Consider the following 57,671-nt stretch of genomic DNA (forward strand, 5'->3'; position numbering starts at 1 on the left):
CAAAATTGTCAGGAGTCTCCATAATAAAGTGTGTCTGAGTAAAAGTAAAAAAATAAACTTAAATTTAAACTGACACAGTTCGGTGAACAGACTCATTTACTGATGGCATGACTGCGAGTCATGCCATCAGTTGAACTACCAAAAAAATCGCTCCTCATTCCGCACTCAAAACTCATCACTCCTAAGCGATTCTTTCTAATTTAATCGGATATGTTTTTTTAGAACTCCACTGTGGAACGTAAATATTTTCGTCTGAATCTACCCAAAGGTCATGCGGGTGCATGAATACTTGGTTCGGGTCGTCTTTATGCTGGCGTTGTAATTTTCCGTCTTTATAAATCGGCTCAGAACCGCCCGGCGTTGATATTACTTTCATGTTTTTATCCATTACTTGAATATAGCCCGAATTATTCCATGATTGGTCTGAACTTCTATAAGCAGCTGCAAAAATATAATCGCCATGCAATACTGGGCGACAAACAAAAGTACCCGGCAAATGATAAACGGCTAAGAATTTACCGTCTAAAGTAAATCTTTTCATACAAGTATGAGAACGGTCGGTTATCAATAAAGTTGGATTCTTTTTATCACGAGTATCTACTAAAATACCATGACAAGTATCAAATTTTTCATCTGCATATTCTTTTGAGTATCCACCAAAATGACGAATGTATTTCCCTTTGCTGTCGTACTGCGTAATGTATTGTGAACCATATCCATCAGCCACATAAATATCTCCATTGGCTGGATTTACCGCTGTTTCAGTTGGAACAAAACGATTAGGAGATTCATAAACGCCTGTTTCTTTTGGGTACTCCAATTTCATTACTTCACGACCTTTCAAATCTGTTTTAATCACTTGATGACGAGCATTATCACAAATAAATAGAAATTGTTCTCCGCCTTCGTTTGAAATCGTCAAACCATGTGCACCGGGATAAGTAGTTCCCCAAGCTTCTAACAATTTCCCTGATTTATCATAAATCAAAATATTGTTTTTGGTTTCGTTGGTACACATAATCAAACGACCTTTGGCGTCTTCCACCATTTCGTGGCAATCGTTTACAGGGTTTTTATCAGCATCCAAAACGCCCCAACCTGCCACTACTTTGTACTTGTGTGAATTGTGTCCGATGATTACTTCGTCCATTTTCTTTGGAATTTTATTAGCTAATGGCGTATTAGCAATCAAACCTGTCCCCATCGCTAAAGTACTGGTTTTTAGAAAATTTCTTCTTGATTGATGCTCGTTCATTGATTATGATTTGTGATATTCGTTGAAAACTAATTTATTACCAAAAGGGTCTATTAAGTTGATAATTCGGGCATCCCAAAAAGCTTCTTCAATTGAAGGACGATAATACTTATATGGCTTCGCTTGTAATTCTTTAAAAAAACTTTCTATGTCGGTACAGTTGATGAATATTTTTGCTACAGGCGAACAATCGCCAACGTGTTCTGTTAAATGAAAAGTCAATTCCTGTCTCGAAATCTGAATGTAATAAGGCGTATTTTCTTCAAATTGATGAGTCCAATCTTCTTTGAAACCAAGCCAATCAATATAAAATTCTCTGGCTTTATCCACATCAAAGATTCTCAACAAAGGAATTGTCTTTTCTATTTTCATCTTATTTTTCTAATTCAATTACGTTGTCAATTTCGTTTTTATCCAAAGCGGCAATGTCAAAAACGAAGTAATTATTATCTAATTTCTGGAATTTAATCGGTGTTCCATTCTTAAATAATTTTGCTGTTTTAAAAGCTTGAGGAATTTTCAACATGAATTTTTCATCCTTGAATTTCAATAAATGAAGGTATGTTTTGTTCCCTTTTTCAGTGACTGCTCCCCATTCGTGCGGACGAATAAAACCACCTTTTGTTCCATAAATGGTTTCGCCATATACTTTTGTCCAATCACCTACTTTGGCTAAACGCTCTACAAATTCTGGTTGAATTTCACCATTTGGCATTGGACCAACGTTTAGTAAAAAGTTGGCACCATAACCCGAAGCACGTACTAAGTAATCAACCAATTGCTTTGGAGATTTATAATTATCGTCTTTTATATTATAACCCCAAGCTCCGTTGAGTGTCTCACAAGTTTCTAATGGTAAAGCTGAGATTTCTTGTCCACTTAAACCTCCTTTATTTTCGCCCGGCAAATCACGTTCAAACATTTGGAAATCTTCTCCTGGAATAGGACTTAAATGGTGATTATTTCCGATTAAACATTGTGGCTGTAGTTTGTGAATCAAACTATAAATTTCTTCATACTTCCAATCAATTTTAGATTGTAAAGTCTTGTCGTGGTCATTTTCCAATTGATCCCAATGTCCATCAAACCAAATGGCTGATACTTCACCGTATTTCGTCAAAAGCTCTGTCAATTGGTTTTTCATAAAAGCTAAATAACTGGCATAATCGCTCTTTTTAGTACGTCCAGTGCCTTTTCCAGTTTTACCAGTTTCATAAGGATAATCGTCACGATACCAATCCAACAAAGAGTAATAGAAACAGATTTTGATGCCTTGTTTGTGACATTCATCAGCTAATTCTTTCACAATGTCACGTTTGTAAGGCGTGTTCATAATACTCCAGCTCGATTGTTTTGTATCAAAATTGCTAAAGCCATCATGGTGACGAGTAATCAACGTAATGTATTTCATGCCAGCACCTTTGGCGATATCCACCCAAGTTTTAGCATTGAAATCAACAGGATTAAAAGCTCTTTGGAGTTTGGTATAATCTTTTACAGGAATATTTTTAATTTGCATGACCCATTCGCCATCGCCTAAAACACTTGATAAACCCCAGTGAATAAACATCCCAAAACGTGCTTTTTGAAATTCTTCACGAGCTTTAATGTTTTCTGGACTTGGCGTATAGCCAGTCTGAGCAATGGCTGACAAACTTGTCAATAAAACTAAAAATGCAATTTGTATCTTTCTCATGATATTATATAAGGTTTGTTTTACAGAGGTAAGATATATCTTGCTGATTATACTCTAATTGCTCTATCCTGCCCAATCAGGACAGCACCGATTGAATCACTTTTCCACCTGTATCAGTCAATCTAAAATTCCTTCCTTGGAATGGATAAGTAAATTCTTCATGATTAAAACCTAAGCAGTGCATGATGGTAGCTTGTAAATCAAAAACGGTTGTTCTGTCTTTAATGCCAACATAACCAACAGGGTCGGTTTCGCCATGCGAGTAACCGCCTTTGATTCCTCCGCCTGCCATCCAAACAGTAAAAGCTTCTGTATGATGATCTCTTCCTTTAAATGCTGCGGCTTTGCCTTCTCGGTTTTCTGCCATAGGCGTTCTACCAAATTCTGCTCCCCAAACGATGAGTGTTTCATCTAACAAACCACGCTGTTTTAAATCTTGAATTAAAGCCGTAACCGGTTTATCAACTGTAGCACATTTATTTTTCAAGCCATTACGAACATCTGTACTTTCGGAAGCACCACCGTGAGAATCCCAGCCCCAATCAAACAACTGCACAAAACGAACACCTTGTTCTACTAATTTTCTGGCTAATAAACAGTTATTGGCAAAGGATTCTTTTCCCAATTGTGTGCCGTACATTTCATGAATATAAACTGGTTCTTTAGTAATATCCATTACTTCAGGTACGGTAGTTTGCATTTTAAAAGCCATTTCATATTGGGAAATTCTGGCTAAAGTTTCTGGGTCATGGAATTCTTGATACGATTCTTTATTGATTTCGGTAATGGCATCAATCGTACTTTTTCGTACATCACGGTTTACGCCTGATGGGTCAGAAATATACAAAACGGGTTCGCCTTGGTTTCTACATTGTACTCCTTGATAAACCGAAGGCAAAAAACCACTTCCCCACAAGGCTTTTCCTCCATCAGGATTTTTTCCGCCAGAAGTAAGTACCATATAACCCGGCAAATTCTGGTTTTCTGAACCTAAACCATACGTTGCCCAAGTGCCAGTACTTGGTCGCCCCAAACGTGCCGAACCTGTATGAAGGAGGAGTTGTGCTGGAGCATGATTAAACTGGTCGGTGTACATTGATTTCAAAAATGAAATATCATCAGCAACCGTTTGTAAATGAGGAATATTATCCGACATCCACGCTCCGCTTTTGCCTACTTGTTGAAATTGTGCTTGTGGTCCCATCATTTGTGGCACTCCACGAATGAAAGCAAACTTTTTCCCTTCCAGAAATGATGGCGGACAACTTTGTCCGTCCAATTTCATGAGTTCAGGTTTATAATCAAATAATTCTAATTGCGAAGGAGCGCCCGCCATGTGCAAGTAAATAACCGATTTTGCTTTTCCTGCAAAATGGGGCATTTTGGGCGATAATGGATTGGCAATATTTGCCAAATTATTTTGCTGAGTACTTCCGCAACTTTGTAATAAAGAACCCATCGCCATCATACCCAAACCAGTAGTACACTGTTTTAGAAAATGCCGACGAGTTTCATGACGAAGCGTTTCAAAAAGAAGCTCTTGTTGTAAATTTTTCATAGTTTATTCAGTGAATAAAAGTTTTTAGGCTTCAAAAAAATAAATCCGACATCCGAAACCACAAAGCCCAAATCAAAATCATTCTTTCATTATAAATTCATCCAAATTCAATAAAGTACTTGCTACCAATGTTTTAGATGCTAAGTCTGGAATATTTTTGGGTTTTATATTATCGTCTGGACAAACATTGAGTAATTTTTCTGCCTCCACTTTATTCTTTTGGTAAGTTGAAAAAGTACTGACATATAGCTTTTTTAATAATGCTAATTTCTTTTCGCTAATCGTTTTACACATCGTTAATTGATAAGTAATGCGAATTTGTTCGTCAATCGTCCCTCCTGTTTTATCCATTTTCTTTGCCAGATTTTTGGCGCATTCCAAATACACAGGGTCATTCAAAGTAACGAGCGCCTGCAAAGGCGTATTCGTTCTGATTCTTCTTGCCAAACAAATATCACGATTCGCTCCATCGAAAGTAATCATCGAAGGATAAGGTGTTGAGCGTCGCCAATAAGTATATAACGCTCTTCGGTACTGGTCTTCTTTATCGCTCAGTTTCCAAGACATACTGCTATAAGGCGTATTCCAAATGCCTTCTGGCTGGTAAGGCATTACACTTTTTCCATACATTTTATCGCTCAATAAACCACTGACCAAAAGAGCTTGGTCACGGATTTGCTCGGCAGATAAACGTACTCTTGGTCCACGAGCCAACAAACGATTCATCGGGTCTTTTTCTAACAAATCTTGATTCGCTTTTGAATCTTGTTGATAAGTAGCCGACATCACCATTTCTTTCAACAGTTTCTTAGGTTTCCACTGATACTCATCCATGAATTTTACCGCCAAAAAATCTAACAAAGCCGAATTGGTTGGTGTAAAACCTTGCGTACCAAAATCTTCTAAAGTTTCGACCAACCCTGTTCCGAACAGTTGTTCCCAAAAACGATTGACGGCTACTCTGGCTGTCAATGGATTTTCTTTACTTCCCAACCACATTGCCAAACCCAAGCGATTTTTGGGTGCATTTTTAGGTAATTTTCCTAAAGAAGCAGGAATGTCTGGCTGAACCAACGTCGTTTTAGTTAACCAATTGCCTCGCTCCCAAACGTGTGTTTGACGAGCATACTCTTTGGGAGAGTCAAGCATCACAGGCGTATTTTCTGTATTTGCTCCGACCAATTCCAAAAATATCTTTCTCTTTTCGGCAAAATCAGCTCTTTCTCTTCCCGGAAATTCTGGCAATAAAGTAAAGCTTCCAATAATACAAGTACTTTGGTCGGGTTTTACTTTAGGATTTTTAAAAGTCAAATACCAATCTTGACGACCATCCATTTTTGGCAAATCATACAATTGATAATCCCAAGAATTTGTCCACCCTCTTTTTTCGGTTGTATCTAATTTTATCGTCGTTAATACTTTTCCCGTTAAAGAACCCAAACGAATTTCCATCAAAGTCGAACCTCCCGTTTTGTTTCCATAAGCTACCAAAAGCTGGCGTTTTCCAGACAAAGGCAAAGCTTTAAAACGCACAGAACCGCCATTTCTTACACCCAAGTATTTAGTATCTGCCAAAGCACCATTGATAAATTGATCACCAGCATGCGGATGAATTTTAGGTTCTAAAAAAGTTAAGTATTCGGTAATTTCTTTTTCTTGTTGAATACTGAAATTTGTCTTTAACCAATGCTGTAAATTCGCCAATTTAGCCTTGTCTTCTGGCTGATTGAATTGTCTTAAATAAGGAGAATCATCTGGTACATCTTCATCACGAGTATTATAAAAAAACGCCATTGATTTATAATAATCTTCATGCCGAATAGGGTCGTAAGGATGTGAATGACATTGCACACAAGCAAAAGTAGTCGATTGAAAAACCTCCCAAGTAGTGTTTACTCTGTCCACCATTGTGGCATTTCTAAATTCTTCATCTTCCGTTCCGCCTTCATCGTTATTGACCGTATTTCGATGAAAAGCCGTGGCGATGTATTGTTCAGTTGTTGGATTTTTCAATAAATCGCCTGCCAATTGTTCTTTTATAAATTGATTGTAAGGCAAATCTTTGTTAAAAGCCTTAATCACATAATCTCGATATTGCCAAATATTTCTGCCTTCGTCTTTTTCATAGCCTTTCGTATCAGAATATCTTGCCATATCTAACCACATTCCTGCCCAACGTTCGCCATATTGTGGAGAAGCCAACAAAGTATCAACTAATTTCTCATAAGCATTTTCTGAATCATCCTTCAAAAAAGCTTGCATTTGTTTTTCGGTTGGTGGCAAACCTGTTAAATCTAAACATACTCTTCTTAATAAAATCGCTTTATCAGCTTGTTTAGAAGGAGCTAAATCTTCTTCATCTAACTTATTTTTTACGAAATAGTCAATGTCATTTTTCTCCCATTTTTCAGAAAACAAGCTAAAAAATCCAGCGAAAAAACCTTTGTTAGGTACTGATGGCTTCTCTGGTTTTACAAAAGCCCAATGTTCACCCCAATTTGCCCCTTGATTCACCCATTTTGTCAAAATTTCTATTTCCTCTTTCTTCAAAGGCTCTTTTTTCAAAGGCATTCTTTCCTCTGGGTCTTTGTGCGTTAGGCGAATGATAAACTCAGAATGTTTGGCATCACCCGGAATGATGGCTGGTTTCCCAGATTCTGTTTTACCCAAAGCTTCCTCACGAAACAACAAACTAAATCCCCCTTGCTTTTTCACACCTCCGTGGCAAGCAATGCAATGTTTATTCAAAATCGGCTTTACTTCTGTGCTATAATCAACTTTATTTTTTTCACCTAAAAATGAATACACAGAATATCCTCCGATAATGATAATGCTACTAATGAAGAGTAATTTATTCGTATTCATAAGATTTTATTGAGTGATTTCTTAATCTATTGAGTGATTTACTGAATGAGTGATTTAGTGATTATAAGCAATGTCTCTAATCCGTAATTTGTTATATTTATAACCAAACAATCCATAGCGGCAACCCTTGCGGTTGCTAGTCCATTGTGTGAAGGCAACCGCAAGGGTTGCCGCTACAATGATAAAAAATAAAATATTCTTCAATCAGATTTTTAAAACTTGAGCCATTACTTCTAATACCTTAGCATTTAATACACTTCTAAATAGTAGATAAATCTTTAAAATGCTGTCTGTAAGTGTAATGAAAAAGCGATAGGCTATATGCTTTAGGCAAGGACATTTCTTTACTCAGCATTCTACACTCACAATTCTCAACTCTTGCCTAATGCCCCAAAAACACATCTTCTAATTCTTCTAAAGTCTTTCCTTTGGTTTCTTTTACTTTCAATTTAATAAACCAAAAACCCGCAAAACACACCACAGCGTACATCCAGAATGGACCGAAAGTACCCATTTTTTCAGCTAAAATTGGGAATGTAAATACCAGAACAAAATAAGCTGCCCACAAAGCTAAAATGGCAATTGAAGAAGCTTTACCTCTAATTTTATTCGGAAAAATTTCAGAAATCAACACCCAAGTAACGGGTGCTAAAGAACAAGCATAAGTACTAATAGCCATCAATACAAAAAGGGAAAGTACACGTGGGTCGGCTTGGTTTTTCAAGAGTAAAGCAATGATGATGTACAAAACAGAAAGTCCTAAAGAACCAATCAACATCAAAGGTTTTCGTCCTAATTTATCTACTTGATACATCGCTACAATCGTGAATATCAGATTGATAATTCCTATCGCAACAGTTTCAAAAAGTTGTCTGTCGAGATTTGCACCTACCGTTTCAAAAATGGTTGAAGTATAATTAAAAACCACATTGATACCACATAATTGTTGAAAAACAGCCAAACCGATTCCCACCAAAACAGCAGGGCGGTAATCAATTTTGAAGAGTAAGGCAAAAGATTCTTTTTGAACATTTAACAATGATTTTTCCACATCGATTAAAGTCTTCTGGGCAAAATCTTTTCCACCAATTTTAGTTAAAATAGCTTCTCCTAAAGTTACTTGCCCATTCTGAATTAACCAGCGTGGGCTTTCTGGCAACCAAAATACTCCAATAAAAAAAGCAAGCGAAGGAATTGCGCCTAAACCAAACATCCAACGCCAAGCATCTGGACCAATCGTTGAGAGTTTGTAGTTAACCAAATTGGTAATTAAAATTCCAATAACAATCGTTAATTGGTTGATTGACACATTTCTACCTCTAATTTCAGCAGGAGAAACCTCAGCAATGTACATCGGACTAAGCATTGAAGCCATTCCTACGCCAACGCCTGCAATAAACCTCATACTGATAAAGATGGATAAAGTACTGGAAAACGCCATTCCCAAAGATGATAAGGCAAAAACCAAAGCGGAAATCATCAGTGCGGGACGTCTGCCATATTTATCGGCAATTCTTCCAGCCAACATACAACCCAACATACAACCCAATGCTAATGAGCCAGTTAGGAAACCTTCCCACCAAGCATTAAGAGCAAATACTTCTCTTAAAAATGGTAATGTTCCAGAAATAACGGCAAAGTCGAAACCAAAAAGATAACCGCCAAGTGCTGAAATGAATGAAATGACAAATGTATATCGAGTATTGTTGTTTATATTTTCCATTAATATGTTTAAATATATTTATATTTAATTGCAAATTTATCAGTTTCAATACTACTTTTACATGTCTATTTTTACGAAATACATAGACAATATTATTAAACAATATTTTGATGATTGAAAAACAAGAAGGCTTTGTCGGGCAACGAACTTACATCATGCCCAATGAATTGCTGACCAGAATTGCCAAGCATCCATTGGTTGAAGCATTACATATTACTGATATTGGTTATTACCCAAAAGCAGGTTTTCACGCTCGTGAACGCAAGTATGGCTGTTTACAACACATTTTGATTTACTGTGTACATGGCGAAGGTTGGTTCGAGATTAACAACCAAAGATACCTTGTAAAACCTGACCACTTTTTTATCCTACCTGCCAATATTGCACACAGTTATGGTGCAAACCTAAGTAACCCTTGGTCTATTTATTGGGTGCATTTTACGGGTTCACGTTCCACTCATTATCTTGATTTTCTGATTGATGTTTCAGAAAATTATGCACCGATTATGATGCCTCCCAACAGCGAACGGATAGTAATGTTTGATGACATTATTTCACATATTGAGATGTCATTCAACGACGATAATATTGTCTATGCAAACACCAGTTTTGCCCATTTTCTTACTACTTTCAAAGCCTCAGTTTTTAACCCAAATCCTCAACAATCTTCTGATGCAGACCCCATCAGCAAAGTGATTTTTTATATGAAAGAACACCTTACTGAAACGCTTACTTTGGAACAATTAGCAGAAGTAGCGGGAATGTCAGCTTCGCACTTTTCAGCAGTATTTCGCCAAAAAGTACAAAGCTCACCTATCAACTTTTTCACTTTCCTCAAGATTCAACAAGCATGTCGTTTATTAGAATATAGCAAACTGAGAATCAAAGAGATTGCTTATCAAATTGGTTATAACGACCCTTATCATTTCAGCAGAGTATTCACAACCGTAATGGGCGTGTCGCCTCGTGATTTCAGAAAAATGGGGAAACATTAATTTTTTAGTGATTAGAAAATAGTGATTGGTGATTAGCATTACATCTAATTATCATCATTCCCACAAAAATTCTCAAAATGGTATTCATTAACTACACGACTATCTTTTCAAAAAGTCAATCATATTTTTATGTAAAATAGCTCCTTGGTGATTGATGTTCAAGCTCAGTATTTTATCAAAAAAAGATTGAGTCTCTTCATAAAAACCTAAACCTAAATGCCCCAAACCAATCAAATAAAAGCAATGAATTTGATTTCTTTCGTTTAAATCTGCATCAAAAACCAATAAATCGGGTAAAGACACAGCGAAGTAATCAATCTTTACTTCATCATTTTGATGAACTTCTCCAAAGCCAATCAGTCTATGAAAAAGTGCTTCTGCTTTTTCAAGATTTCCTAATTTTTTCCAAGCCAAACCTTGGTAGAAAATCTTATCGGGTTGTTGATCATTATAAAAAACCGCCTGAACGGGTTCATCTAAGCCTATTGTCGCTAACTGAAAATTTTCTTTCGCTTTTTCTGGCATGGCTAAACCTTCATAAGCCAATCCTTTTAAATAGAAAATATCATTTTCCTGCACTCCAAATAATTTGCCTTCACCTAAATTGATTGGATACTTTTCTGCAGCATTTAGCAAGCTTAAAGCTTCTTCAAAGTTTTGATTTACAATCGCTTTTTTAGCTAATTCAAGATGGCAAATTAAGTACTGTCCTACTACTTTTCCTTCGCCGCCTTCCCAAGGATGAAACTGTCGAGAAGCTAATAATTCAACTGCTTTTGCATAATTCCCTAACTGATTATGTAAAGTAATTCTCTCTAAAAATAAATCGTCTCGTTGGTTACTTACTTCAAGGTCTTTTTCTAATAAATTGAGCCTTTCTTGTGGATTATGATTCAGTTTTTTATACAATTGGTCAAGTTCCATCAATACTCTCGCATCTTTCTGATCTAAAGAAAAAGCCTTTTCCATCGCTTCAAGCGACTTTTTTGCATCATTGAGTTTATTAAAGTAAGCCAAAGATAAATTTCTAAAAACCGTCGGAAAAGTATCATTTAAATTCGCTGAACGTTCCCAACAAGCAATGGCTTCAGGATATTGACGATTAGCATACCAAAAATTTCCTAAGAAATAATAAGCATTGGCATCTAATGGATTTTGTTCCACTGCCCATGTCAAAACCACTACTTCATCTAAACGATTCGGGAAAACGTATTCGGGATTTGCCTGTTGAGCTTTCTCAAGAAAACGTGTTTTTTGTGCATTATCTCCAAGATTTTCGTAAGTAAAAGCCATAAAATAATACAACATCGGATAAGCTTCTTTACTTTCAGAAAGATGAACAGACAGCAAATCGGCAGCTTCCTGAAAAAGACCTGCTTCTAAATAATCGGTAGCATATTCCAGATAAGTATGCACATTTTGGCGTAAAAGTGTAGTAAACCTTGTGAAAGTTTCTTTTGCCAAGTTTTTATCAAAAGACTTTTCAATGAGATATTTTTCAAACAAACAGCCCACATTGAATTGGTCTATTTGTAAACTTTCTTCTATCAGCTTTAGCGCTTCTTCTTTTCTGTTCAAATGGCGAAGAATGGCTACTTTCAAATGGCGAGCCGTGTGTCCATGCCAATTTTTGAGCATCGAATTACTTACTTCTTCTAAAGCCTGAGCATATTTTCCTTTTCTGGTGGAAATTCTTGCTAAAGCCAAATAAGCATTATCTTGCCAAGCGGCATTCCAAGTAGCTTTAAAAAATACTTCGTAGGCTTTATCATAAAGTCCCAGTTTTGTCAAACAAAGTCCTAAATTGAAATACGCTTCGCCATTATAAGGATTTGGATTTCTTTGCGTTGACGTTTGAATTGCCTTTTCAAAATATGGTTTTGCTTTGGCGAATTGTCCACGTTTATAATACCACAAACCCATCGCATTGTTTGAACGAGTATCTTGTGGGTCACGGCGGATTACTTCTTCGTAATAATCAGTTGCCAAATAAGTAGCATGGCGATACTGTTCGATGTGCTGTCCTGTCAGAAACAATTGCTCATTACTTTCAATTTCAGCGGGAATTTTCGCCGCCATAGCAGGTTCTGGAATCTCTTTTTCAACTTTTACTTCGGGCTGATAAGCGACCAATTCTACGCCTTTAGCCGTTAATAAACGTAAATGTAGTTGCTCTAATTGAACCGCAGGAAAAGGCAAATAGTGATGAAACGTTTGCTCTGGCGAAATATCAATTGGTTCAGCAAAAATAACTTTATCGTTTAATTTCAATTCAATCTTGGCATTCGGATACGAAGCCGTGGCATAAGCTTTAATGTGAATAATTTTATTTTCGTATTCCAAATTAATCGCCGCTTCTTTAGTAGCATTTTTTACGATACCTATTTCGCTGTAAGGCATAAAGTACTGCACAAAACGACGCTCTTCATTGGGCATAATCCAAGAAAAATCAGGTTGATTATCAGTAAAAACTCCCGTCATCAACTCAATGTATGGACCGTCTTCATCCGTCAAATTTCTGTCCCAGGCATAGCCAAATTCTCCATTTCCCCAAGTCCATTGTTTTTTTCCGGGCGAAACATGATGATTGGCAACGTGTAATAATCCGCCTTTGCTATCATTTTCATAACCGCCCATAAAATCATACTTCGATTTTATCGCCATATAAGAAGTAGGCACAGGAATATTTTTGTACCAAGAAATATCCGTTCCGGGCGAATAATCTACTTTATAATAAGTGCCTTTGGCGATTGGAAACGAAGAAACATCCCGTTTTCCGTGGTCGAAAACCGCATACACATCTGGTGGAAAAACGGATTGATAATAATCATTTACTTTCACGGCAGGATTTGCCCACCAAAGAAAAGTCTGCGGAATACTCGTGCGATTATAGAGTACTCCTTGAATTTCTAAATAAGCTTTATCAGGATGTAAAGTAAAGCCCGCCATGCCTTTTGTTCGAAACATACGTTCAACTTCGCTAACCCAAACCGTTTTTGAGCCATCGGCATTTTCCTCAATCGAAAAATCAATGGCTTCAAAAGTACTCGGACGGTGATGTTGTGGCCAATTGAATTCAATTCCGCCCGAAATCCAAGGACCTGTTAAACCTACCAAAGCGGGTTTAATCACTTGGTTATAATAGATAAAATGGCGTTGTTTTACTTTATCATAAGCCATTTGGATTCTTCCTCCCAATTCTGGCAAAATCATAATTTTCAAATATTGATTTTCCAGATAAATGGCTTGATAACTTTTATCTTCTTTGGTATCTTCTATTTTTTCAATGACAGCATGCGGATACACAACACCGCTACTTCCTTGGTAAACTCTTTTTTCTAAAAACATCGGATTCTTTTCAGGCTTTCCAATGCCATAAGTAGGAATCACGACGGTTTCTTCCCAAACATTCACTAATTGATTATTCATAGTTTGTGTGTAATTTCTTGGTTAAGGTTTTACAAAACACAGTTAGGAGATGTAAAATAAAGACTACTTATTAGTTTCAAATAAACCTTGTAAAGCTGTTACTTCCATTTGTTGGGTCGGATTAAATGCTTTGCTATTTAGGTATTTTAATAAGCTATATTTTAGTTGACGAGTAGCAGGACGTTGGTCAATATTATTAGTTAAATCAATGCTACAAACCATCAGTTTTCCTTTGCCTACTTTTGCCTCAAAAGCCAAAGCAAGTCGGCGATTTTCAAACCAAGTATCAATCGGTTGAATACTTGCTTTTAAGGAAGTAGGGAATTCATCCAGAATTATCGCTTGTGAATGACTCATAATATCTTGCCATTGATAATTGCTAAAAGATTCAGTTGGGAACTCCTTAAAAATTGGACTTTTCGGATTACAAGTAATTCCCAAAGTGTGTGGACCTTGTCCGCTTGTCCAAGCCGTATTCCAGAAAATACTTGAAAACCCAACTTTTACTTCTGCTCCTTTTCCTTTTTTCACACGACTGTAAGGCAATAATAAAACCGTTTTCCCAGACTCTAATTGTTGTATAATTTCAGGATTTAGAGATTCAGCAATTACAACATTTCCTGTAGCTGATTCTACCGAAAGCTTAGCAGGATAAACCCAAAAATCCCAGCTATTTTTAATATCAGTGCCTTCAATACTTAACTTTAAGACTAATTTTTGAGCTTTAGCAAAGCCAGACAATGATTCTTTTAGTTGACCAACAGTTTGTACATTATCAATATCAACTTGTTCTTTGACAAAAAACCCTTTTCGTTGTACTTTGCCCGATTCATCTACAATCTGCCATAATATTTTAGCATTCTTTAAAGCTTTTGCTCCGAAATGCGCAATCTCTAAAGTAGCTTCCATATTTTCTTGATTGGTATAAATCAAAGATGGAAAACGAGCTAACAAAACGGTAGTATTACAAAAAGTACGGTATTCTTCGGGTGAAGTATAACCTTTTGATTCCCAAAACGCATCTAAAGCACCAACCAAAGCTGTACCTTGTCCGGGAAAATCATGCAAGCCCAATAACTGAAATCCACCAAAACCGGGAGTACGTAAAGCGGCTTCAATATCGGCTTTATAGCAAAGTGTTTGCAAACGACCAGAAGCATAAAGGAAATCTTCAGCTTGATTGCCCATGCCTTTGGCTTCTAAAGTTTCTTTGAAAATTTCAAAATTAGTTGCCTTCAAGACGCCCGTGTATTTCGATATTTCCTTTAAGTTGGGGTATGCACACCATTGCCCAATTTCATGACTGATATATGGCTGATTGGCTGTTTTTCCAGTTATCTTTCTCCAATCGTAGTTGGTGTTTGGTTTATCTTTGTTAATAATACTGTTCGTCTCTTCACCCCAACGTTGAATACGAGCATCTGGACTAATATTAAATTGATTTTCGGGCAAAATTGGCCAACCCGCACCGCTGGTATATAAACGACGAGTATCTTTTTGTTTGAAATGTTCAACCCATTTTCCAAGAAATTCATTTTGGTTGATACCCGCTGGTTCATTACCGTAAGACATCATGCAAAAAGAAGGATGATTACCATAATTTTTCAAAATGCGTTCTGATTCTTTGTAAATAAAATCATCCACCAAACCACCTGTTCCAACAGCACTTCCCTGATTTGCCCAAAGCGGACTTTCTACATATAAATAAACACCCAAGCTATCTGCCACTTGAAAAGCCACTTCTGGCGGACACCAAGAGTGAAAACGTAAATGATTGAGTCCGTAACTTTTGATAGTTGTAAAGATTTTATTCCAAAAAGTACGCTCCGTAGAAGGATAGCCCGTCAGCGGAAAACCTGCACAATCAACATCGCCACGCAAGAAAATCGGGCGACCATTGATGGCAATTCGAGAACCAATCGTTGACATTTCACGCATTCCGAAGGTCGATAGATTTTCAGAAATCAATATTCCTTTTTCATCCACTAATTGCGTTTTTAGTTGGTATAAATTAGGTGAAAATTCATCCCAAAGTTCAGGATTTGGAATGCGATAAGTAGAGTTAAGATTCGTCTTTTCAGAAGAAAAGTTAACCGCTTCTTCTTGCGCTGGCAAAAGCGTTTTATTTCCTTGCAGACTTTGTACTTGATAAATTACTTTTCCTTTAAAAGTCTGATTTCTTGTCTGCTTCAAACCTAAAGAAACTTGTACTGACGAAGTAGAAAGATGGGGAAAAATCTGAATATCTTCGATATTCGTTGAGGCTTTTGCTTCTAAAGAAATTTCCCCAACAATTCCATTCCAATTGGTTTGTGTGTGTTCGGTAATACTTGAAGAATTTGGTCCGATATAGATTTTAATTCTATTATCTACACGAATCACAATCTCATTATTTTTCTCTTTCAGAAGACCTGTAATATCATATTGATGTGCCGTAACCAAACTATTTTGAGTACCAGCAAACTTACCATTGATAAAAACACTGGTCTCCCAATGGCAACGCTCTAAATTCAAGATTACTTTTTTCTTAGCCCAATTTTCAGGGATATCAATTGTTTTTTTGTACCAAGCAGGTGCAGCAAAATACTTTGTTGGCTTCAACCAAAAAGGTATTTTTATATCATTCTGACGATATTTTGCATACTTTTCTGAAAAGTAGTAAGTACTATCTATTACATCGCCAGTCCACGGAGTTTGTAAAGTAATGTCGTCACCTTTTCCATTTTCAGTTAATGAACCGGGCAATTTCACTTTATCTTTATAAGGAACTGACCACCAATGTTCTTGAAGACCTTTATCTTGTGGGTCGAGTTTTAGTTCCCAAGTTCCAGCCAATGAAATTTTTTGTTGGGCGAAAATGCCTACGGAAAAATTCAATAAAATTCCTAAGAAAAATAAACCGATTAGTAATTGTCTTTTATACATTTTTCTAAAATCTGTCTTTTGATGGATTAAACATTTCTACAAAACAACTCATTTCAAGAGCCTAAAACCATAGAGTTTATCTTGAATTTGATGGATAATATTATGGTTTAAAAGTCTCTAAAAATTAAATCAATTATTATTTTGGAAGTCTTTTTTCAAAACTTAATACTTTTAAAGAAGAAGCATTTCGAGAAACAATCACCGACTTTTTAGTACTTGAATGGTGAATTGAAATGATATTTTTACAATCGCCATCAGCAAAAAAACCTGTTTTTTCTAAAGCCAGTACTTCAAAATTTCCTTTGCCATTTCCTTTCAAAACCGTTCCATAAGATGCATCGTATCGCCCAGCCACAGGTTCTACACCGTAATCATTTCCTACTAAAATCATATCTAAATTTCCGTCGGCATTCAAGTCTTCTATCAAAATATCTTGACAAACTGACCATTGAGCAGGTTTGAGCAAAGCCTTCAATTTAAAAGTTTGATTTCCCAAATTTTCAAGATAAATACTCTCTTGAAGAAACACTTTTGTTATCGTCGCCGCTTTGCGTTGTTCTTCAGAAAGTACATCGTTCATGGTAGCTTTGCCATACAATGCGTAAGTATTAAACTTCGCTTTGAAAGAAGGAATTTGCCGAACAAGCTCGTCTCTGGATGGAATTGGGTATTCAATTCCTTTCAAAAAGTAAGAAGGAATAGCATCCCAACGACCATTATTATCGTAATCCGCTCCGTAAATCGTCAGTGGTTCTTGCTTCGAAAATTGGTAACGATTGTTTGTTCCGAGATTTCCTATCACAAAGTCGATGTCGCCATCTTTGTCAAAATCAGCGGCTTTGATACAATTCCACAAACCATTTGATGCTGGAAAAGTATTGGTTTCTACCAATTTCCCTTGATTATTTTGAAATAAAGTAATGGGCATACATTCGCCTACTACGATTAAATCCTCCCAAGAATCATGGTCAACATCTGCCCAAACTGCCGAAGTAACCATCCCAATCGTTTTCAAATTTGGCGCAAAACTTTCGGTGACATTTCTAAAATATCCTCCTTCATTTCTCAACAAATAGCTTTCACCAGCTTTTGGATATTGCAAAGGCATTAGCCTTCCACCTCTGAACAAATCTAAATCTCCATCATGGTCAAAATCAGCCGCCACTAAGCAAGAACCACTATGGGTAATATTGGGTAAGTGATTGTTTGTCAAGGTGAATTTTCCTTTTCCATCATTAAAATACAGTCGGTCTTGATAGTATTTTGAACCATCAAAATACTCGTTTGAGCCGCTCACAATGTATAAATCCAAATCTTTATCGTTATCAGCATCGAATAATAATACGCCTATATCTTCTTCATTTTTTTCCAGTTTCTCTTTCGTCAGAGCGGTTTGCTGAAATTTTCCATTTGGTTTTTGAATGAAAAATTCCCCTTCGTGTAAATACGAACCTCCCACAAAAAAGTCGTCTAAACCATCGCCATTTACATCACCAGAAGCCATTTTTGGTCCTTGCTGAGAAAGTTTGTGCATCAATAAGGTCTCCTGATTGTAGTCCATGTAAGGTTCTTCTTGATGAACATAATCTTTCAACATATCTGATTCATCTGTAAAAATTCTTGAAGGCTTTTGCTGTACTGGAACGTTTACTTTGGCATTTTTATAATCTACAAGCAGAGTTTGATTACTCTTTACATTTTTGATGGTCTGCGATTTCCCATCCGACCAAAGTACTTGTAAAGAATCAATTTTAGGATTTTCACCTAAACCAAAATGAATCAAAAAATCACTAGAGGATTGAAAACCTTTAGTGACAGACTGATGAATTTTCTGCAATTTTCCTTGCTGAAAAAGCGTAACATCTGTTCCCAAACCAAAAGTATTTTGAGCTGTACCTTGTAGTTTTACTTTTAAAAATGCTTTTGAAGGCGTGTTGTTTTTTAATAAAAAAGCCTCTTGATTGATATTATTCACGACTAAATCTAAATCGCCATCATTGTCAAAATCTGCATAAGCCGCACCATTTGAAAGCGAAGGCAAATCGCCAAAAGCATTCTCGGAAATATCTTCAAAAGTCAAATCGCCTTTGTTACGAAACAAGTAATTCACTTTTTTAAGCGTATTCATCTTCAATGCTCCTTTTTTCATCAAGTCATCCATTTCTTTTTTGGAAGTACTTGCTTGCGCCATTTCTGTATTATAGCTTACAAAATCTAAATCGGTAATGTCTCGCAAATAACCATTGCTGATGAACAAATCTTTGTTGCCATCATTATCAAAATCAGCAAACAATGGCGACCAACTCCAATCGGTGCTGTGAACGCCAGCCAACTGACCTATTTCAGAAAAATGCACTTTACCATCAGGCGTTTTTCCGACGTTCAAATGCAACATATTTCGCATAAATTGCGGATGGTAGCCCAAAGCCAAACTTTGTTCGTACTGCACATAATTGGCTGGCCCCGCCATTTTTTTCCGCTGTTCATTATCGGTAGGAAGCATATCAACCGACATTATATCGAACTTCCCATCATTGTTAAAATCAGCAACATCAGTTCCCATCGAAAACTGACTATGATGTCCAAAACTTTCTTTAGCGGATTCTGTGAAAGTACCGTCATGATTGTTGATGTAGAGTAAATCGTTAGAAAGAAAATCATTGCCAACAAAAATGTCTTCCCAACCATCTTCATTAATATCGGCAATGGATAAACCTAAGCTCATGCCATCGTGTAAAATTCCTGCTTTTCGAGAAATATCTGTGAAAGTGCCATTTCCATTATTTTGAAAAAGTTTATCAGCAGACAAACCACTTCCATCCACAATAGGAGCAATCAAAGCATTCGGATTTCGGGTGGAATTTGTACTTGTAATGAGGAATAAATCTAAATCATTGTCTTTATCAAAATCAAAAAAGGCGGCTTGGTTGCTGAAAGTTGTATCGGCTAAACCGTATTCTTTTGCCGATTCAGTGAAAGCAATTTTTCCTCCGCTAGAATGATTGATGTATAATTGATTAGCTCGTTGAGAAGATGGATAATTTCCCGATTTACACACGTAAATATCTAATAGTCCATCGCCATTGACATCAGCCATTGTTACGCCCGTACTCCAACCTCCTTTTTTAATCCCCGCTTTTTCGGTAATGTCTTCAAATTTGAAAGATGATTTTTCAGCATTGCCCAAATTCAAATACAATTTATCGGCTACTTGATTTCCTGTAAAATACACATCGGTAAAACCATCATTATTAATATCGCCAACGGCAACGCCTCCACCATTATAGACATAATAGTAATCAATCAGGTTGAAAGAATCATTTTCAACAACCGTATTTTGAAAAGAAATTCCACTTTCAGTTGCAGGAATTACTGTAAAAAACTTTCCTTTTTCAGGTTGACAAGCACAAAAAAACAAAAGGAGAAGTACTGATAATCTCTTCATTGAGGTAGTTCAAATTTAAATAGCGGTTGAGTGAACATCACTTTTCAAAAACAAAACATTCCAAATCTTGAAGATTTGGAATGTTTAAACTATTATTTTCAATCAAAAACTATTGCCATTCGATGTTCTGTTTCACTTTCGGATTTCCTTGAATTTCAATCAATGGAATCGGCAATACATAATCTTTGGCTTTTACAGTTCTTCCAACTTTATAAGTATCAGAATAGCGTTTGATGTACGCTCCAAGATAATCTGGATTTCCTCCAAATTTACTTTTACGACGAAGTTCTGGATAACCCACTTGTTCAAAAGCAAATTCATGAATAATTTCATCAACAATCGCATCTCTCAAAGCCGATTGCGAAAGTCCTTTCAAAGGTTCTAAACCAGCTCTGTCACGTAGTTTATTAATACTTGCAAAAGCATCACCTTGTCCACTTTCATTACAAGCTTCCGAATGACCAAGTAAAACATCGGCATAGCGTAAATAAATCGTATTTTTCTCAGTTGTTGACCAGTTTGTGTTCATTTCCACCAATTTGCCCGACCAAGCTTTACTAAAAATCAGTTCTTCTGGTTTGTTTGGATTTGCATTCGGGTCAACTAATCCACCAAAACGAGAAAGATTATAATCTGCTTTTTCACTCCATTTTACAATAGGGAATTCTCCTTTTGAATTTTTAGCCGTGCGTCCTGTTGGATACGATTCAATAAAAGTAGCGTCAATTCTTTTATCAGAACTTTTATAAGACATTCTGAAATCTTTCGTCGCACTTAGCCAACTCCAACCAGCGCCACCTAAATCACTTGGAAAATCTTCAGGGTTAAAGTGTGCAGAGCTATTAGTGTATTCTGATGAATTTACTTTGGCAGAAGCCTGTCCTTCAAAAATTCTTTCTCCTTGATTTTTATGGCTTATATCAAAATTACTTCCAAAATCTGCATAAAGAGTTAGCCCACTATTGTTGATAATATCTTCAGAAGTAGCTTTAGCTTCGGCCCATTTTTGTCCCCATAATTGAGCCTTCATCAACAATGTTTTTGCTGCCCATTTAGTTGCTCTACCAGCATCAGTACCAGAATATGAAGCAGGTAATACGCTTGCTGCTGCACTACAATCTGCATAGATTTGTTCAAGTACTTTTTGTTTTCCGCCATCATTACTTGGTAAATCGTTGTAGCTCTGCGTTGAAGTAATTTTCAAAGGAGGATTATCAAAATATCTTACCAATTCATAATAGTAAAAACCTCTTAAAAACTGAGCTTCTGCTTTGATGCGCTTTACTTTATCAGCATTGGCTACATCTTGAATTTTATCAGCCGTTTCGATGATATTATTCGCACGGTCAATCGAGCGATAGCACTGTTGCCAATAAGCATTGATGTAATCATCAGAAGCACTGATATTTCCTAAATTATATTGAAGTGGACCTTTCTCCCAACCTACTTGATAACCCACCAAACATTCAAATACATAACGATTGTAAAAGTGATTGAACCAATCGCCATTGCCCATCGTAAGGTCGTCGTAAACAGCATTTACGCCTAATTCAAGTTCTTTAGCTGATTGATAAAAAGTACTTGGATTAATAAAATCTGGATTTTCTTTCAAATCCGAACATCCCGTTGCCGACAACATAATGGCCGAAGCAAGGAGTGATTTTGTATTTTTTAAGATGAAATTTTTCATTTCTTATATTGCTAAGAATTTAATTTACAGTAAAATTTAATTTTGATAAAAGCCTAAAAACCAAGGTTTAAACCGAACGTAATCGTTCTTGCTCTTGGATAAGCATCATAGTCATCTCCACGATTCAAATTACTTTGTCCGCCATTGTTTACTTCTGGGTCAAAACCTTTGTATTTCGTAATCAAGAATAAATTTTGTCCACTTACTGATACTCTTGCCGAACGAATAAATTTATTGTTTACAGGAATTCTATAACCCAATGAAACATTTTGAAGACGAATGAAAGAACCATCTTGAATAAAGAATGAAGATTTACGGAATGAAATAAAATCTCTTCTTCCGTCAATCACAGGGCGAGTACCATTTTGGTTTTCTGAACTCCAAGAATCTGTCAGAATATTAGCTAACTGATTGATTTTCTGAACACCATCACCAATTTCTGACTGTTGAAGATTACGGATTTGATTACCTTGTACTCCTCTAAAAAATACGCCTAAATCAAAGTTTTTGTATTTCAATGAAGTATTCAAACCCCACACAAATTTTGGATTTGGATTGCCGATAATCTTGTAGTCATCCGAAGTATATTTTCCATCGTTGTTTACATCAGTGTATTTCGGATAACCCGCTTTGGCTGAATAGCTCGCTCCTTCTGCATCCGTTTTGAATAAACCAGCGTACTCGTAACCACGCCAAACACCAATTGGATTTCCAGCTTCTACCCAACTTCCATCAATACCTAAGTGACCACTCGGGCTGCTTGCAAAATATGGAGTACTTTTTCCTAAATCAGCAATTTCGTTTCTTACGAATGAAATATTTCCACCAATATCCCATTTTAAACTTCCTTTGTCGATGGCTTTGTAATTGAGCTCAAAGTCAACTCCTTTGTTGGTCAATGAACCTGAATTTAACAAAACAGTACTGAAACCTGTACTTTGAGCGATAGAAACGTAAAGTAATAAATCAGAAGTTTTGGTATTGTACCAGTCAACGGCTAAGTCTAAACGATTATTCAATAAACGAGTATTGAGACCAACATTCAACATCGCTGTTGATTCCCATTTTAAGTCTGGATTTGCAATATTGTTTGCACCATAACCAGCGGCCAATTGTCCTCCAAAAATATAATTGAAAGGCACTAAACCAGAGACAGATTGATAAGGAGGAATATTTGAATTACCAGTAATCCCATAACTTGCACGCAATTTCAAATCGTTGATAACTTCTGAAATTTTAGAATTTTTGAAGAATTCTTCATTAGCGATTTTCCAACCAATTGCTGCCGAAGGGAAAGTTGCCCATTTGTTGTTAGGTCCAAATTTTGAAGAACCATCTCTACGAACAGTTACGGTTAATAAGTACTTATCTAAAGCAGAATAATTTACCCTTCCGATGAATGACTCTAAATTCCATTCTTGTCTTCCAGAATATGGCGTTTGTGGTTTTGCCCCGTTTTGCAAATTCATTGAATTAACATCGTCTGAAGGCAAACCCCAAGAAGAAGCTGCATCATACTGGTTAATTTCATGCTGATTGGTATAACCTGCAGTTACATCAACATTGTGTCCTTTACTCAAGGTTTTGGTATAAGTCAGTAAGTTTTCGTTCAATAAATTCGTAAGATTACGATTGAATTTATCTAACTCACGTCCATTTTGACGACCCAAACGAGTAAAACTATTGTAGAACGATTTACGATTGGCATTTACCACATCAACCCCAATACTTGTCTTAAATTTCAAACCTTCGATGATGCTAAAAGTAACTCCAGAAGTACCGAAAATACGGTTCGTTACATCTTTGTCATAACCTTGTTTCGCTTCGGCTACTGGATTAATGCTAAAACGACCATCATAACTTGGGTAGTTATAATTTCCATTTTGGTCATAAATAGCCACTGTTGGGTCTAAACCAAGTGCGGTAATAATCAAACCACCTGGTCCACCTCTATCAGTCGGTACATTACTTGATTCTAAATGACTGTACGACCAACTGTTACTCAAAGTAGCTTTTCCGCCCAAGAAATCATTATCTAAGTTTACACGAAATCCATAACGTTTGAAATCAGTACTAATAACAACACCTTGATTATCAAGTATATTTCCACTAAAAGCATATCTCATTCCTTTTGTTCCACCTGCAAATGTCAATTGATGGCTTTGAATATTTCCTTGGCGGGTCACTGCATCCAACCAGTTTGTTCCAGCTCCAGCCGCACTTATTTGTGAAGCACTATATCGTCCTGCTCCTCCTTGGCTAACTTCTAGCTTATTGATGTACTTCATGTAATCATCCGCACGCATCAAGTCAATTTTTCTAGCAATATCTTGCATAGAATACGACGCATCGTAGGTCAAACGCCCATCTCCTTCTTTACCACGTTTTGTCGTAATCATCACCACACCATTCGCTCCTCTTGAACCATAAATAGAAGTACCAGAAGCATCTTTCAATACTTCGATAGATTCAATATCATTCGGGTTCAACATCGCCAAAGCGTTTGAAGGCTGTCTGTTTCCGCCAGTTCCGAGTGCATTATTGTCTGGATAAATTGGCAATCCATCAATTACATACAATGGTTCTGAACCACTCAAAATTGAGTTCGGTCCTCTCACTCGCACCGAAAGCCCACCACCCGGAGCAGCAGAAGCTTGCGATACTTGTACCCCAGCAACTCTACCTTGTAAGGCTTGGTCTAATGAAGAAACTGGAAATTCTTTGATTACATCTCCTTTGATACTCGAAACCGAAGCAGTTAAATCACTCTTTTTCACTTGCCCATAACCCACAACCACTACTTCTTCCAAGGCTTGTACATCTACAGCCAATTCTACATTTACATTGGTTTTATTACCAATAGCAACTTCTTGAGATTTGAAACCCACAAAACTAAATACCAATACCGCATTTGCAGGAACATCAATTTTATAAGTACCATCTAATGCCGTTGTTGTACCTCTTTTAGACTGTTTTTCAAAAATACTTACTCCTGCAAGTGTTTCATTATTGCTTCCTGTTACTTTACCAGTAACCGACCTTTGGGCAAAGGTCGAAAACCCTGTGACAGCTAAAAGAATAAAACCATAAGCTATTCTTCTGCTTTTTTGTAATAATTGCTTCATATACAGTTTTATAATAGTTAAATGTTAATTAGAAAATTATCGAAATAGTAAAATAAAATATTGAAATATTATAAATTTCACCTTGCAAAATTGATTGAAGCAGAGAAGCAAAACAATGGATATTTATTCAAAAGAATGGATTATATTATTGTTTGTTATATTATTTTTCAAAGTAATTTTGTTGTTTTTCAAGCACGTCGAAATAACATAGCAAGTACTTATTACTCTAAAAAAATAGACTTTTTTGTATTTTATCAAGATTAAAATCAATTCACAAGCCATATTTCACTAAAAGAATATAATAATTTCTGTTACTTGATGATAGACAATTAACTTATACGATTGTTTTGGAAGCTAAACATACAGACATAAAAAAAGCGACCTTGATTGCTCAAAGTCGCTTTTGTACTCTTTAAAAAATTATTGGCTTATCTCGGACGACCGCCACCTGCTGCTGGAGTTGCCGCTGGTTGTTGTTGCTGACCGCCACCGCCATTTCCGCCATCACCACCACCGTCTTTCAAGTCATCGTTATTCACAGATTTCTTTCTTTTCTTCGGTGCATCAAAAGTCATTTTTCCAATACGGTAACTGAAGTTAATTTTGAAGTTCATGTTACGTAAAGTATTTGTACTTGTTTGTGAAATCGTTGATGATTCAATGCTGTTGTTAATTTTGAATCCGCCAGGAGTAAAGAAGTTTTCAGCACCTAAACCAATACTTCCTTTTTTGTTCAAGAAGTCTTTCTTTACACTTAAGCTATAGATTCCAAAACCTCCTTGGCTACCTTGTAATTGTACTTGGCGACCACGGTAGAACGAGAATACCTGTAAGCCCCAGCCTTTTGTCAGGTTATAACTACCAAACATTCTAAAACTTGCTACCCAACCTTCGTTTTTAGCATTTAAAAGTGGATTCGGGTTATTGTTATTCAATTTAGAATAATACACATCTGTTCCTCCACCCAATTGGAATTTGTTTGAAATATTTACATTTCCAAATAAGTTCATCCCATAAGCATCTTCATTACCGATGTTTTGGAAAGTTGTTAAAAGGAATGGTTTTCCTTGTGCATCAACTTCGTTAGTACGAATACTTTGGATAGAACCCGTTGTATTACGCATAAACAATGCGGTAGTCAAGAATGTATTTTTGAAAAAAGTATTTACTGTAAATTCATAATTGTTCGTAAACTCTGGCGATAAGTTCGGATTACCTTCTGTAACATTTGAAGGGTTAGAAGCATTACGGTTCGGGTTCAAGAATTGTAATGATGGTCTTTGAATACGACGGTTATAAGCCAATTTCAAAGTAGTTCCACCTTTCAAACTTTTAGAGACATTGAAGCTTGGTACGAATGTTCCATAGCTTGGAATGTTAATATCAGTTTTAGTTCCACCCTCAGCTGTTTGAATAGCGTTGATAGTTGTGTATTCGTAACGTCCACCTGCTTTGAAGCTATATTTTTTCTTCGTCGTTAAAGTATAAGAAAAATATGATGCCGCAATGTTTTGGTCATAATCTAATGAACCGCTATTTCCAATCTGAGTAAAATTACTGTTTACTTGTCTGAAAATTCCTTTTCCACCAAATTCAATCATTTGTGTTTTACCAATTGGTGATTGATAATCAGCTTGTAAAGTAGCTTCTTGATTATAGCTTGGGTTGATATTTGTAATACGACTCAAAGAATCTGGTACTCCACGAATGATGTTTGTAAAATTATTTTTACGGTCGTTACGGCTATATTGAGCTGACAAACTGAATTCTTGTTGTGGTTTTGCAAAAAGGTGTGTATAATCAACATTCAAATCTACTGTTCCTGAATTATCTTTAGTTTCTACATCACGAATACTTGAAGTACTTGTGCCATCAGCTCTTTTGATAATAGTAGATAGAGCATCTTGAAAAGTATTTTGATTTCTTGCACCATAACGAGCAGAAGCTGTAATCGAATTAGTTTTGTTGATGTCCCAATCCCAACCTAGTTGGTACGAACCAAATAATCCATTGTTACGAGTAGCTGCACTTTGTGTAGTACTTGTTCCATTCAATACGCCATTAGTTTTTGATAATTGTTCGTTTACAAAATCTCCGTTTACGTTGTAATTAGCACGACCAAAACCACCTAATGAAAAGCCCATATTACCTTTTCTGTAGTTTCCATTCAATGACATATTTCCACCACGAATACCAACACTACTATCGAAGTTCAAGGTCAAACCTTGTAAAGTATTCTTTTTAGTAATAATATTGATAATCCCTGAAGAACCTTCTGCATCATATTTAGCCGAAGGAGAAGTAATTACTTCAACCGACTTAATCATATCTGAAGGAATTTGTTTCAAAGCATCTGCAACACTACTTGCTACAATTGTTGAAGGTTTGTTGTTAATCAATACCTTAACGTTTTGGCTACCACGAAGCGTAACGTTTCCGTCTAAATCTACCGATAATGAAGGTACTTTTCTTAAAACATCTGTTGCATCACCGCCTTTGTTAGTTCCATCTTTTTCGGCATTGTAAACCATTCTGTCAACTTTGTCTTCAATTAAAGAGCGTTGTCCTTCTACAGTAACTTCTTGTAAAATTTCACTTTTTTGGCTTAATTTAATCACGCCTAAATCGATGTCATCATTTTTGTTGACAATCTTCACCTCTACTCTTTTAGATTGATAACCCAAGAAAGTAATCGCTAATATGTAATCGCCAGTGGCTACTTTTGCCAAGGTAAATTTACCTTTATCGTCGCAAACTGTTCCGTCAACTGGTTTATTCGTTGCTTTTGCGATTAATGCTATACTGGCAAATTCAACGGCTTTAGTTGCTGCTGAATCAATGATATAACCAGTAATTTTTGCCGAGCCTTTTGGTGCTGCCTGAGCTGTTCCGGGAATTGCGGTAGCTTCTCTGCTACGTCCGCCACCCATTCCGCCCATTCCGCCACCTGGAAACTGGGCGAAAAGATTAGCACTGATAAGACTGACTAACGTTAGGGATAATAATAATTTTTTCATAAATATAATTTTATAATGTTCGCTCTTTTCTGTAACTAGAAACAAAGTTGGGATAAATAGTTTATTGAATAAATTAAAAAAGTACAAATGGATTGATTTTGAGATAAAAGGAAAAGTAGGAAAATCAAGCATTAGACAACGTTACAACACAAAAATTGCATAGCCATTTCTTAGATTATGACTATTTTCGACCAAATACAGAAGTGTGTCGGTGAATGACAATTATTTTAGGACTCAATTTTAAGAAGCCTCAAATTGAGCATTTTTTGAAGTGAAGGCAAGACAAATTGATGCTGAATTAACCTATTTTCTCACCTTCTTTATGTGGTATTTTATCGTAGTTTGAGTTGTACACTCAACAATAAATCAATAATTAGGTTGATGAATTTCTTTCCCTGTGATTTTTTGCAAAATTTTTACCGCATGAATTCTTGAATTTTCAATAAATAAAGAATGCGTATTCATTCCTCCACAAATTACACCTGCTAAATAAATATTTGGCAAATTCGTTTCTTGGGTTTCTTCATCATAAGTAGGTTTCAAGATTTCATCGTCTGATAAAGTAATACCTATTTTTCGTAAAAAATCTAAATTAGGCTGATAGCCTGTCATCGCAATTACATAGTCATTTTGAATAGTAACGATACCTTCTGGCGTTTTGATGTCTATTTCATCTTGACGAACAGCCGCTACTTCCGAATTGAAATAAGCTTTGATAGAACCTTCTTTGATTCTGTTTTCAATATCTGGTTTTGCCCAATACTTTACTCTGCTTCCAATTTCGCTTTGTCTGATAATCATGGTTACTTCCGCTCCTTTTCTCCATGTTTCTAAGGCTGCATCAACAGCTGAATTGTTCGCACCGACTACGGCAACCTTTTGTAAAGCATAAAAATGTGGTTCTTCGTAATAGTGTGTTACTTTCGGTAAATCCTCACCAGACACATTCATTAAATATGGAATATCGTAAAAACCAGTCGCAATAATAATGTGCTGAGTTTGATATTCGGCTTTACTTGTTTTCAGCTTATAATTAATTTCATCACTTTCTTGATTACTCTTGCTGATTTGTTCAACGCTTTCAAAAAGTTTAATATGCAATTTTCGGTGAATAGCAACTCTACGATAATACTCTAAAGCTTCTGAACGAGTAGGTTTGGCATTATTAGAAACAAAAGGAACATCTCCAATTTCAAGTCTATCAGAAGTACTGAAAAAAGTCATGTTAGATGGATAATTATACAGGGAATTCACCAAACAGCCTTTTTCTAAAATCACATAATTTAAACCAGCCGATTGCGCTTCCAATCCACAAGCCAAGCCGATAGGTCCACCGCCAATAATAATCAAGTCGTAGTGTTGCATAAATTTTAAATAAACATTTTCTTTGTTGGCTAACACATAAAAGCCCGCAAGAGTTCTGAAACGCTTGCGGGCTTAGTTTTTAATTACTGGTAAATTTATTCAGCGCTTTTTACTGAAGAAGCACCAGAAACATCAGATCTGACAGAAGGTTGACCTTTATATCTTACAGAAGAAGCTCCACTAGCTTCTACATTTAAAGTTTTGCTTGCATTTACTTTAGCAGAACTTGCGCCAGAAACTTCGGCATCAACATCTCTTGCTATAAAATTGTAAGAATCAACATTACTTGCACCAGAAAGATCAAAGTTTAGTTTAGAGGTCTTACCGTTCAATTTCAACCTAGATGCTCCAGAGCAATCTAAATTTACTTTGTCGGCATTGATATTTACTTCGGCATTAGCAGCACCCGAGAATTTCAAAGTAACGTCTTCTAAATCATTGAAACCTGAAATTTTAGACTTTGTTGCACCAGAAAAATCAACTTGTTTCAGATTTGGCATCACAATCGTAAAGCTTACTCTTTTACGATTATTATTCCATTTCCAACCTTTGCTGTCACGGTACTTCACAATCAATGTACTGCCGCTTAATCTTACATCCAAATCTTCAAGGTCTTCTGAACGTTCAGCATCCACTTGTACTTTGTAAGTATTTCCGTATTTCACATCAATTACAAAAGCACTTGCCATATCTAACTTATCAAAACCTTTTAACGAATACTCTTTTGTATTTTGAGCAAACATTACATTAGTAATTCCCAATAAAAAACTCAATAGTAAAGTGTTACGAAAGTAGGTTTTAGTATTCATGTCTTTGTTGTTTATAGTATTTTCTATTGAGATGCAATCTATCGTACAAAGGTTGCAAGAAGACTGATTTTTTTATGAAAGGTTTTTGATGCTGACCAATCAATGATTTTCAATCTTAATCTTTTTCAATAGAACCACCTTCTTGTACCGAACGAGTAACAGAAGGTTCGCCACGATAACGAACTGAGCCTAAACCTATGGTTTTAGCTTCTAGTTTTTCACGGACATTGATTTCCGCAGAAGCTGTACCTTTTACTTCTAAAGTAGCAGATACTACATCTAAATCAAATGATTCTAATTTTGATTCATTATCTAGTTTAGCATTCAATCTGTTATAGTTTCCACTAATCTTTAGTTTAGCACCATTGGCAAGGTCAACAAAAAGCTCTTCTCCATCAAAATTCTTTATTTTACTAGTACCTACTCCACCTTTGATAGCAAAGGCTTTTAATCTAGGCATTGTAATATGAATATCATAAATATCACTTGATTTTTGTCCGTCTTTGGCATCAATAACCAATGTTCCATCAAACACTGTATATTTTAATTTTTCAAGGGCATTTTCACCAGCACTGCTCACTTCAACCTTAAACTCATCGCCTTGATTGACCAAAACATTCGATATTCCACTAAGATTTACTTTTAGACTTTCAAAATCTTTTAATGGTAAAGTCTGAATTGCTACTCCATCAGGAAAATAATTTGACTCGTCATCATCATTGTCAGAATATCTTTTTGGGAAACGGTTTTCGCAAACAATATCTCCTTCTTTTGTAATCTTCCAGATAGAACCTTTAAATAAATCGCCATTGCTTTCGTCAAAATATCCTCCATCAAAATCATTATCCACAAAACTTGCAAATCCACGAGTCATAGAGAATGTTTTTCCATAAGGAATATAAACTTTCATTCTGATTCTTTGGTCACGGAAATGAGCATCGTCTTTGAATTCAAATCTGTCGTCAAACTTCAAGATAGAGTCTTTCTGAATGATATTATAAGTAACAGCCATTGCATTGGTTTCAGCATCTTTTTTATCGACACCATCTGCTCTGAAAATTTTCTCAATTTTAATAACTGCTCCATCGTAGCCAATTAGCTCTACAGAAGGTTCCCAGTCTTGGTCTAATCCAGTTGTTGTAACATCAAAAATTGGTGTACTCTTATCAAAGTTGAACGTTACATTTTCTTCAATAGAAGCAGTTTTAGCGAAATTCTTGGCATATTTTACTCCTGTATACATTGTAATTAATAAACCAATTAAAAATACGCCTAACAAACTTTGCCAAGTAATGGGTGTAAATAGATTTCTACGAATCACCAACGAAACACCTGCACAAGCTACCAAAAAGGCAGGAACTGCCAAGGCTAAAAATCCACCCAAAAACAATATCGGAGAAGCATCACGAGCAATTAAACCTACTGGAAAATGGTCACCGATATACACATTTGCATTTTCTAAAGCCGTTAAACCTACAAAAAGCGAGAAGAAAAGAGCGATGATAAATACTACTCCACTAAAAGCCATCATACCACCAACGAAAATACGAGCCACAGAAGCTAAAAATACAGTGATGGGTCCTAACGCTTTGAATACCTGAGAAATTATTCTAAAAGGCAATAACAATAATCTCGTCAATGGTTCTTCAGGTTTATCTTCTGAATGCAAAGTACGCTTGATGTTCGATTCAATGTTTTCAAGTGTAATAGGTTCGCCTGACATTTGCATTTTATCTGTTAAAGATTTTGCTTCTGGTGCAATTGCCCAGAGAATCAAGTACAAAACAATACCTGAACCAAAAAGGAAAATACTTAATACAAATACAAAACGGAGCATTCCTAAATCCCAACCTGTATAAGAAGCGATACCACTCACTACGCCACCCATTACTTTTCCGTCTGGATTACGATAGAATTTACGAATTCTTTCATCTTCTTCTAAAATGGCATTTGCAGGGAAAGCAATCCAGCAAGCGATATACAATACAAAAGTAATTCCACTTAAAATTCCGGCTGTGATTGGACCAATTCCTAATAAGCAAAACAAAAACGCTAGACGAATCCAAAGTGGGTCAAAACCCAAATTATGAGCTAAACCTGCACAAACACCACCTAATAATTTTCTTTTAGTATCACGATAAAGTTTACGGTCACGTGGTTCGTATTTGAAGTTTTCAAAATTACTTGAAGTTTTTTCTTGAGAAGATTCTTGTTTCTTTTCTTCTTTAGTCTCTTCATTTTTCTGTCCGTTTACTGCAAAATCTTCTTCTTCTTCGATTGCCGCAAAATCAGAAACAGAACCCATAGAAGCTATTAAACCTTCTACGTCTTCAAGTGTAATTACTTGAGAATCTTCACTTTTATGTTTTGTCCAAAATTTTTCAGCAATTCTGGCTTCAATGTCTGCAACAATTTCTTTTGAACCTTCATAAGAAGCAAAATACTTCTGAATGGATTTCAGGTAGGCATTTAATCGCTCGAAGCCGTCTTCTTCGATATGAAAAACTATGCCTGCAATATTGATTGATATGGTCTTTTTCATGTTTGAATGAATATATGAGTGAAATACCCAGATGCTATTTTAAATATTTATTTGGCTTTTAAAGGATTGGTTAAACGCCTTCTTCTTCTGACTCTTTGTTATGATGATGAAAAGATTCGTGAATAATTTGATTGACAGAAGCTTGAAGTTCATTCCAAGTTTCTCCGAATTGTTCAAGGAAAATTTTACCAGTGTCAGTAAGAATATAATATTTTCTTGGCGGACCAGATACCGATTCTACCCATTTGTAGTCTAACAGTCCTGAGTTTTTCAACCGAGTAAGCAAAGGGTAAAGCGTTCCTTCCACAACCATTATTTTGGCGGAAGTCAGCTCCTCTAACATATCTGAAGCATATACTTCTCCTCGGGAAATGATGTGCAGGATACAAAATTCTAAAATCCCTTTCCGCATCTGCACTTTGGCATTTTCTAAATCCATATTTTTAATTTCTGTTTAAAATCGTTCGTAATTGCTGGGAGTAATTTTTTGTCTATTTGCTTCATCTCTAAAAGCTTATAGCTTAATGTTGAAACAAAGATATAAAAAGGTACTATGCCATGCAAGGTACTATGGTAAAATATTTTTTTATTTAGATAAATGGAGTTAAATAATTACAAATGGTAAAAGATTGAAGAATAAAAAGAGAGAAGAAACTGAGATTGGCATAAAAAAAATTTGGCGAGCCTTATTAAGGTTCGCCAAAATGTATCACTAACACACCAAAATATGGTTTTGAGCTCAAAGAGAAAAACTCCTCTTACTAAAAACCTATTTGAATTTATAGATATTCACGTTAGCCAGTCTGACAAAACGCTACATTAATCTTCACTTGAAAGAATTAAATAAAAACTATTCTAAATGCTAGTAACAAACTTATAACAATAACTTGTTAATTCAAATTTGAATTATCTTTTTCTTATTATACGGTAAAAAACTTGTCATTTATTATCAATTGTTAATCTTAAAATCCTAAATCATTGAAATCGCTTTAATAGTGATTATTATTAATGATTATAGTTTATATTTAGTCTATTCTAAGTAAGGTTTAGACACTCTAAATAGACAAAGTCGCAAGTTTAAGCATTTATTTTTTTTCTATGATTGTAATTTTATTATCGTAATTCAAAAACCTTCCGCCATAAACATCTTCATATAAAACTTTAAAATGAAAAGATGAATCATTCATTACTTGATAACCCAGATGTTGGGCTAATATTTGATTGTTTTTCAGAACATACAATTCTTTTTCCTCTCCGATTTTCATAACACTTCCCGTTTCTAAATCATCAAAATAATAAGGAAATTTATTAAAATTACTTCCATTGATACGTACCCATTCTGAAGTGAATAATTTAGAGAAAGAATCATATTTCTTTTGATGATAATAAACTTCTACATTTTTTATAAAAGCTGGACCAACACCTTTATTATCTACTTCGTAATGAAAAACGTTATTATCATAAACTCCACCTTCAAACCACAAATATGGATATACAGAGGCTTTTTGTTGTTCTCTTGACATTTTTAATTGTTCGAGATAAATAAAAATAGAAATTACGCTGGTCAGAATCGCCACTGTACCTACTATCAATTCTATGTTTAGTTTGTGATTGAAGATTTTCATTACAAATATTTAAATAGTTATTAGAAATTAGTTGTTGGTGATTAGTTTTCTAACGGATTGATTATTATAAAATAAATGACTCCATTTTAATATAGTAAAACAACATAAGTTAATTTTAAAAGGCATTGAGTAGTATTTTATTAAAAATTCCCTCCTAAAAATACTGAGTTCATCCATTATAATCATCATTTCGTCGGAAAACAATTCAATAAAAATTCATTTTCAAGTTGTTTTGAATCATCAATTAAACAACACGACGATGAAAACATTTACTTATCTGTTAATCCTCTATTTCTTATTTATCGCTACGCAAGTTTTTTCACAAACTACTATTACAGGCAAAGTACTTGACGAAAAAGGTAAGACTTTGCCCGGTGCAAATATTTCATTAAAAGGTTCGTATGATGGAGCAACTGCCGATGCTGATGGAAATTTCAAATTTACCAGTAATGAAAAAGGCGAACAAATACTTGTTTGTACTTTCGTGGGCTTTGATACTTTCAGTAAAAGTATTGTAATGAATCAAAAAAACATTGAAGTGATTTTTAAACTCAAAGAATCAGCCAATGAATTGAATACTGTTACGGTAACTGCTGGTACGTTTGAGGCTTCGGACGAAAAGAAAACCACTTTAATCAAACCTTTAGATATTGTTACAACTGCGGGTGGCGGAGCAGATATTACGCAAACTATGACTTTACTTACACCCGGTTCACAACGAAACGGAGAATCTACAGGAATGTTTGTAAGAGGAGGTTCGGCGCAAGAATCTAAAATTTTAATTGACGGCTTGACTGTCCAAAATGCGTATAATACTTCTTCACCCGATGTTGCTGCTCGTTCTCGCTTCTCTCCTTTTCAATTCAAAGGTTCTGCATTTTCTACAGGTGGATATTCCGCACAATATGGACAGGCTTTATCGGCCGTTTTGTTGATGAATACTACTGATTTAGCCACAGAATCCGGCTATACTGTCAATGCGAATTTGGCACAAATTTCTTCGGGTTATACTCATTTGGCGGAAAAGCATTCTATAAGCGGAACGATTGCTTACAATAATCTTACTCCTTTGTTTAAAATCTATCCGCAAAATATAGATTGGATAAAAATCCCTGAACAAATTAATGTTGCTAGTTCCTATCGTGTGAAACCTTCCGCAGATGCCTCTTTTAAAATAGATGCAATCTATGGAAAAAGTGAATCAGGAATGATGTTTACAAATACTGAACAAAATCTTGCTCTTTCAAAATTCGGTGTAAAAAACAACAATCTTTTACTGACAAGTACTTATCAAAAAGCTTTAGACAAAAATGCTGAATGGGTCTTGAAATCGGGAGCTTCTTATTCTTACAATCAAGATTTATTAAGTGTAAATACTGATGCTTTTGAAAAAACAGAACAGCGTTCTCAGTTCAGAGCAGTATTGGTAAAATCATTTGATAATAATTCAAATATTCTGTTTGGTACAGAAGGACATATCGCTCAATATCGATTGAAACTAGAACAAGTGGCAAGCGATAAAAAGCAATACCGACTAACCGATAATTTTGAAGCAATTTTCTCTGAATCAGAATTTTACTTAACTCGTAAATTGGCTGGAAGAATCGGAATCAGAGCCGAACATTCTTCATTGCCTTCAAGCTTTAATGTCGCTCCGAGATTTTCTTTGGCTTATAAAACTGGACTTTACTCTCAAATTTCAGCGGCTGGTGGTACTTTCTACCAAACCCCTGATTTTCAATATTATTATTACAACAAAACGCTTGGCTACGAAAAGGCTACACATGCAGTGTTGAATTATCAGCTTATCAAAGATAATCGTACTTTCAGGGTTGAGGCTTATTATAAAAAGTATGCGAATTTAGTCCGTGAATATGCCGAACAAGAAAACTATTTTGATGCAAACCCTCAACGTTTTCCGAATGGTAGAACCGACAATACAGGAAAAGGTTTTGCACAAGGAATTGATGTCTTTTTCCGTGATAATAAATCTTTTAAAAACGGACAATTGTGGGTGAATTATAGTTATTGCGACTCAAAACGTTTGTCGGGTAATTACTTGATAGAAACACAACCAACTTTTGTTTCAAACCATAATTTGAATGTCATTTACAAACAATACATCGCCAAACCGATGATGACAGTTTCTGGAAAGTACTCTTTCACGAGTGGTCGCCCATATTACAATCCGAATAATCCAGTTTTCTTGTCAGATCGTACTCCAGATGTTCATAACACTAGCGTTTGGATAAATTACTTGACCAATATCAAAGGGAATTTTATGGTGGTTTACTTTTCGGTTGATAATATTTTGGGTACTCATAATATCTATAATTATCGTTATTCAGCAGACGGAAAAACTCGCACAGAAGTAAGACCAGCGGCATACCGCACCATTATGATTGGTACTTTTATCACTATTTCAAAGAAAAAAGTATTGCCAGAAGATATGCGTAAAAATTAAGGGAACTGTAATATTTTTCACGCTAAAGAAACGACAATTCACTCCTTGAAATACTTAGTTCGTCGGAATTATATTCATTCAAAACGTATCTTAAAATACCTTTGATTCATCAAAAAAGAAATCTTTAAACATTAAATAAACGAATATCATCATGAAAAATCTATTATTAACTATCGTAATTGCATTAACTTTTTTCACTGCTAAAGCAACTGACAACGAACGTTTTTACAAAGTAATGGGCGAAACACTTAGTCAATTAGGACAAGCAAAAGACCTGACTTCGTACCAAGAAGTAGCCAATAAATTTGAAAGAATTGCCAGTTCTGAAACTTCAGAATGGCTACCAAATTATTACGCAAGTTTGACATACTCTTTAATTGCCATGCAACAAAAAAGCGGTAGCGAAATCGATAAATATTTAGATAAAGCCGATATTTTTATCGAAAAATTAGCACAACAAAAAGTAAGTAATCAGGATGAAGTAGAAGTATTAAAAGCGCAAATTGCCATGATGAGAATTTCGGTAGATGGTCAAGCCCGTTTTATGAAATATGGTTCGGCTTTTGAAGGAGCAATTGCTAAAGCAAAAAGTATTAATCCTGAAAACCCAAGAGCATATTCTTTAAAAGCGCAAATGATTTTTTATACACCAGAGCAATTTGGTGGCGGAGCCAAAAATGCTTGTCCTGAAATTCAGAAAGCTTTAGAAAAATTCGCTAACTTCAAAGCAACAAGCCCAATTAATCCAAATTGGGGAGCAGAACAAATCAAAGAAATGGCAAAAGCCTGCAAGTAAAATAAAATCTTATATGAATCATGACGGTGTAAAAAGCCGTCATTCATTTTTATGGCAAAGGAATTAAAATCAAGTTTTTGGGGTCGTTTTTGGTTACTGAGTTTTTTCACAGTGATGGCATTCAATGGGCATATTTACTTCATCATTGGCATTATCAGAGGAAAAAATCAATACAAAGATTTCATTATCAATATTATTTACAGTAATATTTACGATGCTACAATGATGATTGGCTTATGCTGGTTATTCATCCAATTTGGTTCTTTTAGCAGATTTATTTGGGTTCGTCATGGCATTTTATCATTGTGTACGATGCTCTCGGCAGTGTTAAAATTCTTTAGTTTTTCACTGCTTTACAAATTCTTTGAAGACGATATCCCTACAAAAATCACCAATTATTCAAGAGATAATTATGACGCATTATTCGTCTTGGGACCATTACTTGGCGCAAATATTATTTACTATTGGTTTACGCATGAACGCACAAGGCTCATCAAAATGACCGAACAAGAATATCAATTATTACAATTAAACGACCTGAAAATTCGGGCAGAATTAGAGGCACTCGAAGCCAAAATCAATCCTCATTTTTTGTATAATTCCTTGAATTCAATTGCTTCATTGGTACACGATGACCCTGATAAAGCTGAACACATGGTTTTGAATCTTTCAAAATTCTATCGCTATTCTACAGGGAGAAGTCAAGAACATTATGATACGTTAGAAAATGAATTAGAAATTGTAAAAACTTATCTGGAAATTGAGAAAATTCGTTTTGACGAGCGATTGGTTTATTCTGTAGAATTTGAAGATGAAGCTTTTAGAAAATATAAAATTCCAAGATTTTTACTCCAACCCATTATTGAAAATGCCATCAAACATGGGATTTCAAAAATTGCGGGACAAGGTGTTCTGAAAATTAAAGTAAGCAAAGAAAAGGAAAACTTAAACATTAAGATTTTTGATAACGGTGTTCCTTTTCCTGATAATATTTTTTCGGGTTATGGTTTGAAGTCTATTCAAGATAAACTTCGCTTACTTTCAGGCGAAACGGCTTCGATGGAATTGACCAATTCGCCTGAAAAGGTGGTGATTATTACTTTGCCAGTTAGCTCGGTTTAGCTTTGAGCTGTGAGCTATGAGCTTTGAGCGAACCTTAATTTAAAAAGCTCAAGACTTAGTCTTAACTCAGAAAAGCTGTATGCTAATACACATTTTCTGACTTGTGATACACAAAATCTGAGTTAAGAGTCAGAGAAATGGAGTTAAAGCTCGCTAAAAGTGTATTGAAGCTCATAAAATCCGAGTACCTACTCACTTGAACTGAGTCAGTACTCAATAAATTTGAGTTAAAGCTCAGTCAAATTGAGTTGATAATCGGAAATACTGTATTAGAACTCAGTTTAAGTGGACTTGCTCCCAGCTTTGAGCCTTGAGCTATGAGCTTTGTGCAAGCATTAATTAAAAAAAGCTCAAAGCTCGTAGCTCGTAGCTCGTAGCTCAAGGCTAACAGCTAAAAAAGCTATCGTACTTTCAATTTCCAGTTTTTAACTTGCATTTTTTCGATATGGTGTACTTCGGCAATGCCAAATTCTCTGAAACCTGCTTTTTTAAGTACGTTTTGTGAAGGTAAATTAAAAAATGGTGTATCGGCAATGATGGTTTTTAAAGATGGCTCAAGGCTTGCCCAATCTATCAAACAGTTTATTGCCTCGGTTGCGTAACCTTTTTCACGATGTTTTCCATCAATAAAGTAACCAACCATCGTTACGCCATCTTGGTCTGGAAAACCAGCAAAACCGATTCCACCAATTGAAATGTTTTCGGCAACTAAAACGATTTCCCAATTGGTGTACCAAAAAAAGTTATCAGGATTTTCGGCCGTCATCGGTAGCCAAAAATTTACTAAGGCATCCAATGTCTCGGCTTTAAAAAAGTCTTCAATTTGCCAATTAGACGGATTCAGACCTAATTGTCGCTCCATTTTTTCTCTACTTTGGATAAACCAGAGTGTGAGTAAATCATTATCTAAAGGAATTAATTTCAATCGTTCTGAATATATTTCTATCATCGCATTTCCCACGATTTGCCACATCGTGTGTATCAAAAATTAACCAGCGATTTGGCAAATCGTGTGAAAAATCTATGTTTAAAACAATCCTTATCGACGACGAAAAACTAGCTATCAATCGCCTTGAAAGATTGCTGGGCAAATATACAGATACTTTTGAGATAATCGGACGAGCCAATAATGGTGCAGAAGGACTTTCGTTGGTAGAAACGCTTCGTCCTGATTTGATTTTTTTAGACATTGAAATGCCTGTGATGACGGGTTTTGAAATGCTCTCTCGGCTTACTTTTATGCCTTTGGTAGTTTTCGCTACGGCTTTCGACGAGTACGCTATTAAGGCTTTTGAGGAAAATTCTATTGATTACCTTTTGAAACCCATCGAACATGAAAGATTGGACAAAACGGTTCAAAAACTAATGCTTTGGCAGTCGAACGTGGTACAAAAAGTGGAGCAGACGAATCATCAAGAGAATTTATTTAATGATAATCTGATGAAAATGATTGAAGCGATGAAACCAAAAAAGGCTATCAGTTCTATTTCGGTAAAAACTGGCAGTAAGATTTTATTGATTGATTTACAAGATATTAGTCATTTTGAGGCTGACGATAAGTATGTATTTCTGATAACACTTGATGGACAAAAATACTTGACAAGCTATACAATTTCTATTCTTGCAGAGAAATTGCCGTCAAATCAGTTTTTGCAAATTAGTAGGGCAAATATTATTAATATTCAGAAAATCAAAGAAATAGAGAAACACTTTAATGGAAAATTTCAAATTACGATGAAAGATAAAGCTCAAAGTAAAATGATTTCTGGCGGTACTTTTGGGGAAGCGATTAAGGCTTTGTTTGAGATTTAGATTTTTGGGGGGACTTGAAGACTGGAGGACTTAAGGACTGTAAGACAGAAGAAGCAAGAAACAAGATGCGGGAGGTTTTTATTGGAGACTTGAGGATTTTAAGACTTGAAGATGAAATAAGCAAGAAACAAGATGCCGGGAGGTTTTTATTGGAGATTTGAGGATTTTAGAACTGAAAAATAAAAATCACTAAATCACAATTCACTAACTCACTCATTCACTAATTCACAACTAAAAAATTCCTTTAGCAATTAAATAAGGTACAATTAACCAAAGTAATCCTTTAATCAAGAAAAAGAAAAAACCTGCCCAACCTAAGCGTTTGAGCCATGCACGAAAATCTTTTTTGGGTGGGGTTTGATTTGTTTCCAATGTTAATGAGTGATTTCCAGATTAACGCCATTACTTTTCAATTAGTTTTCACCTCAATGATTTTTTATCTCATTGAGGTGAAAAGTTTTCTATTTCAGCAAGTCATCAATGGCATTTTGTACTTTTTCAAAACCAAATCTTCCAACAACTTCTTGCATCATTGCTGAAATTTGTTCGTTGCACAAATTGCCAATGCTTCCTTCATGATTGTGTTTTAAATCACGGTTAGGCGTATAAGTATTTGAATTGATTTCGTTACCAATAATTTTATAAGCTTCACGGAAAGGTACGCCTTGCAACACTAATTCGTTTACTCTTTCTACCGAAAATAATAAATCGTATTTGGTATCTTCCAAAATTCCTTCTTTTACTTGAATATTTGAAAGCATGAAGTAAGTCATGTCTAAGCAATTCAAAATTTCATCAAAAGCAGGCATTAAAATTTCTTTCAAAATCTGCATTTCACGATGATAACCCGAAGGCAAATTGCCCATTACCAACATTATTTCGTTAGGAAGTCCTTTCAAACGATTGGTTTTTCCTCTTAATAATTCTGCCACATCAGGATTTTTCTTGTGTGGCATAATCGAACTTCCCGTCGTCATTTCATCGGGTAATTTAATGAAACCGAAGTTCTGAGAATTATACAAACAAATATCCATCGCTAATCTTGAAAGCGTCGAAGCAAATTGAGCAATGGCGGTTGTGGCAAATAATTCAGTTTTTCCACGAGACATTTGGGCATAAACCACATTGTAATGCAAATTATCAAAACCCAATAATTCTGTCGTCATGGTTCTGTTCAAAGGAAATGATGAACCATAACCAGCACCAGAACCCAGTGGATTTTTGTTTGCTAAACGATAAGCGGCTTGCAACATTTCCATATCGTCCACCAAACTTTCGGCATAAGCCCCAAACCACAAACCAAAACTTGAAGGCATGGCAATTTGCAAATGCGTATAACCCGGCAATAATACTTCTTTGAATTTTTCACTCAAAGTAATCAATAATTCAAACAAACGATTTGAAGATTCTGCTACTTCTTGTAAACGAGTACGAGTGAAAAGTTTTAAATCCACCAAAACTTGGTCGTTTCTCGAACGTCCAGAGTGAATTTTCTTACCAGCTTCGCCCAATTTACGAGTCAGCATCAATTCTACTTGCGAATGCACATCTTCGATACCTTCTTCAATCGTAAAATCACCTGCTTGAATACTTTGGTAAATTGCCTTTAATTCTTGCTGAATTTCGGCTAATTCTGCTTTTTCAAGCAAGCCGATACTTTCTAACATTTGCGTATGAGCCAAAGAACCCAACACATCAAATTCAGCTAAAAGTACATCAAATTCGGGGTCACGCCCAACGGTAAATTTTTCAATTTTTTCATTTACCGAAACATTATCTTTTTGCCAGAGTTTGCTCAATTTTTTATTTTTTATATTTCGTTTAAACCTTAATAAATATCTTTTTGCGATACATCCACCGCAAAATTAGCCATTCAAAACCTAAAACTAATGTTCCTTGCACCAAGCTTTGATATGGAATACCCAAAATTGTGGCATAATCTTTCCCAAAATGTATCAATAAGGATTTTGCAATGTAAGAATCAACAGTGTGTGCAATGATATAAGCAGCGATGGAATTTGTACCAATGACGATGAAGAAAAAAACATATTTCCCTTTTTGAAGTACATCTATTGTCCAATAAAAAAATGCCATTAACAGAAAACACCAACCTCCGCTAAAAATCACCCAAGTTGGCGTCCAGATTCTTTTGACATTCGGACAAATTCCAAGAGCATTTAAGATTGATGCCAACACCAAACCGCTAATACCTAAAATGATAAAAGTCTTTAATTTTTCATTAGATGAAGTATTGGCTTTCAAGATATTTCCTGCCAAAAGCCCTAAAATCATCGTACCTAAAGTAGGAATAAAACTTAAAGTAACGTAGCCACCACCATTGAAAACAAAAGGTTTTTCTCTTGGGAAAAGGTTCAAAAACCATTGGTCGAAGTCAGAAGCTAAATTGGTATTTTTATTCCAATGAGCGGCAAATCCTGATAAGTGATGCGACCAATCTTTAGCAACGCCAACACTTGTGGTATCAAAATTAGCATCGGGCAAAGGATACAAAGCAAAAGCCAACCAATAACCAAGTAATATCAGCACTAAAGCAGTAATCTGAATTTTCTGAGAACGGAAATTCAATAAAAATAAGAAAGAATATCCCAGACCAATTTGGGTAAGTGTATCTTCAAAAGTAAAGTTGGTTTGTTCTTTCCACTGCGAACGAAGGAAAATACCCAGCAAAATCAGTTTCAAAGAACGCCAAAGTACATGACTGAATACTTTGGTAAAATTCTCTTGATGTTGCAAGCGATTCGCCACCGAATAAGGCAAAACTACACCCACCAAAAAAGAAAATGAAGGTTGAATTAAATCGTGTAAAGAACAACCAATCCATTCTACATGGGACTGATTGAAAGCAAGAAATTGCCAAAAAGTACTTTGGGGTAAAGCTTCTGAAACTTTTTCAAAACTCAAAACCTCAGCCATCATTAAAAACATCACAAAGCCACGGTAAACGTCTGCCGAAGTTAGTCGATTTTGAAATGATGATTGAGACATTGTTTTAGAGTTTAAAATAGCTATCGGGCAATGATTACTTCACCTAACATTTTAATATATAAATCTATTCCTTCTTCGATTTCAGATAAATAAATAAATTCATCGGCAGTGTGCGAACGACCTGAATGCCCCGGTCCTAATTTTAACGACTGACAATCCAACACAGCTTGGTCAGAAGTAGTCGGCGAGCCATAAGTAGTCCTTCCCAATTGAATGCCAGCTTGCACGATTGGATGTTCCAAAGGAATCGAAGATGGTTTCAAACGAATAGAACGAGCTTGTGCATCCGATTCAATATTTTGACGAATTGTATCCAAAGTTTCTTCCAAAGAATATTGTTCGGTTACTCTACAATCAATTGTAAAAGAACAAGTATCAGGCACTACATTGTGTTGTTTTCCAGCATTGATAATCGTTACCGACATTTTCATTTTCCCCAACACAGGCGATACTTTTGGAAATTCATATTGTTGAATCCAAGTAATATCACGAAGCGCTTTATAAATGGCATTATCACCTTCTTCACGGGCTGCATGTCCTGCTTTTCCATGAGCGGTACAATCCACAACCATCAAACCTTTTTCGGCAATGGCTAAGTGCATTTCGGTAGGTTCACCCACGATGGCAAAGGAAATTTCTGGTAAGTCGTTTTCTTTCAAGAGTAATTCCAAACCATTTACACCCGAAATTTCTTCTTCGGCAGAAGCCACAAAAAGCACATTGAAACTTAAATCACTTCTATGATAAAAATAACAAAAAGTAGCTAATAAACTTACCAAACAACCACCAGCATCGTTACTTCCTAAGCCAAAGAGTTTTCCATCTTTCACCAAAGGTTCAAAAGGATTCAATGTCCAAGAAGGATTCGGTTTTACGGTATCGTGATGAGAATTAAGCAATACGGTTGGTAAAGCGGGATTAAAATGCTTATTTCTTGCCCAAATATTATTGATTTTTCTGCGGAATGGAATTGTTCTTTCTCTGAAAAATTCTTCAAGAATATCACCTGTTTGTTGCTCTTCACGACTAAAAGATTGTGTTGCAATCAATTGTTTTAAAAGAGTGATGGCATCTTGAGTGAGTTGTTGTTGTAAGGTCATACAATTGACTTGGTTTCAAAAACCATTAGCGTTTATTCGAATCTTGAGAATCGATTTACAAGTTCAAAAATATCGTCTTTACGAGCTAATTGATTAATCCACTCGCTTGGAATTTGGTCGAAACCATAATACAAACCAGCCATTCCGCCCGTAACCGAGCCGATTGTGTCGGTATCGTCGCCCAAATTAATGCCTTTGAGTACGGCATCATGAAAATTGTCGGTAGTAAGAAATGCCCAAAGACTTGCTTCTAAAGTATGAAGAATATAACCTGAAGAGAAGATTTCATCTTGTGAAAGCTCTGAAATATCATCAAATAAAATTCTATTGTAAAGTTCTATTTCAGCATTTTTGATTTGAATCAAATGTAAATAATCACGAACAGTATTTTGAGTTTCGTGATAAGCCTTGAATTTATTTTCTTCTTTGATAAGATTTATTACAAATTCAACGGCAAAAAAACATCCAATAATGGTACGAATATGCGCATGAGTAATACTTGATACTTCTCTGACAACTGCAAAACGTTGATCTATTGGTTTATTTTTCAGATAAAAAGCCAATGGTAAAATTCTCATCAAAGAACCATTTCCATTAGAATAATCATCGCATTCGCCTGATTGATAAGGAGAAACACCTTTTAAAATTTTATCAATGGCATTTCGAGTAGAAACACCAATATCAAACATTGCTCCAGTAGATGACCAATAATTAAACTCATACCATTTACACAAACGTTTAGCGAGTAATTCTACATCATAGCCCTCAATCAATTGTTCAGCTAAGCAGAAAGACATCGAACTATCATCCGACCAAGTACCAGCTGGTTGATGATGCGTTCCATATTCACGCATACCCACTACGGGCTTTGCCTGTAAATGTTTACGACTCATAAACTCTACAGGTACGCCTAAAGCATCGCCTGTAGCAATGCCAAAAAGTAGTCCTTTACTGTGCATTTTTGAGTTTTTTAATAAAAACATTAGATTTCATACAAGTCCAAATTAGGAATGAAGTTGAAATCTTTTAGATTATATGTAAAAAGAGGAATACGATGAATTACAGAAGTAGCACCAATAATAGCATCAGGAATTTGTAAACCATGACTTAATTTGAATTTTTCAATCAAAGTTGTAGCTAATTTAGAGGTTTCAGCATCAATATCAATTACATCAAAATATTTGATTTTTTTCTTCATTTGGACAAGTTCAGTTTTGTTCTTCATACCTTGATAAAGTTCCATCAAAGTAATTGATGAAATCACAATATTTTCAAAACCAATTTTGTCCATTTCATCAATGGTATCTTGCCTACCATTAAAAGCACTTATGAAAATATTTGTATCACAAAGTACCATTCCTTATTCCCAATTTCTTTTCCATCCTTCACTACGAATCTCTTCTAAAGACCGTGGATTTGATTTCCAAATACCAAATAAATCTTTCGGATTGAGAGACTTATTTCCTTTTGTAATCAAAGTATTGCCTTTCAATTCAGATGAAACGACTTTTACATTCACAAATTGAAATGATTTGAACAGTAAAAATAGTTTTTCCAATTCAGCTTGGCTATTTACTTCAAATGTAACGTTCATTATTCTTAGATTTTATTTTCGTAAAAATAATTTTAAATAATGGCTTTACAATGCTATTTAGCAATTTAACCTCTTTGAAAAGGTCGAATTGCTTATTTAATAATCTTTGTTCCAGCCACCCCGTCTTTCACCGCTAGTTTTACTTCTTTTGCATGACATATCGTTACTTGCGAAACTCCATCTGCCAATGCTTTAAAAGCATTATCTAATTTCGGAATCATTCCTTTATTGATAACACCTGCTGCTTTATACTTTTCGTAGTCTTCAGGTTTCAAAACTGCAATCACTGCATCATCATCTTCTGGATCTGATAATACTCCTTTTTTCTCGAAACAATATACCAAGTTTACTTCGTAAGCATCTGTCATCGCTACTGCAATAGCTTGTGCTTGCGTGTCAGCATTGGTATTGAGCATATTTCCTTCTTTATCGAAAGTCAGCGGAGCAAAAACAGGTACAATACCTTGTTGTAACAAACTATCAATAAAAGTACCGTTTACTTTTTCAATATCGCCAACAAAGCCATAATCAACCGTTTTAACCAAACGTTTTTGCGATAAAATTACTCCTGCATCTGCACCCGTCAAACCAATTGCATTATCACTGAAATGTTGCATTTGAGCAACTAACGATTTATTTACCAAACCACCATAAACCATTGTTACAACATCTAACATTGCTTTATCGGTGATTCTTCTACCTTCTACCATTACCGTTTCAATGCCCAATTTTTCAGCAACTTGTGTAGCAATTTTCCCACCGCCATGCACTAGAATTTTGGGTGAAGGAATATCTGAAAAATCTCTTAGAAATTGTTTACAAAAAGCAGGATTATCAATAACGTTCCCACCGATTTTTACAACTGTTAATTTCATATTATTTTAAAGGAAACGCTTTCGGAATTCCTCAAACGTTTCCTCAACAAAAGCTAAAATAAATAAGGACTTTCTTCTTTGATGATACTGAGCAAAATCTGTTTCATAACTACTTGTGCAGACCATACTCTGTTTCCAGCTTGCTGAACAACTACTGAATTTGGAGAATCCAATACGGCATCTTCTACAACAATATTTCTACGAACTGGCAAACAGTGCATAAATTTAGCATTATTAGTCAATTTCATTTTTTCCATCGTCACCATCCATGATGGGTCTTGGTTCAATATTTGTCCGTACTGAGTATATGAAGACCAGTTTTTTGCATAGATAAAGTCGGCATCTTTAAATGCTTCTTCTTGATTATGCGTCACTTTTGCATTTCCTACAAATTCAGGTGCTAATTCATAACCTTCTGGATGAGTAATGACGAAATCAACATCTGCCGCATTCATCCATTCTGCAAACGAATTGGGTACTGCCTGTGGCAATGCCTTTACATGTGGTGCCCAAGTAAGAACTACTTTAGGACGTGGCTTCGTTTTTAATTCTTCAATAGTGATTAAATCTGCTAAAGACTGAAGCGGATGACGAGTAGCCGATTCCAAACTTACGATTGGACGACCAGTATTTTTAACAAATTGACTAATTACTTTTTCTGAATAATCTTCTTCACGGTCGGTCAAACCAGGGAAACTACGAATACCAACAATATCGCAATATTGCCCAATAACTGGTGCTGCTTCTTTGATGTGTTCAGCTTTGTTGCCATCCATAATAGCACCATCTTCAAATTCCAAACCCCAACTATCTTGTCCGACGTTCATTACCATAAGCTCCAAACCCAAATTTTGCGCAGCACGTTGTGTACTTAAACGAGTACGAAGACTTGAGTTAAAAAACAAAAGCCCCATTGTGCGATTTCTACCAAGGTGTTTATCTGCGTAAGGAGTTTTCTTATATAATAGAGCTTCTTTTACAAGTGCTTGCACATCAACGGCATCTTTGACCGACAAAAAATTTTGCATATTTTTTAAACTGATTTATTCAAATATTTTGATTAATCTCTCCAAATAAGACTAAGCAGATTAATTTTTTGGAGAATATTTTGCAAAGTTAATTCAATTGTTAAAATAATACATGATTTTGTTAAAACAGTTAAAGAAGCACAGAATGTTTGAAAAGATATAGCAATCAAGAAGTTTCTTTTGGAAAAAATGATTTTCTCAAAATTTTGTAACGAAAACCGAATAAACGACACTTTTTAAGCTAATAAATACAAGCAAAAAAAATATGGCGAACCTCAAGGAGACTCGCCATACTGCCACTAACACACCAAAATAATAATTTTTGCCCGCTAAAGACAAAAATTTTACTTCTTAAAATGAACATACGAGAATTTTGACAAAAAGGACTCATCAAATCACAAATATTTTTTATTTATTTTCAAAATTGTACAAAAAACTTTTTTTGAGGGACTTTTTAGCTCCTAAACGTTGTTTAAATTGAGCTAATCCTTCGTTTAAAATACCTTTCTCAGTAGCGATTCCGAGGTCTAATAGTTTAAAATTGTTTCGCTGACAAAATTCATAAATACCTGAAATTAAATATATTGTTGGGCTATATTTCAAATATTCTTCATCATCTGCCAAGTAAAAAGTGTAAAGTATTTCATCTGTAATTTTAACGGTTACTCCAACAGCAATCATTTTTTGTTCATCAATGACCGAAAAAATTTGAAAATTGTCTGAAAATAGCTCAAAACTTCGCCTCAAATTCGCTAAAGTAATCGTCATTTTCCTATTTTTCCTCATTCTCGACCGAGTAATAAAAGCATGAATTAATGCTAAATCGGGTTCTTTTTCTTGCCGAAAGGAAAAAGTATTCTTCACCGCTTTTCGCAAAAGTTGTTTATGCCGAGAAGAGTTGAGGGTTTCGTAAAAACTTAAATCAGTTATCGCTATTTCAAAATTTTGGTCAACAATACAATGTTTGAAAGATAATTTCTCAAAACAAAAATCAATTGCTTCTCGCTGATTCATGCTAAGATAACTTTCTGGACAAAAAGTAATTTGTACACTTTCAAGTTTTGACAAAGAACAAAAAGCTAACTGAATAAATGTTGCAAGCGATTCATTTGAAAGTTCTTCACTGAATTCTATTCCACCAAAAGTTGCTCGTAAAGGACTAAAACCTTTCTCCTCTAAAATAATGACCGAAAAACGAGCTATAAACAATTGACTATCAAGGTTTTTCCAGTAAAAAGTATATACTTCTTCCCCACCCTGTTGGCGTAAATGTTCTGCTTCGTTAAAGAAAAATCGAGTAAAATTGAATCCCGATGTTGGAACAAAAGAAAAATTATAAGAGGAGATTAATTGATAAGTCATTTTTTAGTATTTTAGGGTAGAATTCTACTGATAAAAATATGAGAAAATTAGCTACAATCTACAAGACAGTATTAATATTTTTGATACTTCTTTTACATCTTCTCCATTCAGACATTTCTGCGCAAGTAATTGGCAATGAATGGATTAATCCTCAGCAACAATATTTTAAGCTCAAAATCACCCAAAAAGGAATTCATCAAATTAGCTTTGAAGCACTACAGAAATCAGGTTTTCCTGAGAACGTAAATCCTGAAAAAATACAAATATTCAGGCATGGAAAAGAAGTAGCTATTTCGGTTCATCATAATAATTCTACTGTGTTTCAAGCAAATGATTTCATAGCATTTTACGCTGAAAACAATGATGGCTCTTTAGATTCACTTTTGTATCAACCTAGCAATGCTCAACCACATTCATATTATAGTTTATTTTCAGATACGGCTTCTTATTTTATTACTTATCGTATTGATAATCAGAAAAATAAAAGAATATCTATCCAAGAAAAAACTCCTTTTAAAAATCTAAAACCAGAAGAATTTCATTTAGAGGAAGATTTACAAGTATTTACTTCTTCCTTTTCTGAAGGTCAGCCAGAACCAATTGGCGCTTCACTTGCATCAGGTATTTTGAATAGTAATTATGGCTTTGGCAAAGCTTGGACTGGCGAAATTCAGAAACCAAATACCAAACATAATCTTGATATTCAACTTAAAAATTTTATAAAAAATAGTTCTTACAAACCAAAGATTGAAATACTCTTTTCAGGGCGTTCGGAAGGGCAACATGATTTACAAATCAGCCTTAATAACAAGCTTGTAGATAGTTTATTTTTTGAAAATTACTTTACTCAACTTTATAAAAAAGAAATAGCTTTTGAAGCAGATAAAAATCAAATTTCCATTCTTTCAAGCCAATTGAATGACCAATACTCAGTCTCATTTCTAAAAATTACTTATCCACAAGATTTCCAAATGAAAGGCTTGAATGAAAAGGTTTTTCATTTTCCGACAAACAAATCAACAGAGCGTTTGGTTATTGTTCAAAATCCTCCCAAAAACGCTTTTGTCTATGACATTTCCAATAAATTTCATCCAATTAAAATTGATTTTCAGCAAAGCGATTCTACTCTTATCTTTCAAACCAATGGGCAACACATTTTGGTAAGTAATCAAATCAAAAAACCTGATGCAATTGAACAAATATTCTTTAAAGAGTTGCCAAAAAGAAAAGCCGATTTCTTAATTATTACACATCAAAAATTACTTCAATCAGCTCAAAAATATGCTAATTATAGAGCTTCTGAAAAAGGTGGAAAACACGATACTTTGTGCGTAACGACAGATTTTTTATATAATTATTTTACTTATGGCGATAAAAACCCATTGGTAATTCAGCGGTTTTTAGCTTTTATGAAAAACACGGAAAAATCACAATTCTGTTTTATCATTGGCACTGCTACTTATCCACAAAAAGCACGGAAAAATTCATTAGACTACCAATTAGATTTAGTGCCAACTTGGGGTTTTCCTTGTGGAGATATTCCCTTTGGGATGAATCTCAACGATGACCAATTAAACATTCCAGTCGGACGTTTAGCTACTAATAATCCGCAAACAGTTTTAGATTATTTAGAGAAAGTAAAAGAACATGAAGCTCAAGCAATGAATGAACTTTGGCGAAAAAAATCCTTAATGATGTCTGGTGGAAGGAGTGTTTTTGAACTAAACACGTTTAAAGATTATGTAACTGAATTGAAGGAAATTAGTGAGAACGGACTTCTCGGACAGCAAGTACAATTACTTGCCAAAAAGACTGACAATCCAACTGAATTCATCAACGTTACCGAACAAGTAAATCAAGGTGTGGGAATGATTACGATGTTTGGACATTCGGCTTCACAGCAAACTGATATGGATATTGGTTATGTTTCTAATGATTTATTTGGCTACAAAAATCAAGGAAAATATCCTTTTATTTTGGTGAATGGTTGCAATGCTGGCGATTTATTTGCCTCACAAAATTCTTTTGGAACAGATTGGATAAACACGCCCAAACGGGGCGCAATTTTGTTTTTGGCTCATAGTTATTTGAGTTATTCTTTTAGCTTAAAATCATATTCCGACGAGTTATTTCAAACCCTTTTTCAAGACAGTATTTATATTGACAAAGCCTTTGGAACAATTATGCAAACCAGCATCAATCGTTATTTGAAAAGATTTCCAAACTCAGCTTTTGAACTGGCGAATGCACAGCAATTCACTTTACAAGGTGACCCTGCTATCGTACTTTTCCCTGCAAGTAAACCCGATTTTGCTATTGATAATACTGCAATTTTATTGCCTAATCAGGAAGAAAACTCAGCTATACTTTCAGACTCTTTAAGCATCGGAATTGTCATTAAAAATTTAGGTAGAGTTTACAGAAACCCTTTGAACATTCAAGTAAAAAGAACATTTCCAAATGGGAAAACAGTACTTTTTGAAAATACGTTTTTGAAAGAAATTTCTTATCAAGATACTGTCTATTTTAAAATCCCAAACGACAAATTTCCAAGTGTTGGAACCAATCGTTTTGAAGTAATAGTAGATTACAATAATCATATTTCAGAACTCCAAGAAAACAATAACACTTCCGTACTAGAGTACAATTTTTCAGCGCAAACTATTAGCATTTTACATCCTCAAAACTTTAGCATTACCAACCAACAAATCATTGATTTTCAATTACAATTACCTTTTAAGGCAGATAATCCAAATATCATTTTTGAAATAGACACGAATCATTTATTTCTTTCTGCCTATAAAAAAAGTATCATTTTACCTTATCAAAATTTCTTATCTTTCAAACATAACATCTTAGAAAAAGACAGTACTGTATATTATTGGCGAGTGAAAACAGAAGGTAATACTTGGATAGAAAATTCTTTTCTTTTTCTAAAAAATAGCTCAGAAGGTTTTGCTCAATTTAGCTTTCCACAATTATCAAAATCAGTAACTGATGAACGTATTTATTTGGAAAATACACAATGGGAATTTCATACTTCTTCTATTACTTTATCAGCTAAAATCTATGGAACAAATAGCGGAGTTCCACGTTCTCACAGAGCAAATTCAGTCATATTGAATGATAAAATTTTGATTAGCGATGGCGTTTGTTATCCTTGGTTTAACCTTAATGCTGTGGCTTTCAACCGAGCTTTGCGACCCTACGCCGTCATTCCAAGTTTGGTTTGTGGCTATGCTCCTTATGCCGTCAATTATCTTTCAACAGAAGAATATTCTACTGATTTAAAAGATTATTTCACGGCTACCGAGTCTGGAAATTATGTAATACTTTGGAATTCAGGACATTTAGAATACCAAAATTGGACGAATGAATTCAGGAAAAATTTTATTGAAATTGGGGTTGATACCAATAAAATTAAGCGTTTAACAAAAGGTTCTCCTTTTCTAGTTATCGGTAGAAAAGGAGCAAAAAAGGCTTTATTAGAACTATTTCCTGATGTTAATAAGCGTGGCGACACACAGATTTTAAACTTAGAGAATTATACCATCAAGGATAATTTTGATACAGGAAAAATTACTTCTCCACTTATTGGTGTTGCTTCAAAATGGGACGAAGTTTTGATTGATGTTGAAAAAAATGAGCAACAAACATTTTCTTATAATATTTTAGGAGTAAATCTAAAAGGAGAAGAGCGCATTTTAGCCGAAAATATTCAGCAAAAAACCTTCAATATCAGTAATATTAATGCTAAAGAATTCCCCTTCTTAAAAATCATTATTCATTTGAAAAACACTGATTTCTCGGAAAAATCACCACAATTAAAATCACTAATTGTGCATTATCAAAGCCTTCCTGAAGGAATTCTTTCAGAAGTAGAGAACAACAAACTCACCGACAAACAGGAATATGAAAATTTTAAGATTCAGGCTACTTTCAAAAACATTTCAAATAAAGATTTCAGCGACTCAATTAGCGTCAAACAAGTAATGACAAACGCATTTTCGAATAAAAAAGAGATTAAAAGCTTTAAAGTAAAAGCGCTAAAAAGTCAAGATTCAGTCAGGGTAAATTTGCCGATTCAAACTGTGGGCTGGTTAGGAGAAAATATATTTAGTCTTACTTTTAATCCAGAAATTTTACCAGAAAAATCTTATCAAAACAATTCCATTTATTATACTTTTAAAGTAATTTCTGACGAAATAAATCCCATTTTATCCGTTACTTTCGACGGTCGGCAAATTCAACAATATGAAGTTGTTTCTTCTAAACCTTTCATCAAAATTGGATTGAAAGACGAAAATATTTTTCGCATTAAAAAAGATACAAATGGCATAGATTTAAAGATAAAATACTGTCCAACTTGTGCATTCAAAAGAGTTTATTTCAGTCAAAATGATATTACTTGGCGAATAGATAGTTTGACTAATACTTTCTTAATTGAATATTTTCCACAAGATTTACCCAAAGACACTTTGACTATTTCCGTTCAAGCACAAGATGTAACAGGGAATTTTGCTGGCAATCGTCCTTATCAAATTTCATTTAGAATCCTTCCAAATGATACTTTAATGGCTTTCAAAGTATTTCCTAACCCATTTCAGTTTTTTACGAAGTTTGTCTTGGTATTATCTAGAGAAAGTATTCCTGATGAATTTTATATTGAAATTTTCGACCTTCAAGGTAAACAAGTATCCTTGGTAAGACCTGATAATTCCATAAAAATTGGAGTAAACGAAATCATTTGGGAAGGCAAAGATTTCACAAGCAATTACTTGCCTTCTGGAACCTATTTTTATCGTTTAATTTTAAAAAATAAAGCAGTAGATTTGGCGTTAAGAACTAGTGGAAAATTGATTATTTCACGCTAAAATCCTTTGCTTAAGACATTTTTATGATTTTATCTGTAGATATTTATAGCCGTAATACTTGGTGGAAAGTAGCTTTTTTGGGCTTTTGTTTAATTGTGGGTATATTTTCTTTGTACTTCACCGATAAAATTGTTTCAAAACTAGAAGAACGTGAAAAACAGCAAATTGAATTATATGCCGAGTCGTTGAAATATACCATGACCAGCGACCCAAATCAAGATGTAAACTTCTTCTTTGAAAAAATCAAAAAATCGAATGAAAACAATACGATTCCTATTATTCACAAAGATGGAACTGGCTATTTAACTGCAAAAAATATTGAAATGCCAGAAGGATTGAATTCGGATGAAAAACAGGCTTTTCTACAAAAAGAACTACAAGAAATCATCAGGGACGATAATCCGCCGATTGAGCTTGATATGACACTCCATAAAGAATATATTTATTTTGGAAATTCACGCTTGCTAGATTTACTTCGTTATTATCCGCTTTTTCAATTGGCTGTAGTATTGGTTTTTGGTTTGGCGGCTTATTTATTTTTTGATGCGTCGAGACGTTCAGAACAAAATCAGGTTTGGGTGGGTTTGGCAAAAGAAACGGCACATCAATTAGGCACTCCACTTTCGTCGCTTACCGCTTGGGTCGAATATTTCAAAAATGACCCTACTTATGACCAAGAAATTGTAAAAGAATTAGAAAAAGACGTTACCCGACTTGATATTATCACGACTCGTTTCTCAAACATTGGCTCAATTCCAGTATTGAAACCTGAAAATATCATTGAAACCATCGAAACATTTATGTCGTATTTACAAAAAAGGATTTCGACAAAAGTTGTCTTTTCGCTTGATAATCAACTCAATCAGCGTAATACGGTCAACGTCAATCGTTACTTATTTGAATGGGTTATTGAAAATATTTGTAAAAATGCAGTGGATGCAATGGGTGGTGTGGGTTCATTAAAAATTACGTTGAGCGAAACCAAAAACAATAAAATTGCCATCGACATTAAAGACAGTGGAAAAGGAATTTCTAAACAAAATCTTAGCAAAGTATTCGATCCAGGTTTTAGTACAAAAAAAAGAGGTTGGGGCTTAGGTTTAACGCTTGCCAAACGTATCATTGAAAATTACCATGATGGAAAACTATTCGTAAAACAATCTGAATTAAATAAAGGAACTACTTTCAGAATCTTATTAGATGCTTAATCTAGTTTCATTTTTGCCCGTAAAATGTCTAATTTTGCAAAACATTTTTAGGCAATTACATTATGCAACAATACTTAGAGTCTTTAAATCTCAGAAAAATATTATTGATTGGTCTTTTTTTTAGAGTATTATCAATCATTTTTTCAAAAGGTTATGCTTTCACTGACGACCACTACGAAGTAGTTGTACTTGCCCAAAACTTACTTGATAAAGTTGATTCGCCCTTTACACAAGACTTTTTAGTGAATGGCGAAGCCTATCTTTTCAGCTTAATCTATCCTTATATTCATTACTTAATTTTTGGAATTTGTGAATGGTTTGGCACAACCAACCCAGAAACCAAAATGTTGTTGGCAAGAATTGTCAATAGTTTATTTTCACTTCTTAGTATTTATTACGGTTATAAACTGACAGAACGATTAAGTAATCATAAAAACGATGCAAAAATTGTCGGATTACTATTGGCTGTATTTTGGGTTTTCCCGTTTATGTCGGTTCGAAATTTAAGAGAATTTGTTTGCATTCCACCACTTTTAATGGGTTGTTATTACGCAGTAAATCAAAAACTTAACAACAAATCTGTTCTTCTATCAGCTTTTTGGTTTGTCATCGCTTTTGTATTTCGGTACCAAATCGTTTTTATTCCTTTTACTGTAGGTTTAACTTGGCTATTAAGCAAAACAAATTGGCAAAAAGCCATTTTATTTGGTTTCGGTTGTATTGGTTTTTACTTGCTTACACAGGGAGTTTTCGATTATATCTACTGGGGAAATCCGATTGCGTCTATCAAAGCCTATTTTACCTTCAATGCTGATGCTAAAAATATAGAAATTTATCCGAACGGGCCTTGGCATAGATATATTGGTACAATGGCTGGTTTGAGTTTAGGTTTATCGTCACTCCTATTTTTTGCAGGTTATTTTAAAACAGCTACACAAGCAGGAAATAGACGAATGTTATTCTTAGCTTCCTTGTTTTTCTTTGCCTTTCATTCATATTATCCTAACAAGCAAGAAAGATTTATCCTACCTTTTATTCCTTTCTTTTTAATTTTAGGAGTAATTGGTTTCCGTGATATTTACGAGAGTTTACAAAATAAAACGTGGTTCAGAACCACCACCAAAGTATTAGTTTATTGGTTTATTGTATTGAATACAATTTTGCTTTGTATTCTTTCAGTAACTTACACGAAGCGTTCGAGAGTAGAAAGTATGAATTATTTTAGAGAAAAAGGTGATTTACAAAACTTTGTTATTCAAAACTTTCAAGCATCTCAGCCAGTGGCTATTTTCTATTTAGATAAACGATTAGATTATTATGATATTGATAGTCCTGAAAAACTCGCAGCATTACCTAATGAACTAAAATCAGGCAAAAAAGTATATCCAAATTATTTAATCATTGTAGGTTCGGCAGATTTGGAAGCAAGGCTAGCAATGATGAAAAAAATATTTCCAAAATTACAATACGATACCAACATTGAACCAAGCTTTATAGATAACATTGCTTATGTGTTGAATCCATCACATAATCATAACGAAACATGGTTTATCTATAAAATTGTCAGATAAATGCTAAACATCATCGAAAGCATGAATCTTGAAAACCCATTAATTAATAACCCAAATAATGCAAAATTCTCATCAACCTGTTTATTTTCCTAATTTGAATGGCGTTCGTTTTATTGCCGCATTTTCAGTACTCATTCATCACACCGAACAAATTAGATATATGATGGGCTTAGAACATTTCTATGGCTTTTACATCATTAAAAACATGGGAAAATTGGGCGTAGGCTTATTTTTTGTATTGAGTGGTTTTCTGATTACCTATTTATTATTAAGCGAAAAAACTAGAAGAGGTGATATTTCAACGAAGAATTTTTACGTCAGGAGGATTCTTAGAATTTGGCCTTTATACTACATCATCGTGCTGCTTGCCTTTTTTGTTTTTCCTGAAATTCCCTTTTTCAATGGTCCACTTCGTGATGATTTCTATTACGATGCTAATTTTTACAAACGCCTTCCTTTCTTTTTACTTTTTCTACCAAATTTTGGATACGTTTTTTTCAGAGCGCCTTATTTATGTGCACAAACTTGGTCTATAGGCATTGAGGAACAATTTTATGCTATTTGGCCTTGGATTATCAAACGAAAAAATCCTGTTAAATCATTCTTAATTGTTGTTGCAGTATTTGTAATTATTGTGGGAAGTACTTCTTTCTATTTCTTGAAAATAAGTGATTTGCCAGTAGACACAAAAGAGAAAATTTATGAAAATTTAGCCTTATTTTTTAGTCAATTCAGGATTTTAACAATGGTAATTGGCGGTATTGGAGCATATTTAGTTTTCAGCAAACAAGAAAG

The 57,671-nt window shown here is 34.9% G+C and carries 37 protein-coding genes (1 of these 37 running past the window's edge); 9 read left to right on the top strand and 28 right to left on the bottom strand.

Annotation, left to right across the window (positions count from 1 at the left end; translation table 11 throughout):
• Positions 1-181 precede the first annotated feature (181 nt).
• From ABID42_RS14715 to ABID42_RS14740, 6 genes are all read right to left on the bottom strand, one after another.
• On the bottom strand, positions 182-1,255 hold the full coding sequence (locus tag ABID42_RS14715; protein ID WP_367284303.1) for a twin-arginine translocation signal domain-containing protein: 1,074 nt from the start codon (positions 1,253-1,255) through the stop codon (positions 182-184).
• Positions 1,256-1,258: 3 nt separating this feature from the next.
• Complete coding sequence (locus ABID42_RS14720; RefSeq protein WP_323255200.1) at positions 1,259-1,627, bottom strand: glyoxalase superfamily protein; 369 nt, start codon at positions 1,625-1,627, stop codon at positions 1,259-1,261.
• Position 1,628: 1 nt separating this feature from the next.
• Positions 1,629-2,951 carry an alpha-L-fucosidase gene (locus tag ABID42_RS14725; RefSeq protein WP_367284304.1) on the bottom strand — a complete coding sequence of 441 codons (1,323 nt, stop codon included), beginning with the start codon at positions 2,949-2,951 and terminating at the stop codon, positions 1,629-1,631.
• Positions 2,952-3,027: 76 nt separating this feature from the next.
• Positions 3,028-4,509: a DUF1501 domain-containing protein gene (locus ABID42_RS14730; RefSeq protein ID WP_367284305.1), complete on the bottom strand. Its 1,482-nt coding sequence runs from the start codon at positions 4,507-4,509 to the stop codon at positions 3,028-3,030.
• A 78-nt stretch (positions 4,510-4,587) separates the two neighbouring features.
• Positions 4,588-7,374 (bottom strand): DUF1553 domain-containing protein, encoded by a 2,787-nt coding sequence (locus ABID42_RS14735; protein WP_367284306.1) that lies wholly within the window; start codon positions 7,372-7,374, stop codon positions 4,588-4,590.
• Positions 7,375-7,756: 382 nt separating this feature from the next.
• Complete coding sequence (locus tag ABID42_RS14740; RefSeq protein WP_367284307.1) at positions 7,757-9,097, bottom strand: sugar porter family MFS transporter; 1,341 nt, start codon at positions 9,095-9,097, stop codon at positions 7,757-7,759.
• A 110-nt stretch (positions 9,098-9,207) separates the two neighbouring features.
• On the opposite strand from ABID42_RS14740, the gene ABID42_RS14745 reads away from it, so the two are divergent.
• Positions 9,208-10,092, top strand: coding sequence for an AraC family transcriptional regulator (locus ABID42_RS14745; protein ID WP_367284308.1), 885 nt, complete (start codon positions 9,208-9,210; stop codon positions 10,090-10,092).
• Between the two features lie 99 nt (positions 10,093-10,191).
• Here the strand turns inward: ABID42_RS14745 and ABID42_RS14750 are convergent, their stop codons facing one another.
• From ABID42_RS14750 to ABID42_RS14800, 11 genes are all read right to left on the bottom strand, one after another.
• Entirely contained in the window at positions 10,192-13,521 is a 3,330-nt protein-coding gene (locus ABID42_RS14750; protein WP_367284309.1) for a DUF5107 domain-containing protein, read from the bottom strand.
• A 63-nt stretch (positions 13,522-13,584) separates the two neighbouring features.
• Complete coding sequence (locus ABID42_RS14755; protein ID WP_367284310.1) at positions 13,585-16,446, bottom strand: DUF8487 domain-containing protein; 2,862 nt, start codon at positions 16,444-16,446, stop codon at positions 13,585-13,587.
• A 136-nt stretch (positions 16,447-16,582) separates the two neighbouring features.
• On the bottom strand, positions 16,583-19,891 hold the full coding sequence (locus ABID42_RS14760) for a VCBS repeat-containing protein (protein WP_367284311.1): 3,309 nt from the start codon (positions 19,889-19,891) through the stop codon (positions 16,583-16,585).
• 109 nt (positions 19,892-20,000) lie between these two features.
• Positions 20,001-21,581 (bottom strand): RagB/SusD family nutrient uptake outer membrane protein, encoded by a 1,581-nt coding sequence (locus ABID42_RS14765; RefSeq protein WP_367284312.1) that lies wholly within the window; start codon positions 21,579-21,581, stop codon positions 20,001-20,003.
• A 53-nt stretch (positions 21,582-21,634) separates the two neighbouring features.
• Positions 21,635-24,706, bottom strand: coding sequence for a SusC/RagA family TonB-linked outer membrane protein (locus ABID42_RS14770; RefSeq protein WP_367284313.1), 3,072 nt, complete (start codon positions 24,704-24,706; stop codon positions 21,635-21,637).
• A gap of 428 nt (positions 24,707-25,134) precedes the next feature.
• A complete protein-coding gene (locus ABID42_RS14775) occupies positions 25,135-27,723 on the bottom strand; it encodes a TonB-dependent receptor (protein WP_367284314.1) in 2,589 nt (862 codons plus the stop codon).
• A 366-nt stretch (positions 27,724-28,089) separates the two neighbouring features.
• The gene (locus ABID42_RS14780) at positions 28,090-29,088 is read right to left on the bottom strand and encodes a YpdA family putative bacillithiol disulfide reductase (protein ID WP_367284315.1); all 999 of its coding nucleotides are present in this window, start codon (positions 29,086-29,088) and stop codon (positions 28,090-28,092) included.
• A 95-nt stretch (positions 29,089-29,183) separates the two neighbouring features.
• The gene (locus tag ABID42_RS14785) at positions 29,184-29,897 is read right to left on the bottom strand and encodes a head GIN domain-containing protein (RefSeq protein WP_367284316.1); all 714 of its coding nucleotides are present in this window, start codon (positions 29,895-29,897) and stop codon (positions 29,184-29,186) included.
• Positions 29,898-30,012: 115 nt separating this feature from the next.
• A complete protein-coding gene (locus ABID42_RS14790; RefSeq protein WP_367284317.1) occupies positions 30,013-32,439 on the bottom strand; it encodes a PspC domain-containing protein in 2,427 nt (808 codons plus the stop codon).
• 70 nt (positions 32,440-32,509) lie between these two features.
• On the bottom strand, positions 32,510-32,878 hold the full coding sequence (locus ABID42_RS14795; protein WP_184136936.1) for a PadR family transcriptional regulator: 369 nt from the start codon (positions 32,876-32,878) through the stop codon (positions 32,510-32,512).
• Positions 32,879-33,524: 646 nt separating this feature from the next.
• A complete protein-coding gene (locus ABID42_RS14800) occupies positions 33,525-34,064 on the bottom strand; it encodes a DUF8453 domain-containing protein (RefSeq protein ID WP_367284318.1) in 540 nt (179 codons plus the stop codon).
• Between the two features lie 259 nt (positions 34,065-34,323).
• Here ABID42_RS14800 and ABID42_RS14805 point away from each other — a divergent pair, with 259 nt between their 5' ends.
• From ABID42_RS14805 to ABID42_RS14815, 3 genes are all read left to right on the top strand, one after another.
• Positions 34,324-36,528 (top strand): TonB-dependent receptor, encoded by a 2,205-nt coding sequence (locus ABID42_RS14805; RefSeq protein WP_367284319.1) that lies wholly within the window; start codon positions 34,324-34,326, stop codon positions 36,526-36,528.
• Positions 36,529-36,679: 151 nt separating this feature from the next.
• Complete coding sequence (locus ABID42_RS14810; protein ID WP_367284320.1) at positions 36,680-37,324, top strand: hypothetical protein; 645 nt, start codon at positions 36,680-36,682, stop codon at positions 37,322-37,324.
• A gap of 51 nt (positions 37,325-37,375) precedes the next feature.
• Positions 37,376-38,446 carry a sensor histidine kinase gene (locus ABID42_RS14815; protein ID WP_367284321.1) on the top strand — a complete coding sequence of 357 codons (1,071 nt, stop codon included), beginning with the start codon at positions 37,376-37,378 and terminating at the stop codon, positions 38,444-38,446.
• A gap of 400 nt (positions 38,447-38,846) precedes the next feature.
• Here ABID42_RS14815 and ABID42_RS14820 read toward each other — a convergent pair whose 3' ends face one another.
• Positions 38,847-39,419, bottom strand: coding sequence for a GNAT family N-acetyltransferase (locus ABID42_RS14820; protein ID WP_367284322.1), 573 nt, complete (start codon positions 39,417-39,419; stop codon positions 38,847-38,849).
• 50 nt (positions 39,420-39,469) lie between these two features.
• Here ABID42_RS14820 and ABID42_RS14825 point away from each other — a divergent pair, with 50 nt between their 5' ends.
• Positions 39,470-40,258, top strand: coding sequence for a LytR/AlgR family response regulator transcription factor (locus ABID42_RS14825; RefSeq protein ID WP_367284323.1), 789 nt, complete (start codon positions 39,470-39,472; stop codon positions 40,256-40,258).
• Positions 40,259-40,489: 231 nt separating this feature from the next.
• On the opposite strand, the gene ABID42_RS14830 is transcribed toward ABID42_RS14825, so the two are convergent.
• The 10 genes from ABID42_RS14830 to ABID42_RS14875 form a co-directional block, all read right to left on the bottom strand.
• Positions 40,490-40,630 carry a hypothetical protein gene (locus tag ABID42_RS14830; protein ID WP_323255157.1) on the bottom strand — a complete coding sequence of 47 codons (141 nt, stop codon included), beginning with the start codon at positions 40,628-40,630 and terminating at the stop codon, positions 40,490-40,492.
• Between the two features lie 89 nt (positions 40,631-40,719).
• Positions 40,720-42,057 carry an argininosuccinate lyase gene (gene argH / locus ABID42_RS14835; RefSeq protein ID WP_367284324.1) on the bottom strand — a complete coding sequence of 446 codons (1,338 nt, stop codon included), beginning with the start codon at positions 42,055-42,057 and terminating at the stop codon, positions 40,720-40,722.
• A 22-nt stretch (positions 42,058-42,079) separates the two neighbouring features.
• Positions 42,080-43,264: an acyltransferase family protein gene (locus ABID42_RS14840; RefSeq protein WP_367284325.1), complete on the bottom strand. Its 1,185-nt coding sequence runs from the start codon at positions 43,262-43,264 to the stop codon at positions 42,080-42,082.
• A gap of 20 nt (positions 43,265-43,284) precedes the next feature.
• On the bottom strand, positions 43,285-44,364 hold the full coding sequence (locus ABID42_RS14845; protein ID WP_367284326.1) for a M20 family metallo-hydrolase: 1,080 nt from the start codon (positions 44,362-44,364) through the stop codon (positions 43,285-43,287).
• Between the two features lie 32 nt (positions 44,365-44,396).
• On the bottom strand, positions 44,397-45,323 hold the full coding sequence (locus tag ABID42_RS14850) for an ADP-ribosylglycohydrolase family protein (RefSeq protein WP_367284327.1): 927 nt from the start codon (positions 45,321-45,323) through the stop codon (positions 44,397-44,399).
• Between the two features lie 23 nt (positions 45,324-45,346).
• Complete coding sequence (locus ABID42_RS14855) at positions 45,347-45,721, bottom strand: type II toxin-antitoxin system VapC family toxin (protein ID WP_367284328.1); 375 nt, start codon at positions 45,719-45,721, stop codon at positions 45,347-45,349.
• Between the two features lie 3 nt (positions 45,722-45,724).
• Positions 45,725-45,958, bottom strand: a complete 234-nt coding sequence (locus ABID42_RS14860) for a hypothetical protein (RefSeq protein ID WP_367284329.1) — start codon at positions 45,956-45,958, stop codon at positions 45,725-45,727.
• 92 nt (positions 45,959-46,050) lie between these two features.
• Positions 46,051-46,833 carry an acetylglutamate kinase gene (gene argB, locus ABID42_RS14865; protein ID WP_367284330.1) on the bottom strand — a complete coding sequence of 261 codons (783 nt, stop codon included), beginning with the start codon at positions 46,831-46,833 and terminating at the stop codon, positions 46,051-46,053.
• A gap of 53 nt (positions 46,834-46,886) precedes the next feature.
• The gene (locus tag ABID42_RS14870; protein ID WP_367284331.1) at positions 46,887-47,861 is read right to left on the bottom strand and encodes an N-acetylornithine carbamoyltransferase; all 975 of its coding nucleotides are present in this window, start codon (positions 47,859-47,861) and stop codon (positions 46,887-46,889) included.
• Between the two features lie 408 nt (positions 47,862-48,269).
• Positions 48,270-49,223: a GNAT family protein gene (locus ABID42_RS14875; protein ID WP_367284332.1), complete on the bottom strand. Its 954-nt coding sequence runs from the start codon at positions 49,221-49,223 to the stop codon at positions 48,270-48,272.
• A 38-nt stretch (positions 49,224-49,261) separates the two neighbouring features.
• Between ABID42_RS14875 and porU2 the strand changes: the two genes are divergently transcribed.
• From porU2 to ABID42_RS14895, 4 genes are all read left to right on the top strand, one after another.
• Positions 49,262-54,097: a putative type IX secretion system sortase PorU2 gene (gene porU2, locus ABID42_RS14880; RefSeq protein ID WP_367284333.1), complete on the top strand. Its 4,836-nt coding sequence runs from the start codon at positions 49,262-49,264 to the stop codon at positions 54,095-54,097.
• A gap of 23 nt (positions 54,098-54,120) precedes the next feature.
• A complete protein-coding gene (locus ABID42_RS14885) occupies positions 54,121-55,305 on the top strand; it encodes a sensor histidine kinase (protein WP_323255133.1) in 1,185 nt (394 codons plus the stop codon).
• Positions 55,306-55,367: 62 nt separating this feature from the next.
• On the top strand, positions 55,368-56,876 hold the full coding sequence (locus tag ABID42_RS14890) for a glycosyltransferase family protein (protein ID WP_367284334.1): 1,509 nt from the start codon (positions 55,368-55,370) through the stop codon (positions 56,874-56,876).
• Between the two features lie 58 nt (positions 56,877-56,934).
• On the top strand, positions 56,935-57,671 hold the 5' portion of the coding sequence (locus ABID42_RS14895) for an acyltransferase family protein (RefSeq protein WP_367284335.1). The gene runs 412 nt beyond the window's last position; 737 of the gene's 1,149 nt are visible here — the first part of the coding sequence; its start codon is at positions 56,935-56,937; the stop codon falls past the right edge of the window.

Source organism: Arcicella rosea, assembly GCF_040543805.1.
Taxonomy (GTDB): Bacteria; Bacteroidota; Bacteroidia; order Cytophagales; family Spirosomataceae; genus Arcicella; species Arcicella rosea.

Excerpts from the sequence above, each read along its gene's own strand:
- ABID42_RS14715 (WP_367284303.1), bottom strand. The coding sequence starts at position 1,255 with ATGAACGAGCATCAATCAAGAAGAAATTTTCTAAAAACCAGTACTTTA.
- ABID42_RS14720 (WP_323255200.1), bottom strand. The coding sequence starts at position 1,627 with ATGAAAATAGAAAAGACAATTCCTTTGTTGAGAATCTTTGATGTGGAT.
- ABID42_RS14725 (WP_367284304.1), bottom strand. The coding sequence starts at position 2,951 with ATGAGAAAGATACAAATTGCATTTTTAGTTTTATTGACAAGTTTGTCA.
- ABID42_RS14730 (WP_367284305.1), bottom strand. The coding sequence starts at position 4,509 with ATGAAAAATTTACAACAAGAGCTTCTTTTTGAAACGCTTCGTCATGAA.
- ABID42_RS14735 (WP_367284306.1), bottom strand. The coding sequence starts at position 7,374 with ATGAATACGAATAAATTACTCTTCATTAGTAGCATTATCATTATCGGA.
- ABID42_RS14740 (WP_367284307.1), bottom strand. The coding sequence starts at position 9,097 with ATGGAAAATATAAACAACAATACTCGATATACATTTGTCATTTCATTC.
- ABID42_RS14745 (WP_367284308.1), top strand. The coding sequence starts at position 9,208 with ATGATTGAAAAACAAGAAGGCTTTGTCGGGCAACGAACTTACATCATG.
- ABID42_RS14750 (WP_367284309.1), bottom strand. The coding sequence starts at position 13,521 with ATGAATAATCAATTAGTGAATGTTTGGGAAGAAACCGTCGTGATTCCT.
- ABID42_RS14755 (WP_367284310.1), bottom strand. The coding sequence starts at position 16,446 with ATGTATAAAAGACAATTACTAATCGGTTTATTTTTCTTAGGAATTTTA.
- ABID42_RS14760 (WP_367284311.1), bottom strand. The coding sequence starts at position 19,891 with ATGAAGAGATTATCAGTACTTCTCCTTTTGTTTTTTTGTGCTTGTCAA.
- ABID42_RS14765 (WP_367284312.1), bottom strand. The coding sequence starts at position 21,581 with ATGAAAAATTTCATCTTAAAAAATACAAAATCACTCCTTGCTTCGGCC.
- ABID42_RS14770 (WP_367284313.1), bottom strand. The coding sequence starts at position 24,706 with ATGAAGCAATTATTACAAAAAAGCAGAAGAATAGCTTATGGTTTTATT.
- ABID42_RS14775 (WP_367284314.1), bottom strand. The coding sequence starts at position 27,723 with ATGAAAAAATTATTATTATCCCTAACGTTAGTCAGTCTTATCAGTGCT.
- ABID42_RS14780 (WP_367284315.1), bottom strand. The coding sequence starts at position 29,088 with ATGCAACACTACGACTTGATTATTATTGGCGGTGGACCTATCGGCTTG.
- ABID42_RS14785 (WP_367284316.1), bottom strand. The coding sequence starts at position 29,897 with ATGAATACTAAAACCTACTTTCGTAACACTTTACTATTGAGTTTTTTA.
- ABID42_RS14790 (WP_367284317.1), bottom strand. The coding sequence starts at position 32,439 with ATGAAAAAGACCATATCAATCAATATTGCAGGCATAGTTTTTCATATC.
- ABID42_RS14795 (WP_184136936.1), bottom strand. The coding sequence starts at position 32,878 with ATGGATTTAGAAAATGCCAAAGTGCAGATGCGGAAAGGGATTTTAGAA.
- ABID42_RS14800 (WP_367284318.1), bottom strand. The coding sequence starts at position 34,064 with ATGAAAATCTTCAATCACAAACTAAACATAGAATTGATAGTAGGTACA.
- ABID42_RS14805 (WP_367284319.1), top strand. The coding sequence starts at position 34,324 with ATGAAAACATTTACTTATCTGTTAATCCTCTATTTCTTATTTATCGCT.
- ABID42_RS14810 (WP_367284320.1), top strand. The coding sequence starts at position 36,680 with ATGAAAAATCTATTATTAACTATCGTAATTGCATTAACTTTTTTCACT.
- ABID42_RS14815 (WP_367284321.1), top strand. The coding sequence starts at position 37,376 with ATGGCAAAGGAATTAAAATCAAGTTTTTGGGGTCGTTTTTGGTTACTG.
- ABID42_RS14820 (WP_367284322.1), bottom strand. The coding sequence starts at position 39,419 with ATGTGGCAAATCGTGGGAAATGCGATGATAGAAATATATTCAGAACGA.
- ABID42_RS14825 (WP_367284323.1), top strand. The coding sequence starts at position 39,470 with ATGTTTAAAACAATCCTTATCGACGACGAAAAACTAGCTATCAATCGC.
- ABID42_RS14840 (WP_367284325.1), bottom strand. The coding sequence starts at position 43,264 with ATGTCTCAATCATCATTTCAAAATCGACTAACTTCGGCAGACGTTTAC.
- ABID42_RS14845 (WP_367284326.1), bottom strand. The coding sequence starts at position 44,364 with ATGACCTTACAACAACAACTCACTCAAGATGCCATCACTCTTTTAAAA.
- ABID42_RS14850 (WP_367284327.1), bottom strand. The coding sequence starts at position 45,323 with ATGCACAGTAAAGGACTACTTTTTGGCATTGCTACAGGCGATGCTTTA.
- ABID42_RS14855 (WP_367284328.1), bottom strand. The coding sequence starts at position 45,721 with ATGGTACTTTGTGATACAAATATTTTCATAAGTGCTTTTAATGGTAGG.
- ABID42_RS14860 (WP_367284329.1), bottom strand. The coding sequence starts at position 45,958 with ATGAACGTTACATTTGAAGTAAATAGCCAAGCTGAATTGGAAAAACTA.
- argB (WP_367284330.1), bottom strand. The coding sequence starts at position 46,833 with ATGAAATTAACAGTTGTAAAAATCGGTGGGAACGTTATTGATAATCCT.
- ABID42_RS14870 (WP_367284331.1), bottom strand. The coding sequence starts at position 47,861 with ATGCAAAATTTTTTGTCGGTCAAAGATGCCGTTGATGTGCAAGCACTT.
- ABID42_RS14875 (WP_367284332.1), bottom strand. The coding sequence starts at position 49,223 with ATGACTTATCAATTAATCTCCTCTTATAATTTTTCTTTTGTTCCAACA.
- porU2 (WP_367284333.1), top strand. The coding sequence starts at position 49,262 with ATGAGAAAATTAGCTACAATCTACAAGACAGTATTAATATTTTTGATA.
- ABID42_RS14885 (WP_323255133.1), top strand. The coding sequence starts at position 54,121 with ATGATTTTATCTGTAGATATTTATAGCCGTAATACTTGGTGGAAAGTA.
- ABID42_RS14890 (WP_367284334.1), top strand. The coding sequence starts at position 55,368 with ATGCAACAATACTTAGAGTCTTTAAATCTCAGAAAAATATTATTGATT.